Source organism: Vreelandella indica, assembly GCF_037070225.1.
Lineage (GTDB): Bacteria > Pseudomonadota > Gammaproteobacteria > Pseudomonadales > Halomonadaceae > Vreelandella > Vreelandella arctica.
This window is the reverse complement of the sequence record NZ_JBANSO010000011.1, coordinates 1-57,671: the sequence shown is the minus strand read 5'-3', so window position 1 is coordinate 57,671 and position 57,671 is coordinate 1. Positions and strand designations below refer to the sequence as shown.

Genomic DNA, 57,671 nt, shown 5'->3' with positions numbered 1-57,671 from the left:
GCCTTCCCTCAACAGCGCCAGCGCCTGCTGTACGACTGGCTGCAGCGCCTGTGCCCGTGGGGTTGGTTGCATGCCCTTTTCGGTACGAATAAACAGCGGGTCATCCAGTGACTCACGCAGGCGTTTTAGCGAATGGCTCAAGGCTGGCTGGCTCAAATAAAGTCGTTCAGCCGCGCGCGTAACGTGGCGTTCACGCATGAGCGCCTCGAATACTAACAACAGGTTTAAATCAAATTGGCGGAGCGAACGCATAACGACTCACTATTGATAGGACGAATGATTTCATTCTAAACATTCATTTTATTCATCGCTAAAAATTCCTTATCGTCGCGCTTCTTTGTAGCCAACACCCCTGCGCCAGCCGCACTTTTACTGCACGCCGATAGGAGAACACTCTAGGTGAACCAATCGCAGATCATGCCCAGCCTGTTTGGTGATGTTATCTCCACGTTCATGGGCGTGCCCAAAGCCACTGACCCGCACGCGACGGACGCTGAGGTCGTGGTGAGCGGCGTGCCCTTTGATCTGGCGTGTTCCGGCCGTGCAGGTACTCGCATGGGGCCGAATGCTATTCGTCAAAGTACCGCTAACTTGATCTGGGAAGGCAAACGCTGGCCCTGGGATTTTGCCTTGGAAGAGCGCCTCAAGGTATGTGATTCAGGCAACGTGGATTACGCCTACGGCGAGCCCGAAAGTTTGGTCGATAATCTGGAAAATCACGCCCAGCACTGGCTAAGTGCGGGCAAAAAAATGCTCACCCTGGGCGGCGACCATTACATTAGCCTGCCGCTACTGCGCGCTCACGCACGTGTGCACGGGCCGCTGGCACTGATTCACTTTGACGCCCACACCGACACCTACGAGCAAGGCACGCGCTTCGACCACGGCACTATTTTCCATCACGCCCTCAAAGAGGGATTGGTCGTGCCCGAGCACTCGCTGCAAATTGGCATTCGCACCAGCTATGACCGCCACAATCACCCTTATGAAGTGCTGGATGCGGACTGGGTCAACGACCACGGTGCCGCCGCTGTACTGGAGCGTATTCGCGCCAAAGTGGGTCATCTTCCTGCTTACGTCAGCCTGGACATTGATGGCCTGGACCCCGCCTACGCCCCCGGCACCGGCACCCCGGTCTGCGGAGGCATGTCTACCGACCTGATGCTGAAAGTCATTCGCGGCATGGTGGGCATGGAGTTAGTTGGCATGGATGTGGTGGAAGTCAATCCTGCCTACGATCACGGCGACATTACGTCGCTCGCTGCTGCGACGTTAGGGCTTGAGTTTTTGTATACGTTGGCGGCGTCTAAAGGCGTTTGATAGTTAGCCCCCGCCGTCTCTTGGCTTTTATGGCATTGAGATGGCGGGGGCGAAACAGACTACCCTTGAGAGGCCGCCAGCGCTTGATCAATATCCGCCAGCAGATCGTCGATATGCTCGATGCCGATCGATAGGCGCACCATATCCGGCGTGACGCCAGCGGCTTTTAGTTCCTGCTCGTTGAGTTGGCGGTGCGTGGTAGAGGCGGGAATAGAAGAACAGCTTTTGGCATCGCCGATATTCACCAAGCGAAGAATCAGCGCCAGCGCATCGTAGAAGCGCTCACCAGCGGCCTGCCCACCTTCAATGCCAAAACTAAGAATCCCCGAGGCATGGCCGTTCATATAACGCTGGGCCAGCGCATGATCCGGATGGTTTTCCAAGCCAGCATAATGCACCCAGGTGACTAATGGATGGCTTTCCAGATGCTTGGCAACCGCTAAGGCATTGGCACAGATACGCTCGATGCGTAGCGACAGCGTTTCCAACCCCTGCAGCAGGTTCCAGGCTGCTTGAGCAGAAAGCGCCGCGCCCATATTACGTAGCGGAACCACCCGGGCGCGGGCAATAAAGGCCGCATCGCCCACATCACGGGTATAGCTCACACCGTGGTACGAGACATCAGGCTCGTTGAGTAGCGGAAAGCGGCTGGCATTCTCGGCCCAGGGAAAGGTGCCCGAATCAACAATCACACCGCCCACCGTGGTGCCGTGGCCGCCGATATATTTAGTCGCCGAGTGGACAACGATATCCGCCCCGTGCTCAATCGGCCGACATAAGAACGGCGTCGCCGTGGTGTTATCGACAATCACCGGCACTCCATGACGATGCGCCGCTTCAGCGAGCTTTGTTAGGTCGACCACGCCACCCGAGGGGTTACCAATGCTTTCGCAGAAAACCGCTTTGGTACGCTCATCGATCAGCGCTTCGATGCCATCAATATCGTCTTTGTCGGCAAAACGCACCTGAATGCCTTGGCGCGGCAAGGTGTGGGCAAACAGGTTGTAGGTACCGCCATACAGCTCGCTGATCGAGACAATGTTATCGCCCGCTTCAGCAATGGTCTGGATCGCATAGGTGATCGCTGCCATTCCCGATGCCACCGCTAGCCCAGCGATACCGCCTTCCAACGCGGCTACCCGCTGCTCCAACACGGCGCAGGTCGGGTTCATAATGCGCGAGTAAATGTTTCCTTCGACTTTAAGATCAAAAAGATCCGCCGCGTGCTGCGCGTTATCGAATGAAAACGACGTGGTTTGATGAATTGGCACCGCCACGGCGTTTTGTGAATCAGGCGAATAGCCATGGTGAAGAGCAATGGTTTCTGGCTTCATGAGAACGGCTCGCTATTTTGTTATTGAGATCCGCTAGTGATCCTAAACAAGCACTGAAGGGAAGGCCAATAATCGTTTAGCCTTCCGAGCCAACGTCATGCTTAACAGTGAAGGCGCTCACCCATGCCACTCGCTGCGCGCCACTGCGTCATGGGCGTGGAGCCTTTTGGTATCGATGCACCATAGCCATGCCGTGCCTCAGGGTATTTCATGGCTGTACATTATGTGTTTAGTTTAGGATTAAAAGTATCGTGGCTCGCTGGATTGATCTGCAATACGAGAAGCGACGGGAGGACTTTGTTATTTCTAGGTAGGTAGATATCACCATGATTAATCGTGAAGGCATTCATCAGCGACCAGACCAAGTGATTGATATCACGGGTTGGGGTGTTCACCAAGATTATGAAGTCTTTCCAGTAGGCGCTCGCGATAAAACACTCCGCGTCTGTCCTGACCCAGCTCCTTATGATTTTTGTATGCCTGGGCACCGCTATTTATTTAAAGAAGCTATCAAAAGCGCGAAAAACTCTGATAAGCCTCGCTACCCTGACCAATACTGGTCTGAGGTGATCGCTTTTCATATTGGCAGATTAATGGGTCTTACGCTCCCTCCCGTTTTTGTTGCCATTGATTCCTCTAGAAACGAACCAGGTACAGTAAACGAATGGTTCATTGGTTATGCTGATAGCGAGGAAGATCGCTACTTTCCTGGCGGGGATTACTTGCAACGGCGTATTGCAGAGTACGATAGGGAGAAGGGGAAACAGCACAATTTAACAACCATTATCGAACTAAGCCGTGTGTTAGAGAGAGGCGGATGGCTTGCTCATGATTGGCGACAGTACTGGGGGCTTTGCCTATGTTTCGATGCGCTAATCGGCAATACTGACCGCCATCAGGAGAACTGGGGGCTGATTTGGGGAGAAAATGATCCAACGGCCCGCTACACACCTTATTTTGATAATGGCACCAGCCTCGGGCACGAGTTGCAGCCCCAGAAAATGCAGCGCATGATGCGCGACCATAACGAATTCAATGCCTACCTTAAAAGAGGGCAGCACCACATGCGCTGGGCCAAAGGCGACAAAAAGCGCCTGCCGCTTATTCAGGGCGTTACTCAGTATTGTCAGCAATTCCCTGCTATTCGACCAATACTGATAGAACGCTTACAACGTTGGTGCGATGATGACCTTAGAGACATCCTGAATGACTTAACTTACTTTGACATCCCACATCCCATTACGCAACAACGTGCTGACTTCATAGCGTTTTTGACTCTGACAAGGAGAGAGCGCCTGTTACAGGCTCTGGAGAACTGATATGCCCCGCTTAATCGAACACTTGGTAGAACCACACCGGCTGCTGCTTTATTGGCAGGCACGCGAGAGCAAAATGCGCTCTCGCCACCTAGTGGGTGAACTGTTCAAGCGGGACGATAAAGTGGTTCTGGTGTATGACCTAGACAGTCCAGAGCTGGCAGAAGCCAAACGCTTAGGCTTTCGAGGCTACCCGGCGTTTCCTATGAGGCAAGCCGAGCACAATCATCAGGTGCTGGAGGCTTTCACTCGCCGCTTGCCGCCACGCAGTCGTCGTGATTTTGGGCGTTATCTGGAACTACGCGCTATCCCAGAGGATGCCAACATTAGCGACTTCGCTTTACTGGGTTACAGTGGCGCCAAGCTACCCAATGACGGTTTTGAACTTGTTCACCCTTTCGACAATCCACCTGAAGCCTTCGAGGTATTAATCGAAATAGCAGGCTTTCGGCACGAATCACAGCTTGAGATAACAGATTTACAGGTAGGCAGCAGCGTTCAATTTGTCCCCGAACCTGAGAACCCTGTGGATGCTGATGCTATCCGCATCGAAAGCGCTGGGTGCACACTGGGCTATGTCCCGAGAGGGAACCTCGACATGCTGCACCGAATGTTAAAAGAAGGCGCGATCCTCGAAGGGGAAGTATTTCGCACCAACGGGACATCAGAACGCCCGCTTGTCTATATTCTGACGCGTCTTTTAAGAGGTGACCTACCCTTTCAAGCGCTAAAAATGCAAGCTTAGACCCATTGATGTTGAATACTCCATTATCTAGAGCTCTCCCTTGCCGCTTGCGCTTTGTATAGAGCAAGTAGGCCAGAAACAGCTCCCCCTCAATCACCAATTCCACTCAGTGCGCGCCACCGCGTCATGAGCAGAGTGGGCGCAGGGGCACACAGCCGATGCGCTGCTGCGAGGTAATGGTCACCTGACCCGACGAGAGCCTTACCGCACCGATCAGCATTTTCAGTGAGCCCCAATTCAATCCGAAGATGGTCAATAACGTGTTTGGCGATACGTCTGCTTATATCGGCGTCATGGATCCCTTGGGCGTGGGTCTGACGCTGGATGCTGGCCTTTACGATGCGTTGCTGGAACAACTGGCTAATGAGATTGCGCGCTGCACTGACGGCTAAACAGCTTTTTTCTTAAACAGCTTGCCGAGTTGATAGAGGTCGTGCATATATCTATCAAACTTCGTAATAAGCAGTGACGCAAAGATAAAGGCATAAATCAGCAGCATTACTGCCATGGGGTCGTTTAACCAAGCCAGCCAAGGTGTCGAGACTGGATAACCCAGCGTATAAACACTCATGGCAGCCAGTAGCTGAACCAAGAAACAGTTCAAAATAACCAGTGTAATCAACGCTGCGCGTATATTGGTACGCGGCAGCGTTGTTTTCCAAAACGGCAAGTGACGCACTTTTACGCTGTTTACATTCGCACTGCTATCGCCGTTAAAACACAACCGCGCTTTACGCCGCAACAAAGGAATCGCGTAGACGCCTTTTTCCTCTTCAGCAAAAGCCTTCAGTGCGATATCCCGATCGAGATTAGGGCTCAAGGCATTGGCTGCCGCTTGATCAAAGTCTGGCCGGGCATGGGTTTGCGTGGCGGTTTTGGCTTGGTCAGAAAGCGCTTGTAAGTGGCTTTTATCAGCCTTCGACAACTTTTTATCGTTGCCGACGTTGATGTTGTAATGAATTTCATACACCTGATACAGAGCTGCGGTCACGCCCACAAAGATCATCAAAAAGACAATATATATCAACATATTAACGGGCACCTCCTAAACAAAACCGAACCAGCTAGGCGATAAATAGCTTTGTTAGCGTTCAAACTAACTTAAGGACTATGCCTATGCACAGCTGACAAGTACAGGCTCAGAAAGCCTCAAAAAAGCCGGATCAGACGACGGATCGCAACCGTGGTAGTGCTCCACAGCGTGCATTAAAATAAGGAGATAAGAACCCCTAGCCACTTATCGCCGAAGATAATGGGCGTTAAACTGCTTTTACTATTCGTCTGGCTAATCAATACCAAACCGTCACGAGGACAGTTGACCAAGGTTACATCGTCAGAGATGACAGATAGGCAGGCTGGTCGATGATATCCGCCACATAATGCAGCCTTTCCTCCCAGTCCTCTCTTGTCAGTTGACCACCGAAGCACAAGCGCAGAGCTTCAGGGGGATGGTTGTCGGTACTAAAAGCAGCGCTGGCAACCGCACTAACGCCATGTGAACGTAATTGCACCGCCAGCTCTGAAGGGTTCCAGCCAGAGTGCTTGGGCAGCTTGAGCCATAGGTGGAAAGCACCTTTGGCAGACACGATGCGCTGACGTCCCAGAATCTTCTCGGCTATTTCAAGGCGGGCAATGGCCTCGATACGGATCGCTTTAAGCATGGCATCTGCCGTCCCATCGGTTATCCACTCAGTGACCAGGGCGTCAATCAGCGGGCTGGACATCACCGAGGTGGCTCGAAGCGCCCCAGCGGTTCTCTGCGCCTGTCGCTTGGTGGGGGCGTGTAGAAATCCTGATCGCAAACCGGGGCCAAAACACTTGGCAGTCCCCGTCAGATAGTAAGTGAGCTCAGGGGCCAAGTTAGCAATAGGGACGATCTTCTCTTCGCTGAGCATGGTGTAAGCATCATCTTCAATAATCGGGATGCTATAGCGCAAGGCAACATCGGCCAAAGCTTCACGACGCCCCAAGGGAATAGTCGTCGTCGTGGGGTTTTGGATGGTGGGATTAATGTACAAAACGGCCACTTGACCCTGCTTACAGATATCCTCGAAGGAGCGAACAAGAGGGCCATCGGAGTCACGCTCCAATGAATGCAGGGTCAGCCCGAGCTGGGCCGCAATAGCCTTTAGGCCAGGGTAGACCAGGCTTTCGACACAAATTAGCTGACCTGGGGCTACCAACTGCATCAGTAGCCCAACCAGGCCGCTGTGAATACCGGGGCATATCAAGACCTGTTCCAGTGTCGTGTTGTCCAGCCGCCGATCCAGCCATTGGAGCGCAGCCACACGGTCATGATGGCTGCCACCAAAGGTTTGATAACGCAGCAGTGAGTAAAGATCACGCTGGGCCAACACCGAGATAGCGCTATCGCGTACTCGTTCAATCAACGTCGGTATCGCGGGCTCAATCATTAGGTTCATGGTCATCTCATAACCACTGCTCGGCTTCACTGACACTGCCTTACCTTTAATAAAAGTGCCCGAGCCCGGATGCGAGTCAATCAAGCCTCGCAGCTTAGCTTCGTTATAGGCACGCGCCGCCGTCGTGTAATTGATACTCAAAGCCCCCGCCAGTTCTCTCAGCGGGGGCAGTCGCTCGCGGGGCTGCAGCCGACCACTACCGATATCTTCAGCAATCAATTCAGCGACCAGACGATAAGCTGGCTGGCTGACCTCCTTGTCTAAACGTTTTCGCCAGCGTTCCAGCTCAGATGTATGCATATCTTCCCCGTCGTTAAATAAACATTGTTACCTACCCTTCTTATCGCCCAAAACTTATCACTGATGGACTAAAGATTGCACAAATAAAAAATTGATTGCATATGTACTTAATGGTGCAAAACATACTTTTAGTGCACAAATAAGGTGAAAAACACAGTTTTTTTGAAACATTAGCCTTTTATTATTTTTTTATCCTAAAAATTTGGTCAATTTTTAGGCTTAGAGCGACCTACATGATCGACAATTGATTGGATCAATAATCATATCAATTGGCACGTCGATTGCTCCGTATTGATCGTACCGCTTGTGTAAGCACGGCGGTTAACGACTCTCCCACTCGCATTAAACGGAGCTTAGACATGCCTACAGTGACGCAACCACTCAACAAGAAAGGCGATTTTCTGGTCGACTACGAAGAGAAGGTTTTTGAAGACGTAAAAGCGAAACCAGGCGAAAAAGCCCTGGTAACTTTTCATACGGTTGCCTTTGAGGGGTCGATCGGCTTCGTGAATATGCTGCAGGCAACGCGTTTGCTGCGTAAAGGCTTTGAAACCTCCATCTTACTGTATGGCCCTGGCGTCACTTTGGGTGTCCAGCGTGGCTTCCCGACCCTGGGCGATGAAGCGTTTCCCGGTCACATGAATTTCAACAATCAGTTGACCAAGTTTATGGCCGAGGGAGGCAAGGTCTACGCCTGCCGCTTTGCTCTTCAAGCACTCTATGGTCATGGCGAACCGTCACTCATTGAGGGCATCCGCGCGATCAATCCACTGGATGTGCTTGACCTCAAGCTGCTTCACGTGCGCGACGATGCACTGATCATCGATACCTGGACGGTCTAAGGGGAGCAGCGGTCATGGCACAAGCAAACATGACAGGAACGACCATAGTGCGGGCCGCTGCCGCTCAGCTTTCTCCCGATCTTGAGAGTGTTGGCGGCACGCTGGTCAAGGTACTGGATGCAATCGACGAAGCGGCCAGCAAGGGGGCTGAGCTGATCGTGTTCCCCGAAACCTTCGTTCCCTACTATCCGTACTTTTCATTTGTCTACCCCGCCGTGGCCTGTGGCGCCGAGCACTTACGGCTGTATGAACAGGCCGTGGTGGTACCAGGCCCGATCACTGATGCTGTCGCTGAGCGCGCTCGCACCCTGAGCATCGTCGTCGTGCTTGGCGTTAATGAGCGTGATCATGGCACCCTCTACAATACTCAACTGATCTTTGATAGCGACGGGCGTCTGTTGCTGAAACGCCGAAAGCTCACGCCGACCTACCACGAACGCATGATTTGGGGCCAGGGCGATGCCTCGGGCTTGAAGGTAGTGGATAGCGCCGTGGGCCGTGTTGGCGCCCTGGCCTGCTGGGAGCACTACAATCCGTTGGCACGTTATGCCCTGATGACCCAGCACGAGCAGATCCACTGCAGCCAGTTTCCTGGCTCGCTGGTCGGCCCAGTCTTTGCGGATCAAATTGAGGTAACCATCCGTCATCACGCCCTTGAAGCGGGCTGTTTCGTGGTTAACGCCACCGGCTGGCTAACCGACTCCCAAATCGAATCCATTACCCCCGACACCACGCTACAACGTGCTCTGCGTGATGGCTGTAACACCGCCATTATCTCGCCAGAAGGTAAGCACTTGGCCGAGCCGCTGAGCAAAGGAGAAGGCATCGTTATTGCCGACCTGGATTTCGCCCTGATTACCAAGCGTAAGCGAATGATGGATTCGGTGGGCCACTATGCGCGCCCTGAACTGTTGAGCTTAGCCATTAACGATATGCCCGCCCACTGCTGCCAGCCACTGGCCACTTCCGCTCAGGGCCATAATGCCCAAGGAGATGAAGATGAGTAAGCTCGCCGATCGCTCACGCTTGTTCACCGAACTTCAAACCCATGGCGTACGCCTGCAGGATGCATCACAAGAGCATGTCAGCCGACGGGGCGGCGCTGGCCCTTCTGACCATCAGGCAATAACCATCGATGGAATCACTATGATGGTGCCCGTCTATACCCAGTCGGCATGGCGTTCACCGTTTAGCGTAGTGTCAGGTGATGAAGGACATAGGCTGACTGAAAACACGATTCCTATGGCCGATATTACCTTTGCAGATACGCCCCACTTCTACGACCTGCAAACCGCTGACGGCGTCCCCTACACGCATATCGCCACCTTGCATAGCCGCGATGTACTGGCCACGACGGTACTGCAAACATGCATCCGCTATGAGAGCAGGCGCAAAGCCTGCAAATTCTGCTCGATTGGTCAATCACTCCAAGCCGGGCGCACCATTGCGCATAAGTCCCCAGACCAACTGGCCGAGGTGGCTAAGGCCGCTGTCGAGCTCGACGGTGTCAAACATATGGTCATGACTACCGGAACGCCAGCCACGTCTGACCGAGGAGCCAGCGTCCTTTGCGAAAGTGCCAGAGCCATCAAAGCGGCCGTGGATCTTCCGCTGCAAGGGCAGTGCGAACCACCGAAGGATCCCGTTTGGTATGCCCGCATGAAGGAAGCTGGCATTGACAGCCTGGGCATGCATCTCGAAGTGGTCACACCTTCGCTAAGAAAAACGCTAATGCCAGGCAAGGCCGAGGTTGGCATCGAAGAGTATATGCAGGCGTTTCGCGATGCTGTTGACGTCTTTGGCCGCGGGCAAGTCAGCACTTATATTCTTGCCGGGCTCGGGGATACCCGCGAGGCCATTCTGGAAACCTGCCAACACCTAATCGAAATCGGCGTTTATCCCTTTGTAGTGCCGTTCGTGCCGATTAACGGCACGCCATTAGAAGATCATAAGCCGCCCAGCGCCGACTTTATGGAGTCGATCCTGGCGCCGTTGGGCAGACGTCTCAAGCTCGCAGCGTTGCGCTCTAGCGATATCAAAGCGGGCTGCGGGCGTTGCGGTGCCTGTTCAACGTTGTCTGAGTACGAGCGCTAACAGCACGCGAAACGCTTAATAGAGGAGTGCCCGATGATGTCAACATCCGACGCCTATTCGGCCTATTCCAACTACCGGATCAAGTGGGCGAGCCTGCCTTGGGAAACCGATGAAGCAATGGCATTGCGGCGGCGCGTTTTCTGCGATGAGCAGGCAATATTTGATCAGGACGACCGAGATGCCATCGATGACTCAGCCCACCTACTCGTCGCTTTAGGGTGCACAGGAGGATGGTATGAGCAAGTGGTGGGGACAGTGCGTATTCACGAATCAGAACCTGGACTCTGGCATGGTTCGCGTCTTGCTGTTGACCCAGCCTTCCGCGCCCAAGGCCGCCTAGGCTCCACGCTGATTCGGCTGGCCGTCTCCAGCGCTCATGCATTGGGCTGCCAACGCTTTTTGGCCCGGGTACAGGCCCAGAATGAGGCTCTTTTTCAACAGTTGCACTGGCGAAGCATTGGAGAGGAATTAATCCTTGATCGACCTCATGTCGTCATGGAGGCCGACCTTACCCACTACCCCCCTTGCCACTCTCCTCTTAGCGGCTTTGTTGTGCCTGGGCGTCGACGCCAACCTCTCGCTGAGCTGGCGCCTGGGCTGCTTAAGATCCTTTCAGCCCCCGCACTGAGACAAGCATCATGAGCCAAAAGCAACGACTCGACCTAACAGAACTGCTCCAGAAAGTGCACGATTATAGTGGTCTTGCCCATAAGGCCGATATCGCGCGGATCGCTCCCAACCTGACAGCACTGCCCGATGGCTGGCATCCCAACGGAGACGATACCGCGGCCATTCCCAGCGGCGAAGGCTACACACTGTTGGCGATGGAAGGGCTACTTACCGCCTTCGTCGCCGAGGATCCTTGGTTTGCTGGCTGGTGTTCGGTGATGGTTAACGTCAGTGATATCGCCGCAATGGGCGGGCGGCCCCAGGCAATCGTCAATGCTCTATGGAGCCATGACCCAGAAAGCGCTGAACTAATTGCCAAAGGCATGCGTGAGGCTGCCGACACCTTCCGCATTCCCATCGTCGGTGGCCACACCAACCTGCGCTCCAATCAGCCGCAATTGGCGGTCGGCATCCTGGGTCGAGCCCAATGCCTGCTGAGCAGTTTTGCGGCGCGGCCTGGGCAATTATTAGTGGCGGCTATCGACCTGCGCGGCGCCTATCAAGCGCCCTATCTGAATTGGAACGCGGCCACAACGGCGCCCGCTGAGCGTTTGCGTGACGACATCGAACTGCTTCCCTGTATTGCTGAAGCGGGCTTGGCTATCGCAGCCAAAGATATCAGCCAGGCCGGTCTCCTCGGTACCACCTTAATGCTCATGGAGAGCGCTGATGTAGGCGTGAGCATTAACCTTGACGCCACCCCGAAACCCGAGAGAGTCACTTGGCAGGACTGGCTTTGCACCTTTCCTAGCTTCGGTTACCTGCTCACCACGGATCATGAACACCTCCCCATGCTGCTGGAGCGCTTCCATGCCCGTGGCATCGCCGCCGCGCAGATCGGCGAGATCGTTTCCTCACCGCAGCTCTGGGTAGAAACCGACAATGATCGCCAGTTGTTCCATGACCTTTCAACGACTCCATTAACCGGACTGAGTCGTCCCCAAATGCCCATTCCCCAACAGGAGCTTTGAGCATGCCAGCCATACACTTCCACGTTCGCTGGCCAGACGGCAGCGAAGACCAGTGTTACTCACCCTCCACCGTTTTAAAGGAGTACTTCCAGGTCGGCGAGCGTCTCAGCGTCGATGCTTTTGTGGAACGCGCCGACATAGCCCTAGAGGCGGCCAGCCAGCGCGTCGAACAAAAATTCGGCTTCTTCTGCTCCAGTGCCATGGATCAGTCGACGGCTATCAAGGCCAAAGCCCAGCAGTTTGGCAATAATCCGCAGGACATGGTCGAAATTATCCGCATCGACTAGCACATCAAACATCTCATCAATCGTTGCAAAGAGAGAGCGATATGAAAGACCTACGTAAGCACTATTCTGCCATTATCATCGGTGGCGGTCAGGCGGGGCTATCCGTCAGCCACTACCTTCAACAACAGGCAATCGACCATCTCGTTATAGAGAAACACAGCTTAATGCATAGCTGGCAGACAGCGCGTTGGGATTCATTCACCTTAGTGACGCCGAATTGGCAGTGCCAGCTACCCGATCACCCCTACGACGGAGATGACCCTAAAGGCTTTATGCAACGAGACGACATCGTCGCTTACCTTGACCGCTTTGCCGCCAAGGTTCAGCCTCCCGCCCTCGAAGGCGTTGCCGTTAATCGCGTCAGTCTGAATAGCAACGGGAAGTACGCAGTGAAGAGTTCCGCGGGTGAGTTTAGCGCGGATCAGATCGTGGTGGCCTCCGGCGGTTATCATCTCCCTATCATTCCACGTATGGCAGAGCGATTGCCCGATCGGTTGTTCCAGCTACATTCCGCGGAATACCGAAGCCCTGAACAGTTACCCGAGGGGGCGGTGTTGGTGGTGGGCTCCGGCCAATCTGGCGCCCAGATTGCCGAAGACCTGCACATTGCTGGGCGAAAAGTCTTCCTCGCCACTGGTGATGCCCCGCGCGTGGCGCGTCAATATCGCGGCAAAGATGTTGTCGAATGGCTTGATGAAATGGGCTACTACGAGATGTCGGTCGATCAGCACCCATTACGTGAGGGAGTAAGAGATAACACCAACCACTATGTCACAGGACGTGACGGGGGCCGGGAGATCGACCTGCGCAAGTTCGCTCTCGAAGGTATGGAGCTATTCGGGCTATTAGAAGAGTACCGCAATGGGGACTTTATCTTTCGCGATAATTTGCAAGCCAACCTCGATCATGCCGACAGTGTTTACTGCAACATAAACCAGCGAATTGATGCCTATATCGCCTCCCAGGGTATCGAGGCCCCACCAGCGTCCGAGTACACGCCATGCTGGGAACCGAACCAAGAGCGTTCCGAGCTAAATCTGGTCGACGCAGGGATTAGCGCCGTTATCTGGTGCATCGGCTTTCGCCCTGACTTTCACTGGCTTGATGCTTCGGTATTCAATGGTCAGGGCCATCCCATACACAAACGCGGTGTCACCCAACAGCCCGGCCTCTACTTTATTGGCCTGCCATGGCTGCATACCTGGGGCTCTGGAAGGTTCTCTGGCGTGGCGGCTGACGCTGAGTACTTGGTTGAACGCATCAAAGCTTATCAGCGACAACAGGATACGGCGTTGCAGCCGCTCGCGGAGCAAGCGTCCGCCTGACGCGATTCATACTAGGCATTGGGTTACTATCAGAGTGTTGCTGCATCGTTACTAGGGCTTGTTAACACTCAATGGCATTAACGGCTAACCCACCTTTGGACGTTTCTTTGTATTTATCCAACATGTCTCTGCCTGTATCACGCATGGTACGAATCACTTTATCCAACGATATAAAGTGGGTGCCATCGCCGCGTAAGGCCATCTGAGCGGCATTGATCGCCTTTACCGTTGCGATGGCGTTGCGCTCGATACAAGGAATCTGAACTAATCCACCCACAGGGTCGCAGGTTAACCCTAGATTGTGTTCCAGGCCGATTTCCGCGGCATGCTCTACTTGCTCGGGTGTTCCTCCCATCACATCAGCCAAACCGGCTGCCGCCATGGCACATGCCGACCCGACCTCCCCTTGGCAGCCCACTTCGGCGCCAGAGATAGAAGCATTTTTCTTACAGAGAATGCCAATGGCGCCAGCCGCCAACAGAAAGTCCACCACGTTTTTCTCGCAGGCGTTGGGCTGAAACTTCATATAATAGTGTAAGACGGCGGGAATAATGCCCGCGGCGCCGTTGGTGGGCGCCGTGACCATGCGCCCGCCCGCGGCGTTTTCTTCGTTGACGGCGAGGGCAAAGATATTCACCCATTCCATCGCAGAAAACGTCGAGGCGATCAGGCATTCATTCTGCTCCGCCGCTTGAAGGCGTTGGTGAAGCAATTTGGCCCGTCGTTTGACGTTCAAGCCACCCGGCAATACCCCTTCATGGGCCAATCCATTGTCAATGCATTCACACATGACTTGCCATATACGCCACAGCTCGTTTCTAACCTCTTCCTCTGTCCGCCAAACCTTCTCATTTTCCAGCATCAGTCGGCTGACGCTTAGCTGCTCCTTTTTACATAGTGCTAAGAGCTCATCGGCGGTGTCAAAGTTGTACGGAATAATAGCCCCATCCAAGTCGTCTAGCGGCATATCCACTTGGGCTTGCTCTACTACAAAACCACCACCCACCGAATAATAGGTGTTCTCATACAATAACTGGCGCTGAGGCGTAAACGCAGCCAGCCTCATGGCATTGGGGTGATGAGGCAAACACTCTTCATGAAAATAAATATCGCTATCCCACGTAAAGGTTACTTCTTTTTGTCGCCCCAGATTTAACCTCCTGCTCTCTTTTAGCGATTTTATGGATGGCTCAATCAGCGTGGGATCAATCGTGTCAGGACGTTCTCCCATCAGCCCCATGATGATCGCATGATCGGTGGCATGGCCTACCCCCGTCGCTGATAGCGAACCATAGAGATGCACCTCAAGATGCCCTACCTCATTGAGCAGGCCGTTTTCGCGCAGTGTTGTGACATACTTAAAAGCTGCCTGCATGGGCCCGACGGTATGCGAACTGGAGGGGCCTACTCCAATCTTAAAAAGGTCGAAGACACTGATCGGCATTGGAGCACCTTTTGACGTTTTAATAAGTTATTGATGTATTGATAAATAAAACTAACTCATCTTTTATTGATGATATTTTTATATTTATAAACCGAAACTTTTAAGCACGAATCAGCATGTTCATGCATAAAAAAGGGCTACCTAGCGCACTGGAAAACGCTTAGCAGCGACAGCAGCCCCGTTAAAAAAGCGCACTTAAACTGTGTGTGTGTTTATCGTTAACAGCAATCAGCCAAAAACATTAGTTACCAAACACCACCGTGCGTCCTGAATAAAAGAACACGCGGCGTTCCAAGTGATAGCTAATCGCCCTAGCCAAGGTTAAACACTCGATATCACGCCCCTTGGCCACCAGATCCTCAGGGTAATGGGTGTGATCCACAGGCTCGACCCCTTGGGCAATAATCGGCCCTTCATCAAGGTCGTTATTAATGTAATGCGCCGTTGCGCCGACTAGCTTAACCCCTTTCTCATACGCTTGGTGATAAGGCTTAGCGCCTTTAAAACCAGGTAGCAAAGAGTGATGAATATTAATCGCCCGACCCGCCAATAGCTCGCACATGGAGGGCGACAGCACTTGCATATACCTGGCCAACACCACTAATTCAGCGTTGGTTTCCGCGATAATTTCGCGTACCTGCGCTTCCTGATGCAATTTTGTCTCGGGGCTGATCGGCAGATAGTGATACGGCAGGCCATGCCACGTTGCCAACGGCTCCAAATCAGGGTGGTTGGAAATCACCGCTTTAATATCGATCGGCAATTGCCCAGTACGATAGCGATAGAGAAGATCATTTAGACAGTGATCCGCTTTCGAGACGAGGATCACGGTGCCGGTGCGCTTACCCGGCGCCGTCAGTTCAAACTGCATGTCGAATTCGCTTGCCCGCGCTGCAAAATCGGCGTGAAAGCGCTCTTCATGAAACTCATCTTGCTCTGGGCGAAACTCGGCGCGAATAAAAAAGCGTCCACCCAGCCGATCATCAAAAGAGTTGAGTTCAGTGATATAGCACTGTTGCTCTTTTAGAAAGCGCGTGACGACGTCCACCGTCCCTAAACGGCTTGGGCATTGGGCGGCAAGTATCCAGGTATCACTCATTCGGCTCATAGTGCATGCTTCTCAGTTAGCGGCAGATGATAGGCCGGAACAGCGTTCCGGCCTGCCCGCTTATTGTTGTACGTTAACGCCGAATTCTGCCCCGGCATCCAGTAACCAGCGGTAGCAGTAGTCGGCAAAGCTGCGCCGCACCACTAGCTCCCAACGATCCTCACTGGGGCGGCGAATAATGGTGGTCGCCTTGGCGAAGACGGTAGTAACACCCTTTCCCACCGGGAAATTGCTGGGGTGAACATCGTAGATCACTGTTTTCATCAATAGCTCTCGGGCTGCTTCGCCGGAAATCTCCAATAGCGTCTGACCACCGCTGACGTCGCTAATCGCGAAATGGGCGCTGCCCAAATACTCGCGCAGCTTCGTCTCCAGCGGGAACTCCTCTCCACCGGGGACGATCACCAGCCACTCGTCCGGGGAGAGCCACTGAATGGAGCGCTCGCCGCTGGCATCTTGCACCAACGCCTGGGGTTGTCCAGGCAAGCTAATGCCGAGCACGTCACGCACCGCCTCATCGAGAACGATGGCGCCACCCCGAAGTATTAGATGCCCAAGCATTGCTCGCTCGCGTAGCTGAAGCCGACCTGAGTGGTCGCCCCGAGGAGCGCCGCTGCGGCGATAGCTATAGGCTAACGGGGACTCTACCGGAATAGCGGTATCAGTACGGGTGTCGAAAGTGGCCGCGTTAAACATTCTGACGCTCTCCCTTGGGGTCGTAGAAAATGGTGCTGACGATTTCAGCCTCATGGGTTTGTCCATCCGCCATGGGCAGGTAGACCGTCTCGCCTAGTTTCTGATGGCCACCCTTAACCACCGCTAGCGCAAACCCTGAGTCCAGGATCGGGCTGTAGTAGCTGGAGGTAACATGGCCCACCATCGGCATAGGGATCGCATGCTTGGGATCAAGCACGATCTGGGCACCCTCTTCGAGCACCACCTTCGGGTCTTTCGGCCTGAGCCCCACCAGCTGCTTGCGGTTCTCGCGCTTAGTGTCGGAGCGGGTTAGGGCGCGCTTGCCAATCCATGAGTAGGGCTTGTCGTAGCCGATCGCCCACTGCATACCCAGGTCTTCCGGCGTAACCGAGCCGTCGGTTTCCTGACCCACGATAATGAAACCCTTTTCCGCCCGCAGGACGTGCATGGTTTCGGTGCCATAGGGCGTCAAGCCATACTTCTCGCCATGCTTGAACAGGGTCTGCCAGACATGCATGGCGTAGTTGGCTTGCACGTTGATCTCAAAGGTCAGCTCGCCAGTAAAGGAGATACGAAAGACCCGTGCAGGTACCCCCGCCACTTTCCCGGAGCGCCAATCCATAAACTTAAAGCTATCGCGATCAAGATCGATATCACTGATCTCGGCGAGCAGCTTGCGCGCTTCCGGGCCGGTGATCGTCATGGTGGCCCAGTGGTCGGTCACTGAAGAGAAGTAGACATCCAGTTCCGGCCACTCGGTCTGATGCCATAACTCCAACCATTCCAGAATCGCGGCAGCGCCACCGGTGGTGGTGGTCATCAAAAAGTGGTTTTCAGCAAGACAGCTCGTCACACCATCGTCGGTAACCATGCCATCGTCCTTGCACATCAGGCCGTAACGGCACTTACCGACCGCCAACTTCTCCCACTTGTTGGTATAAATCCGGGCCAGAAACTCACGCGCATCCGGCCCTTGAATATCGATTTTGCCAAGCGTCGAGGCGTCGAGGATACCGACCTTCTCACGCACCGCTAGGCACTCGCGAGCAACCGCCTCCGCCATACTCTCACATACGCCGTTGACGGCTCCGGCGCGTTTTTGTGGATAGTACCAAGGGCGCTTCCACTGACCGACATCCTCGAACTCGGCGCCACGCTCCACGTGCCACTGGTGAAGCGCGGTGTAACGTTCGGGATCGAACAAATCACGGCAGTGGCGACCGACGATGGCACCGAAAGTCACCGGGGTATAGTTGGGACGGAACACCGTTGTGCCCACCTCGGGAATCGAGCGATTCAAGCAACGGGCGGCAACCGCCATACCGTTGATATTGCCCAACTTGCCCTGATCCGTACCGAAGCCCATCGCGGTATAGCGCTTAATGTGTTCAATGGACTCAAAACCCTCCCGGGTCGCCAGTTCGATGCCCGCCGCCGTAACGTCGTTTTGTAGATCGACGAACTGCTTGGGTCCGCGCAGCGTGGGCTTTTCGTGGGGCACCTGGAAGAGCGCCACCGCAGGCCCCTGCTGAAGGCGCTCGGCGCTTGGCAGCGTCACCGTCTGAACGACATGCCCCATGGAAGCCGCTGCTTTGATGCCTGCCTCAACACCTTCCGCAAGTACGTCACCCAGCGCATAGCAGCCGTTGGCACCGCCACACGCCTGAACGCCCTTCACCAGCCCCGGCACGAAGCCAATAATATCGTCGCGCCAGGTAGGCCGCGCCCCGGTGTGGGAAGCCAGGTGAATCACCGGGCTATAACCGCCGGAGCTGGCGATGGTGTCACAAGCCAGTTCCTGAACCGAGCCGCTCACTTTGAAAGCCTCAATATCGATCTTGGCGACCCGTGCCGCGGTGACCCGATTGCTGCCTTTCGCCTCGATCACAGCACTGCCGGTAATGATGTTGATGCCCTGGGCGCGGGCGGCATCCACCCAGTCGCCTGCTGGTGCCTCGCGGGCATCCACAATAGCGGCGACCTCGCAGCCGGCCTCTTTCCAGTCCAGGGCAGCGCGGTAGCCATAGTCGTTGCTGGTGGAGAGCACCAGTTTGCGGCCCGGCGCCACGCCGTAGCGGTGGATATAGGTCGATACAGCGCCTGCCAGCAGGTTGCCCGGAACATCGTTACCTGCATAGACCAGTGGCCGCTCATGGGCGCCCGTGCACAGAATCACCTGACCAGCACGTACCCGATGTAAACGGGCACGTACCTGACGGTGGCCGTTTTCCACTGGCGCCGTATCGCTTAGGTGCTCGGTACGCCGCTCATGCAGCGTCACAAAATTGTGGTCGTGATAACCGTTAGCCGTGGTGCGCGGCAGCAGCGTGACGTTTTCGCAACCGGACAATTCTTCAAGCACCCGAGCAACCCACTGATCCGCCGGCTTGCCATCCAGGGTTTCGCGGCTATCCAACAGCGATCCGCCCATCTCTTCCTGCTCATCGGCAACGATCACCCGAGCGCCGCTGCGCGCGGAGGCCAGCGTTGCCGCCAGACCCGCGGCGCCTGCGCCGACGACCAGCACATCGCAGTGCTGATTGAAGTGATCATAGCTATCCGGATCGGCTTCCATGGGGCTGCGCCCCAAGCCAGCAGCCTTGCGGATGTACTTCTCGTAGGTCAGCCACATCGAGGCCGGCGCCATAAAAGTCTTGTAGTAGAAGCCCGGCGGCATAAATTGCCCGCCCAGCTTGCCAACCAAGCCCATTAGGTCGCGCTGCACGTTCGGCCAGCCATTGGTGCTACAGGCGGTCAAGCCGTCAAATAACGCCTGCTGGGTGGCGCGTACGTTGGGCACCTGGGCCGCTTCGTTGCTGCCCAACTGCACGATGGCATTCGGCTCTTCAGCACCGGCGGCAACGATGCCGCGAGGCCGCGAGTATTTAAAGCTGCGGTTGACGATATCCACGCCGTTAGCCAGCAGCGCCGAGGCCAGGGTATCCCCTGGGTGTCCTTGGTAACGCTGACCGTTAAAGGTAAAGCTCAACGTGCGGGAGCGGTCGATGCGCCCGCCCGTGTTAAGGCGGAACATTTGTTGCTTGGACTGGCTCATGCCCGCACTCCTTCTTGTTGGCTTACCGCGGCGGCCTCGCGAGGCTTAGCCTGGCTGTCGGCGGTAATCGACGGCTGCTCGCCCATTTTGTAGGTCTCGAGAATCTCGTAGCTCACGGTGTGACGCGTCATGTTGAAGAACTTACGACAGCCCACCGCATGCACCCACATTTCATGGTGTACGCCACGGGGGTTGTCGCGGAAAAACAGGTAGTTACCCCACTCTTCGTCACTACACGCCTCGGGTTCCTTGGGGCGCTCGATATGCGCCTGGCCCTTGGGGTGAAACTCCTCTTCCTCACGGTGTTCGCCGCAGTAGGGGCAGTAGATATAGAACATGCGAATACTCCTCTCGTATGAACCCTAGTGGGCCACGCCAGCAGCGCCGTGCTCGTCGATCAGCGCACCGCTGTGGAAGCGGAACATGGAGAACGGCTCGGCGATGGGATGCATTTCCCCCTTGGCCAGGCTGGCGGCGAACACATGCCCCGACCCTGGCGTCGCCTTGAAGCCGCCGGTGCCCCAACCGCAGTTGAAGTACAGCCCTTTCACCGGTGTTTTGGAGATGATCGGGCAAGCGTCGGGGCAGGTATCGACGATGCCGCCCCACTGGCGGTTCATGCGCACCCGAGAGAAGATCGGGAACATCTCGACGATCGCCTGAAGGGTATGTTCCACGGTGGGATAACTGCCACGTTGCCCATAGCCGTTATAGCCGTCGATGCCCGCACCGATGACTAGGTCACCCTTGTCGGACTGGCTGATGTAGCCATGCACCTGGTTGGACATCACCACCGTATCGAGAATAGGTTTGATCGGTTCGGACACCAGCGCCTGCAATGGATGGGATTCCAGCGGTAAGTTAAAACCTCCCATCTTAGCCAGCACGCTGGAATTACCGGCGGCCACGCAGCCCACGGTCTTGGCCTCGATGTCGCCACGGTTGGTGTGTACGCCGTAGATCTGACCGTCACGAATCTTGAAACCGGTGACTTCGGTCTGCTGAAGGATATCCACGCCATGGGCATCGGCGCCGCGGGCATAGCCCCAGGCCACGGCGTCGTGGCGCGCCACCCCGGCGCGCGGTTGCCATGAAGCGCCCATCACCGGGTAGCGAGCATTCTTGGAGCAGTCCATGATCGGCACCAACGCCTGTACGCCCTTAGCATCCAGCACCTCGCCATCGATACCGTTCAGGCGGTTGGCGTTAACCCGGCGTTGGATATCGCGCATGTCCTGCAGGGTATGCCCGAGATTGAGCACCCCTCGCTGCGAGAACATCACGTTATAGTTCAGATCCTGCGAGAGCCCTTCCCACAATTTCATGGCATGTTCGTAAAGGACGGCCGATTCGTCCCATAAATAGTTGGAACGCACGATAGTGGTATTACGGGCGGTGTTGCCGCCGCCCAGCCAACCTTTCTCAATCACCGCCACGTTTTTGACGCCGAACTCTTTCGCCAGGTAGTAGGCCGTGGCCAAACCGTGGCCGCCACCGCCGACGATGATCACATCGTACTGCTTCTTGGGTGTGGGGTTGCGCCACTGGCGCTCCCAGTTCTCGTGGTGGCTCAGCGCGTGCTTGACCAGGCCGAAGCCGGAATAACGTTGCATAGTGGTCTCCTCTCAAGCAATGGATTCGACGGCTTCAGCAGCAGTTTCAGCGTAGACAGGATGCCGGGCACACACATCAGCCACTTTGGCTTGCACTTTAGCTTCAATGGAAGCGGTGTCTTTGCCTGCGGCCAGCTCGTCCAAGATGTCGCAAATCCATCCCGCCAACTCACTACACTCGTGGGCATCAAAACCACGCGTGGTGACCGCCGGGGTACCAATACGCAGGCCGGACGTTACGAAGGGGCTCTGAGGGTCATTGGGCACCGTGTTCTTATTGACCGTGATATGCGCGCGGCCTAGTGCTGCATCCGCATCCTTACCGGTAATGCCCTGGCGAATAAGGGAGACAAGGAAGAGGTGGTCATCGGTACCGCCAGACACCACGTCATAGCCGCGCTCAACGAACACATGGGCCATCGCCCGCGCGTTATCAATCACCTGCTGTTGATAGCGCACAAACTCCTGGTTCATGGCCTCCTTAAAAGCCACCGCCTTGGCGGCGATCACATGCATCAACGGCCCGCCCTGCTGACCTGGGAACACGGCCCCATTAAGCTTTTTATAGAGCGCTTCGTCGCCATGGGCAGAGAGTATCAAACCACCCCGAGGGCCACGCAGCGTTTTGTGGGTCGTCGTGGTCACCACATGCGCAAATGGGAGCGGGCTTGGGTAGAGGCCAGCGGCAACCAAGCCCGCAACATGCGCCATATCGACCATCAACCAAGCGCCCACTTCATCGGCGATAGTGCGAAAACGCCGCCAGTCCACTACGCGTGAGTAAGCAGAGAATCCCGCAATGATCATCTTCGGCTGATGTTCACGCGCCAGGCGCTCAACTTCTTCGTAGTCGATTTCGCCGGTTTCCGGCTTGAGGCCATACTGTACGGCGTTGTAGTGCTTGCCCGAGAAATTAGGGGCTGCGCCATGGGTTAAGTGGCCGCCGTGGGCCAAGCTCATCCCCAACACGGTATCGCCCGGAGAGACCAGCGCCATGAAGACGGCGGCATTAGCCTGAGCCCCGGAATGTGGCTGCACATTGGCATAGTTGGCGCTAAATAAATTACAAGCTCGCTCAATGGCGAGAGCTTCAACCTTGTCAACGAACTCACACCCGCCGTAGTAACGGCGACCTGGATAACCTTCAGCATACTTGTTGGTCAGCTGTGTGCCTTGCGCTTCCATCACAAGTTTGCTGGTGTAATTTTCGGAGGCGATCAATTCAATATGCGCTTCTTGGCGAACCGTTTCTTCAGCAATTGCCTCAGCAAGCAACGAGTCGTAATTGGCCAAGCGGGCGTTGGGCGAAAAATTATTTTGAAGCATTACCGCCTCCTGATGAGTCACTTTTTTATTAAGTGCTGGACATACTCTTTAATGCTGATAAACCCAGGTCGCTTTCAACCAAAGTCCCTATCAACGCGTTGTTACCGCGATACTATCGTTGGTGTCCGGCCCCAAGATGCTTACCGACGTCACCACTCGATGCATTTGCGACATTGACTCCATTCAGGATGCTTCTTAGAGAGGGACGATGACTTATTACCCATAAAAGCAAAGCGCCCTAGACGGGCAGTAGCCGTTTAGGGCGCTTAAACCTGGGTAGTAAGGTGCTTGCCGGGGGCTAAAAATCCACCACTAGATCCCCTTTAGGCCGACTACAGCAAGACAGAATGTAGCCCTCTTCAACATCCTCTTCCGTAATACCGCCGTTATGTTCCATTTCCACCTCACCTGATTTGAGCTCTACTCGGCAAGTACCGCAAATCCCCATACCGCAAGCCTTGGGAATATGCAGACCCAGCTTCGCTGCTGCCGCATGAACCGTCTCACCCGGTTGGATGCGGACACTTTTCCCTGAAGACGCAAACTCAATGCTGTGCAATTCACTGGTATCGACATTTTCGGCGTCAACCTCTGCCTGCTCGGCCAGCTCACGTACCTCCTCACGAACGTCGACCGGCGTGGCGCCAAACAACTCTTCGTGGTAGTGGTTCATGTCAAAGTCGTGGTGTCGCAGAATACGTTTGATGGCATCCATGTATGGTGCCGGCCCACAACAAAAGATCTCCCGCTCCATAAAGTCCGGCACCATCAGTTCGAACAGCGGCTGGGTGAGGTAACCACGGTAGCCAGCCCAAGCCTCACCAATATCTTCCTTGCTCTCGCAAATGATATGCAGCTTGAATTCAGGGATACGCGAAAACATATGCACCAGCTCACGGTGATAAATCACATCACGCGGGGCGCGGGCACTGTGTATGAACTCAACATCGACAGCGGCATTGGTATCGAAAAGCCAGCGCGTCATGGACATCAAGGGCGTAATGCCCACACCGCCAGAGAGAAACAGCACTTTCTCGGCGGGGTAATCAATCGAATTAAAATTACCGACCGGCCCGTGCACGGCCAGCTCATCGCCCACCTTTAGATTGGCGTGTAGCCAATTGGATACCTTGCCCCCCGGCACCTGTTTAACGGTGATAGAAAAGCTGTAAGGAATAGAGGGAGAGCTGGAAATCGTATAGGAGCGCATGATCGGCTGATGGTCAATCTCAAGCTCCAGCGTGACGAACTGACCGGGCTTGAAGAAGAACAGCACAGGCTGCTCAGCCATGAAACAGAACGTGCGCACATCCTGGGTTTCCTGGATCACCTTGACGCAACGCACCTGGTGGCGGCCATTGGTCCAGGTTTGGGTCGTGACCGGATTGAAGAAATTAGTTGTCATTATCGCCTCTGCCTGAACAGCCTTCATCACTATGCATCGCCGAACCGTATTTGCGATACAGCCAGCACCTTTGAGCTGCATTTTGGGTATGCACTTGCTAACCGACTTACCTGACAGCGACTCACACTTACCTCGTGCCACTCTCTATCGTTTAGAAACCTCTTTTTTAGTCGCCGCTACGCCATCTAATGTCGCGGGCAGATAATTGGCAGTGCAGCGCCTGCAACACAATCGGTGCCTGACGTCAGGCCACATTTAAATCAAACGCCAGGTTACGCAACAGAACAACAAGAGACGCAATCTTGACTATCGGCCGATTCGCAGCCCTTTGAGGGGGGAGCGGAGGTTTACGAGGATACTGGTAATGGAAAAAAGTGTTTCTAACCGGATGGATGACCCACTCGCCGCGGCGCGTGCGGCAACGGTCCAGATGCTGCAGGAAAGAGGGCGTACCTTTTCGCTTCCGCAGCCGTTTTATAACGATGCCCGCCTGTTCGCGCTTGATATGCAGGAGGTCTTCGAGAAGGAATGGCTGTTTGCTGGCATGACGTGCGAGATCCCTGCCAAGGGCAACTTCATGACATTGGATATTGGCGATAATCCCATTGTCATCGTGCGTGGCAGTGAAGGCGCTATTCATGCGTTTCACAATGTTTGCCGCCACCGCGGTTCGCGTCTTTGTGTAAAGGATAAGGGCAAGGTGGCCAAACTTGTCTGCCCTTATCACCAGTGGACCTACGAACTTGATGGTCGCTTACTGTTTGCTGGCAGCGATATGGGCACTGACTTCAACCTTAATCAGTTTGGCCTCAAACCGGTCAATGTGCGCACTGCCGGCGGTTTCGTCTTTATCAACCTGAGCGATGAGCCGCCCGCAATTGATGACTTTCTAACAACGCTTGAGCATTATCTCGAGCCGTACCAGATGGACAACGTCAAGGTCGCCACCGAGTCCAGTATCGTCGAGCAAGCCAACTGGAAGCTGGTTATTGAAAACAACCGCGAGTGCTATCACTGCAACGGCGCTCACCCCGAGCTGCTGAACTCGCTGCAGGAGTTTGATGACACCGACGACCCGCGCGCAACGCCCGCCTACAAAGCGTTGGTGGCCCGCAAACAGGCCGACTGGGACCGGGAGAAGGTTCCTCACCAGTTGACGCGGCTTGGCAGGCGCAACCGCTTGACCCGCACGCCGCTGCTGGATGGCATTGTGTCCATGACGATGGACGGCAAACCGGGCTGTCAGAAGCTGATGGGGCGCTTATCAAGCCCTGACATGGGTTCCCTGCGCATTCTGCACCTGCCCAACTCATGGAACCATTTCATGGGCGATCACGCAGTGGTCTTTCGTGTGTTACCGCTTGGCCCGCAGCAAACCGTAGTGACCACCAAATGGCTGGTTCACAAGGACGCCGTGGAAGGCATTGACTACGACCCCGAGAAGCTTCGCCGCGTGTGGGATGTTACCAACGATCAGGACCGCCAACTCGCCGAGGAGAACCAGCGTGGCATTAACTCCAAGGCGTACCAACCCGGCCCTTACTCTGAAACCTATGAGTTCGGTGTTATCGACTTTATCGACTGGTACGCTGCTCGTATGCTTGAGAATTTAGAACACGATGCGCCGACGTTACATTTAGCCCAAGGTTAAAACGTGAAGTATTAAGGCAGCGATAGTGACCGTCACTAGGACTTAGCCAGAGTAGCTGACAACGTGTACACATAAGAGACACCTGTGTACACTTTGCCACACTATTCCTAGACTATTCTTAGAGACCTGCTCAATGCCATCCACCGATGTTCCCGCCACTAAGGGCTCTCAAGACGTCTGGCTTGATGCGGCGTTTGAGCTGCTACTCGAATCAGGCGTCGATAGCGTACGCATTCTTCCCCTGGCCAAACGGCTAAAGCTTTCCCGCACCAGTTTCTACTGGTTCTTCAAGGATCGCGAGGCGCTGCTGGAGGCGCTGATCGCTCGCTGGCGTGAAAAAAATACCCAGGGGCTGGTGAAGCAGACCGACGCTTATGCCGAGAATATCGTCGAGGCGATGCTCAATGTCTTCGATTGCTGGCTGGACTCCCAGTTGTTCGACTCCCCACTAGAGTTCGCCATGCGCAGCTGGGCGCTACAGTCGTCGGCAGTGGTGAGTGAAATCGATGCTGCCGATGCCGCACGTATCGAAGCTCTAACGCGGATGTTCGAGCGCTACGGCTATGATCCGCTGGCGGCCAACGTTCGTGGCCGCACCATCTACCTAACCCAGATCGGCTATATCTCGATGAAGACCCAGGAACCGCTCGAGGTGCGCATGCAGCGCATCCCCGCCTATGTCGAAATCTTCACCGGCCAGCCGCCTGGCGCAAGGGAATTACAACGCTTTCATGCCCGCCATGGTTATATAGCGAAATAAAGCGCCTAAGAGGCGCAGTGTTCTGTTCGGCGCCCCCCAGACGTTTGCCTTCAGTTAGGTGTTGCGCCTATGAGGGCATATTATCCGTGCCAATGGCTACCCGGTGGGCCGCCTCAAGACCACGATGAACCGCTTGGTCGATACCTTCATCCAGCATTGTTCGCAGCCCCTGGGCCGTAGTGCCGTCATAAGCAATCAGTCGCTCAACCATATCACCAGGATCAGTTCCCAGCCTTTCCAGCAACAGGCTGCCGCCTACCAGGGTCTGCATGACGGCCTCAAGTGCAATATCGTCGGCGATCCCCATCTGCTTAGCGTGCTCCAACATTGATTGCGCCAGCAAAGCGGGGTAGGCAGGCCCAGCCCCGCTCAAGGCCGTCAGATAATCGAGATCACGCTCGTTGGCGACCTCCCGTGCTTTGCCGCAGCTCTCCAACAACGTTTGCACCAGCCGTTTGTCAGCCTCTGTGACCTGCTGGGCGGCAAACCAGGGAAAATAGGCCCGACGGATTTCCGCCGCCGCGTTCGGCATGGCGCGCACTACCCGGCCACTCCCCACTCGACTAGAGACTTCCTGCAAGGAAGCCATCGCCAGCAGGGAGATAACCAACTTCCCGCCAGCATCGATATCGACGCTGGCGAGATCTTGCGGCCGCACCGAAAGAATGATGACGTCAACCAACCCAACCAATTCACGGTTGTTCTTAACACAGCGAACGCCACGCCAATCGCGGTAAGCATTGCTGCTCCCAGAGCGCGATGAGACGACTAATCGATCAGCAGACACGATGCCCTGCTCCAGCAGGGCAAGCCCGAGGGCCCGCCCCATCCACCCCTGCCCACCGATGATGCCGATCACGATGTCTTGCCTCATGTTTCCACCTCCTAGGCCACGAACCAACCTCGTGCCAGCAACGCTCCAGCTGCGTGATAGCGACCTGTTCTGTCCAAAGCCTTGCCGCTATGTACATTGATGAACATTATATTGACAACTATGAACATAGGCGCCTAAATTTGTCAAATACACAACAAAATAGAGCGCTACCCATGGTTAACGATCCGCTGCTGCAGCCCTTCCAGCTCAAACACCTCACCCTGAAAAACAGGCTCATGATGACAGCTCATGAGCCCGCTTATCCTGAGGATGGGATGCCTAAGGCGCTCTACCGTGCCTACCATGTCGAGCGCGCCAAGGCAGGCCTTGGCCTGACCATGACTGCCGGATCCGCCGCAGTGGCCAAGGACAGCCCGCCCGTATTCAACAACATCCTCGCCTATAAGGATGAAGTAGTGCCCTGGATGCGTGAGCTGACCGATGACTGTCACGAGCACGGCACCGCAGTAATGATCCAACTCACCCACCTGGGTCGGCGCACCCGTTGGGACAAGGGCGACTGGCTGCCAGCAGTGTCGCCCTCTCACCGTCGCGAGGCCTCCCACCGCGCATTTCCCAAGCAGGTAGAGGATTGGGATATCGAGCGCCTGATCCGCGACTACGCCGATGCTGCCGAGCGCATGCATGCCGCCGGTCTCGATGGCATCGAGCTACAGGCCTATGGTCACCTGATGGATCAGTTTTGGTCGCCGCTGACCAATACCCTTGAGGAACCTTATGGCGGCGATCTCGATAACCGACTGCGTTTCACCTTCGACGTGCTGCGCGCTATTCGCCAGCGGGTGGGTGACGCGTTCATCGTAGGCGTGCGCTACACCGGCGACGAGATGCTGCCGGGAGGGCTGACATCCGGCGATGGAATGGAGATATCGCGACGCTTGAAGAGTAGCGGCCTGGTCGACTTCCTCAACGTGGTTCGCGGCCACATCGACACCGACGCAGGGCTCACCGACGTGATTCCCATCCAAGGCATGCCCAGCGCCCCACACCTGGATTTTGCCGGCGAAATACGTCGTGAGATCGACTTCCCCACCTTCCATGGCGCCAAAATCCAGGATGTCGCCACTGCCCGTTATGCCATCGCCTCAGGCAAGGTCGACATGATCGGCATGACCCGCGCCCACATGGCTGACCCACACATCGTGCGCAAGATCGCCGAAGGGCGAGAGGAAGAGATCCGCCCCTGCGTCGGTGCCAACTACTGCCTTGATCGCATCTATCAAGGCGGCGCCGCCTACTGCATCCATAACGCCGCCACCGGGCGCGAAACCACCATGCCGCACACCATTCCCAAGGCGGCACTGCAACGGCGAGTCGTGATTATCGGCGCAGGGCCAGCAGGGTTAGAAGCCGCTCGTGTTGCCGGTGAGCGTGGCCATTCGGTGGTGGTGTTCGAAGCTGCCAGCGATGCTGGCGGGCAAATACGTCTCACGGCGCAGAGTGAGCGTCGTCGCGAAATGCTGGGCATCATTGATTGGCGCCTGTCGCGCTGTGAAGCACTCGGCGTCGAGATCCGCTACAACGTCTGGGCCGAAGCCGAGGAAGTGCTCGCCGAAAAACCGGATGTGGTGATCGTGGCCACCGGTGGCTACCCCATGGAAGGCCAGCCCGCGGTCGGCAGCGACTTAGTCGTCAATACCTGGGATATTCTTTCCGGGCACGTGCCACCAGGCAAACGGGTATTGCTGTTCGACGACGCAGGCGACCATGCTGCCCTGCAGGCGGCGGAGATCATTGCCGCTACTGGCGCCGAGCTCGAAATAATGACCCCGGACCGCACCTTCTCAGCGGAGATCATGGCCATGAACCTGGTGCCCTACATGCGTTCCCTACAGCGCGCTAATGTCACCTTCACACCGACTTACCGGCTGAAGTCCGTGCAGCGCGACGGCAGCCAACTGCTCGCCGAAATCACCAGCGATTATGCGGTTCATGGTCAGCAGGATATAAATCATGAGCGGCGTATCGACCAAGTGGTGGTCAACTACGGCATTACACCGATGGCCGATATCTATTTAGAGCTAAAACCGCACTCCAGCAACCGCGGCGAGGTGAATTACGATGACCTGATCGTGGGCGCCCCCCAGAGCGTGACTAGCAACCCGGATGGCCGCTTCCAGCTGTTCCGGATCGGCGATGCCGTCGAGTCCCGGAACACCCACGCGGCCATCTATGACGCGCTCAGGTTGGTCAAAGACCTTTAATACAACCGCCGATCCACTACCTATATAGTTCCACCATCGGCGGGCAACTTTCCGGCAGAGGAAAGGCTGCAGGCCGCATACTTGAACTCCGGTATCTTGCCGAACGGGTCCAGCGCCGGGTTGGTCAAGAGATTCGCCGCTGCTTCCCCGTAACAGAAAGGCACGAAGACCATCCCCTCGGGCATCCCGGGATCCGTTCTCGCCTTGAGGGTAATGGAGCCTCGCCGGGTGGTGATCGTTAGCTCATCGCCCGGCGCCATCCCCAGCCGGATAAACTCAGCAGGTGCTAAGCTCGCCACGGCTTCCGGCTCCAGATCATCGAGCACTTTGGCACGACGGGTCATGGAACCGGTGTGCCAGTGCTCCAGCTGACGCCCGGTGGTCAGTACCGTTGGGTAGTCGTTGTCGACCGGCTCATCCGGGGGCAGCGGCCGCGTGGGCGCGAATTTCGCCCGGCCGCTGGCGGTGGGGAAGGCGTCGCTGAAGACCACGTCGTGCCCCGGTGCGTCTTCCGCTGGGCAGGGGTAGGTCACTGACTGCTCGCGCTCCAGACGCTCCCAGGAAATATGATCAAGGGAGGCCATGCCTTGCTTCATCTCAGCGAAGACGTCCCGCGGGTGCTGGTAGTGCCAGCCCAGGCCAAAGCGTTTGGCGATTTCCTGAATGATCCACCAGTCCGGCTTGGCCTGGCCGGGGAGCGGCACCGCCGCACGCCCCAGCTGTACCTGACGATTCGTATTGGTAACCGACCCATCCTTCTCCGGCCAGGCGGAGGCAGGCAGGATGACATCGGCGAACTGGGCGGTCTCGGTGACAAACAGATCCTGTACCACCAGATGCTCCAGCTTGGCCAGGGCAGCCCGTGCATGGGCGAGGTCCGGGTCGGACATCGCCGGATTTTCGCCTTGGATGTACATGCCACGAATGGTGCCTGCGGTGATGGCATCCATGATCTCCACCACAGTGAGGCCGGGCGTGGGGTCAAGCTTGGTATTCCACAGCTCTTCAAACGCCGCGCGCACCTGGGCGTCGCTGACCGGCTGGTAGTCCGGCATCACCATGGGAATCAGCCCGGCATCAGACGCCCCTTGAACGTTGTTCTGCCCCCGCAAAGGGTGCAGGCCGGTGCCAGGTCGTCCAGTCTGACCGCAGGCCAATGCCAGCGAAATCAGGCAGCGGGCATTATCTGTTCCGTGGGTGTGCTGGGAAATACCCATGCCCCAGAAAATCATCGCCCGCTCGGCGGTTGCATAGAGCCTTGCCACCTCGCGGATGGTCTCGGGCTCAACACCGCATAGGCCGCTCATCGCTTCGGGGGTCATGTCCACCGTATGCGTTTTCAGGGCCTCGAAACCCTCGGTATGCTCGGCGATAAAAGCCGTATCATAAAGTTCTTCGCTGATGATCACATTGAGGATGGCATTGAACAGCGCCACGTCGGCACCCGGTGAAAAACGCACGCTCAGATGGGCATAGGCATCCAACGCCTGACCGCGGGGGTCGAGGATCACGATTTTGGTACCGCGTTTGGCGGCCTGCTTGAAGAAGGTGGCCGCCACCGGGTGGTTTACCGCCGGATTACAGCCGGTAAGAATCACCACATCGGCCTGGCTTGCCTGCATAAAAGAGGCGGTGACCGAGCCCGAGCCAATGCACTCCATCAGCGCCGCCACCGAGCTTGCATGGCACAAGCGGGTGCAGTGATCCACATGGTTGGAGCCGAAGCCCGTACGTACCAACTTCTGGAACAGCCACGCCTCTTCATTGGAGCACTTGGCGCTGCCGAACCCGGCTAGGGAGTCAGGGCCCTGGTTCGCTTTAAGATCAACAAGGCCGCTGGCAGCAACATCCAGGGCTTCATCCCAGCTCGCCTCGCGGAAATGAGTTAGCGGTTTGGCAGGATCGAAGTCAGGATCGAGCCCTTTCGCCACGCCTTTGCGACGAATTAGCGGCACGGTAAGCCGGGATGGATGACGCGGATAGTCGTAGCCAAAGCGCCCTTTTACGCACAAGCGGTTCTCATTGGACGGGCCATCGCGACCCTCCACATAAAGGATCTCATCGTCCTTGATGTGGTAGGTGAGCTGGCAACCCACTCCGCAGTAGGGGCACACCGAGTCGACCTTGCGGTCAGCCACAGACGAATCACCTCGTCCTTGGTCATCCACCACAGTGGCGGGCATCAGCGCACCGGTGGGGCAAGCCTGAACGCACTCACCACAGGCCACGCAGGTGCTATCCCCCATGGGGTCGTCGAAATCAAACACGATCTTGGACGCCGCTCCGCGATGTGCCAAGCCGATAACGTCGTTGACCTGCACCTCGCGGCAGGCGCGCACACACAGGTTGCACTCGATACAGGCATCAAGATTGACGCGCATGGCAGAGTGGCTGCTGTCTTGCGCCAGGCTATCCGCCCGGGAGACCACATGGTGCACGGTGGGCGTCTCGCGCTCGTCGCGCCGGGGTAGCTTGCGGCGCACCGCCGTGGCATCAATAGCCAGTTGGTCGGCCATGGTCCAGAAATGGCTGGCACGGTCGGGGCTATCCTCCCGCTCGGGTTGGTCGACCAGCAGCATCTCCATGACCATCTTGCGGGCCGTATGCGCCCGTTCGGAGTTGGCGCTCTTGACCACCATGCCGGGGGCGGCTTCACGTAGACAACTGGCGGCCAGGGTGCGCTCGCCCTCGATTTCCACCATGCAGGCGCGGCAGTTACCATCGGCGCGGTAGCCGCTGGCGTCCTTGAAACACAGGTGAGGAATGGTCTCGCCGGCGCGCTTGGCCACCTGCCAGAGGCTTTCACCGGGGCTTGCACTCACCTCAACACCATCCAGCGTCAGGGTAAAGCTTGTACCTGGGTTTTGTTCGCTCATGCTCATCTCCCCTACCCCCTGACGATGACATTCTGGGCGGCAAGTTCACCGCGAAAATCCTTGAGCAGCCCCAGCACCGGGTTAGGCGCCGCCTGGCCCAGCCCGCAAATCGAGGCGTCTATCATCACTTGGGAGAGCTGCGTCATCAGTCCGGCGTCCCATTCGTTGCGCTCGAGCAACGTGAGCATTTTTTCCGTGCCCACCCGGCAGGGCGTGCATTGGCCACAGGACTCGTCGGCAAAGAAGGCCAGCAGATTGGTCGCGACCCCGCGCAAATTGTCCTGATCAGAAAGCACGATCACCGCGGCCGAACCGATAAAACAGCCATGTGCCTGAAGCGTATCGAAGTCAAGGGGGATATCGGCCTTGGCTGCGGGCAAAATACCGCCTGAGGCGCCGCCGGGCAGGTAGGCAGCTAGGCGGTGGCCGTCAGCCATACCGCCACAATATTCGTCAATCAGCTCGTTGAGGGTGATGCCCGCAGGCGCCAAATAAACACCGGGCTGTTTGACCCGGCCCGACACCGAGAAGCTACGCAGCCCCACGCGGCCGTTACGTCCCTGGCTAGAAAAAGCCTCCGCACCGCGCTGCCAAATCATGGGAATCCAGTAAACGGTCTCAACATTATTGACCAGTGTTGGGCGGTCAAAGAGCCCCTTCTGGGCCACAAATGGCGGGCGGTGACGGGGCTTGCCCGGTTTGCCTTCCAGAGACTCGATCATCGCCGACTCTTCGCCGCAGATGTAAGCACCCGCGCCACGGCGCAGCACGATGTAACCCGGCGCCACCAGGCCCGCAGCCTCAAGCTCGCCAATCGCCTGGCGCACCACGCCATGCAAGGCCGGGTACTCATCGCGCAGATAGATATACAGCGCCTCGGCGTCTACCGCCCAGGCACTGACTAAAGCACCTTCAAGAAACTGGTGCGGCGAGCGCTCCAGGTAATAGCGATCCTTAAAGGTACCAGGCTCGCCCTCGTCGGCGTTGATGGCGCAATAACGGGGGCCCGCCTCCTGGCGAACGAAAGACCACTTCTTGAAGGTAGGAAAACCCGCACCGCCCAGGCCGCGCAGATTGGCCTGTTGCATGGCTTCTATCAGCGCTTCTACCGTGACGTCGCCATTTTGGCAGGCTTGGAGCAAGGCCAACCCGCCCTCGCAGCGATAGTCATCAAGCCGCTGCCAGACGATGGGGTCGGGGTGAAAGTGCGCCGCCTGGATCACTGAGGCAATGCGTTCTTGGGTGGCGAACAGCACATGATGATGCCCCACCTCGGCTACCGGTGCCGTGTCGCAGCGCCCCATGCAGGGCGCCCGCAGCACCCTTACCTGTTCGATATCCACGTTCGCGTCCAGCTGTGCCTTAAGCGCCTCGGCACCGGCTAGCTGGCAGGTGAGGGAATCGCAAACGCGGATGGTCACCGCGGGCGGCGGCAGCTGGTCGTCGTGGATGACGTCGAAGTGCGCATAGAAAGTGGCGGTCTCGTAAACGGCTGCCATGGGCAGGTTCATGTAAGCCGCCAAGGCGCGCAGTTCCGCCAGCGGCAGATGGCCTCGGGTGTCTTGAATGACATGCAGGTGTTCAATCAGTAGGTCGCGGCGGCGCAACGTGGCGTCCTGGCGTTCGTCGCCCAGCAGCTCACGTAACCCCTCAAGAAGACGGGGATCAAGTTCACGGCCACGGGGTTTACCGCGGAAGCGGCGCTTGGGGGTCACGGTCTGGACGGTCATTGAATACCTATTATTATCTTGATCGGCTTTATGCCGAATGAACGAAGACGGCACCCCGCGGGGCGCCGTCTAGGGTCGCACTATCCTGCCCTCAGGCAGGGGGCCAGGGCTTGTTACTCAGGCCTTGCTGCTCAGTGCTTATACCCAGTACTTATTACCCGGTCCTTATTACCCGGCACTTATTAAATAAGTTATTAAGCCACACTGCCATGGGGGTCAATGACAAATTTCTTGGCAGCACCGCCATCGAAGTCAGCATAGCCTTGGGGCGCCTGGTCCAGGGTGATCATCTGGACATTCACCGCATCGGCAATATTAACCTTGCCGAACAGGATCGCCTGCATCAGCGGTCGATGGTACTTCATCACCGGGCACTGGCCGGTGTGGAAGCTATGGGACTTGGCCCAGCCGAGACCAAAGCGCATGCTCAGGGCGCCCTGTTTGGCGGCGTCGTCAGCCGCGCCAGGGTCTTCGGTCACGTAGAGGCCCGGGATGCCGATCTGGCCACCCGCACGGGTCAGCGTCATCGCAGAATTGAGCACGGTGGCGGGCGCTTCTTTACCGTGGTTGCAGCCACAGGCGTGAGCCTCGAAGCCGACGCAGTCGACAAAGGCATCAACCTCACGCTCGCCGAGAATCACCTCGACCTTATCCGCCATGTCGCCGTCCTGGGTCAAGTCGATAGTCTCACAACCAAAGCTGCGAGCCTGGGCCAGACGCTCTTCGATCATATCGCCGACGATCACACAGGCCGCACCCAGCAGCTGAGCAGAGACCGCCGCCGCCAGCCCGACGGGCCCAGCACCAGCGATATAGACGGTGCTACCGGGGCCCACACCGGCAGTCACGCAACCATGGAAGCCGGTAGGGAAGATATCGGAGAGTAGAGTCAGATCCTTGATCTTCTCCATGGCCTGATCGGCATCCGGGAATTTCAGCAGGTTAAAGTCAGCGTAAGGAACCATCACGTATTCGGTCTGGCCGCCGACCCAGCCGCCCATATCCACATAGCCGTAGGCGGCGCCAGGACGGGCTGGATTAACGTTGAGGCAGATACCTGTGCGGCCTTCCTTGCAGTTGCGGCAACGGCCACAGGCAATATTGAACGGCACCGAGACTAGATCGCCCGGACGGATGTACTCAACATCGCGGCCGCACTCGACAACCATGCCGGTGATCTCGTGGCCGAGTACCAGGCCCGACGGCGCGGTGGTACGGCCACGCACCATGTGCTGGTCGCTGCCACAAATATTGGTGGTCACGACCTTGAGAATCACGCCGTGCTCGCATTTGCGATTGCCGAGGGCGAGCTCAGGATAAGCGATGGACTCAACGGCGACTTCACCCGGCCCCTTATAGATCACTCCGCGGTTGGCTGCATTCATGGCTGGCTCCTGTGATTATTGTTGTGTTTGTCATGGTTGATGGCGCTTTCCCACCCTAGCCCCTCCGCGTCTTAGGACTTACCCCAAAAAGGCACTCACATATCTATTCAAGACATCCTAGTCAAGATGAATAGCTGGAGGTCGCTTTCACGATACTGCTGCTTTGAAACAGGCTCAACACTTCCTAGCGTCGGCGATATCACGCAATGCCGACGCCTAACAAGAGCCAACCAAGGAACCCCAATGAAGAACAATGACGACCCAGTTCTGTCGCCTGGACAGGACAATACCCAGATAATGGGGTTGGATTTTCATAACCCCGTCTTTCCACTCTCCGCTCTCGCTATTTTGCTGTTCATTCTTTACGCATTGGTCTACCCGGATGCGGCTAATACGCACCTAGGGCTTGCCAAAAACTGGTCGATTGAACACTTCGACTGGTTGTTCATGATTGCAGGCAATGTGTTTGTGGTGTTCTGCCTCGTACTGATCTGCTTGCCGCTAGGGCGGATTCGTCTGGGTGGTAAGGATGCAAAGCCGGAATACACGCGCACCTCCTGGTTCGCCATGCTGTTTGCGGCAGGCATGGGAATCGGTCTGATGTTCTGGAGCGTGGCCGAGCCGGTGGCCTACTACACCGATTGGTACGGAACGCCTTTGAATGTTCCAGCGGGCACGCCGGAAGGCGCCAGCGCCGCCATGGGTGCCACCATGTTCCATTGGGGCCTCCACCCCTGGGCCATTTATGGGGTAGTAGCACTCTCACTGGCCTTCTTCTCCTATAACAAGGGTTTGCCGCTGACACTTCGATCCGCCTTCTACCCAATTCTGGGCGAACGAACCCGTGGCTGGGCAGGCCATATCATCGATATCCTTGCCGTGCTGGCCACTATCTTTGGCTTGGCTACCTCGCTTGGTTTTGGCGCTACCCAAGCAGCTAGCGGCCTCGCCTATTTGTTCGACATTCCTAATACCATCGGCACGCAGTTGGCGATTATCGTGGTGGTCACGGTGATCGCGCTGATCTCGGTATGGCGGGGGATCGACGGCGGCGTCAAGCTGTTCTCTAACATCAACATGATTATCGCGGCGGTGCTGCTCGTATTTGTGGTTGTAGCAGGGCCTACCCTAATGATCCTGACCGGCATTGGCACCACGGCGATGGACTACGTGGGCCACCTTCTGCCGCTGTCGAACTGGGTTGGTCGCGATGACGACACCTGGTATCACGGCTGGACCATCTTCTACTGGGCGTGGTGGATCTCCTGGTCCCCGTTTGTCGGCATGTTCATCGCCCGCGTATCCCGGGGCCGTACAGTGCGTGAGTTTCTGATCGCGGTGCTGTTGGTGCCCACACTGGTCACGCTGGTATGGATGAGTGCCTTTGGTGGTACGGCGCTTTACCAGGCTGCTAACGGCGTGGGCGAACTGGCCAACGGCATTAGCGATGTTTCACTTGCCATGTTCCACATGCTGGAACAGCTCCCCCTGACCAGCATCACCTCGACACTCGCGATTATTCTGGTGCTGGTGTTCTTCATTACCTCATCGGACTCCGGCTCGCTGGTTATTGACAATATCACCGCCGGCGGCAAGACCGATGCCCCCAAGAGTCAGCGGGTTTTCTGGGCCACACTGGAAGGCGTGATTGCCGGTGTGTTGCTGTACGGCGGGGGAAGCACCGCCCTAAGCGCGCTACAGGCAGGCGCGGTGGCCACAGGGCTCCCTTTTACCGTGGTGCTTCTGGTGATGTGTTTCAGCCTTTACAAAGGGCTTCACAAGGAGTGGGGGGAGCTCAACGCAGTACCAAAAACCGCTAGTTAATCCCCTTGCAACCGTCCGTCTACTCGGCGGGCGGTTGTTTTCTTGTTTATTCAGACCTTGCTGGCCAATCGACAATAAAAAAGACGTGGACCACCGTTCAAGCCCGCCACAAAGGGCGGGCTTGAACGGTGGTTAAAAGCCTGAAGAGCAAAAAGCTTTAACGCAGCACATCCTCTTCCTTGAGCAGCTTGTAGATCGCCTCGGCGCCCTGTTCGGGGGTCACATCGGTAAGCACTTGCCCGCCTTTTCCCTCGGCTTTGGAGGCCGCCGCCTTGAAGCGATCCCTGGCCGACGCGGCTTTGACGATTTTTAGACGCTTAGGCCGTTTACGAGCAGGCGCCAGGTGCCACTGAGCCAACTCGCTGTCGGCTTCAGGGCTAGTGGGCGTGATCGTAAAAGTGGCTCGGCGAGCCGGGCCGAAGGCACTTTGACGCGCCGCTGGCCCCGCTTCATCCACGCTGATGATAGCGGGCAGGCGCACTTTGAGACGTCGACGCTGCCCCCGTGGCAACGCCTGGAGCATCGTTACCACGCCATTTTCCACTTTTTCTACCGACGCCAAACTATTAACCAATGGCCAGCCGAGATGTTCTGCCAATGCATAGGGCAAAAGCCCAGAGCCTTCACCGCGCTCTGCACGGGCGCCGGTGATCACTAGCTGAGGAGAGGTTGCGGCCAGGTATGCCGCCAGAGCAGGAATGGCATCGCTGCCCTCGGGCTGCTCGAGCAGCGTCATGGTTTCAAGCCCCATGCCGACGCCTGTGGCCATACCTAAGTAGCCGCGCAGAGCTGCTTCGCTGCTATCGTCCTGGGTACCCGCGTGGAGCATGCTGATCCGGGTGCCCGGCAGCTCGGCCTCCATGGCCAGCGCAAGCTCCAGGCCTCGGGCATCCTGTTCGGCGCGCCTGGCGCGACCAGTGGTAGGGTGACGACCGATGGAGACCAGCACCGCCACGTCGATGCCCTGTGGCTGTTGTTGTTGCTTTAGATCAGGCCGCATCACGCTGTCCTCCTCGCTGCTGTTCCACCATGGCCACTAACGCGGCAAGGATTTGCGTACTATCGCCAATCACCGCCAGGTCGGCGCGTTTGATCATGTCGCACCCCGGATCGTGATTGATCGTCACCACCTTGTCGCAGCGCTGAATGCCCTGGAGGTGCTGGATAGCCCCTGAGATACCCACCGCCATATACACGCGGGCGGTCACCCAGGTGCCGCTCGCGCCTACCTGACGATCACGAGCCATATAGCCATCGTCCACCGCGACGCGCGATGCGCCCTCGGTAGCGCCGAGGACTTTCGCAGCGTGATGGAAAGCGTCCCATTCCTTGACGCCGTTGCCGCCGGAGAGGATGAACTCAGCCTCAGCCAGCGCCACGCCAGCGGGGTCCACCGCCACCTGCCCAAGGTCTTCTATCCGCGACAAGATGGAGGGAATTGACGCTGCCAGGGTCAGGTGCTCGGCCGCATGCCGGGTCTCGTCCACCGGTTCGGCGCACTCGGCCAGCGCCAGCGCCACCCGCGGCAGAGGACGCTGGATATCCAGGCTCCCAGCGGCGCCACGGGCCGTGCAGCGCCAACCCAAAGAGGCCTCATTATCAGCCTCCACCTGCCACACCCCCGTGGCAGCGCGTTCACCCAGGCGTAAGGCAAGCCGCCGCCCCAGATCGGCTCCGCCCAAGGGGGAGTCCGGCAACAGCCAGAAGCGCGGCGTCATCTCCCGCTCCACAGCGCTCAAGGCCGCCAGACGTGCCTCGGGGGCGAAGCCCGCGTAGCGCTCATCCTCAAGATGCACGACGCGATCGATCCCGGCTTCGCCCAGCGCCTGCTCCTTAAGCTCGCCGTCCCCCTCGCCCTTATGCTCACCAAACAGAATCGCCACCACGGCGCCGGGCTGGTCGGCGTCGGCATCCGCCACGCGACGGGCCAGTCCCAGCAGGTCCTTGTCGTGAGTGGAGAGACGGCCACCGGTCATGTCGGGCACCACGGCCACCAGGAAGGCAGGGTGATCAATGGTCACCATGCGCCGGCTGTCGCGCGCCGCCGCGGCAGCGCCGGGGGACTGCCCGCCTTGCTGGAAGCCGCTACGGTCAATCCGTTTGACGCCATTGGGGCCGATAAAACCGATGGCATGGGGGTTCTTGCGCACCACGCCGTGGGGGCCCAGCCATTCACTGACTGCTGCGCCGCCCCTGTTTACACCAAGGGCGGCAAGCACACTGGCGTGATCTGGATGCAGACGGTTACGGGCAATCCACTCACGACGTGGATCGCGACGAATAGTCTCACTCATACGATCACCTCTTCAGCCGTCGTCGTTGCAGCAGGTCGCCGGGATCCACCAGTCGCGTCACCAGCGGGACGCTCTACCAGGGCATCAGCCACCAGTTCGGCGATATCGCGCACCTCAGCGGTGGCATCCACCACGCCTTCCAGCATCGCAGTGCACTGCGGGCAGCCCACTGCCACTAGATCGGCGCCGGTCTCCTTGACGTCGTTCATGCGCATATCGGGAATACGCTGCTTACCGGGAATATCGGTAATCGGTGCCCCGCCACCGCCGCCGCAGCAGCGCGAGCGGAAGCCAGAGCGTTCCATCTCCTTGACCTCAATGCCCAGCGCCTTAAGCACATTGCGTGGCGCATCAAACTCACCGTTATAGCGACCTAGGTAACACGGGTCGTGATAGGTAACGCTGCCGCCTTTCCAGGGGGCAAAGGTCAGCCGACCGGCCTCATACAGCTCGGCAATGAAGGTGCTGTGGTGGCGTACCTCGTAATCTCCTCCTAGCTCACCGTACTCATTGCCCAGCACATGAAAACTGTGGGGGTCGCAGGTCACAATCTGCAGGAAACGGTACTTGGAGAGAGTAGCAATATTGCGCTTCGCCAGGGATTGGAACGTCGCCTCGTCGCCCAGACGCCGGGCCACATCGCCGCTGTCGCGTTCTTCATTGCCCAACACGGCGAAGTCTACCTCGGCTGCCTTCAGGATCTTGATCAGGGCGCGCAGAGTGCGCTGGTTGCGCATATCAAAGGCGCCATCCCCCAGCCACAGCAGCACGTCGACCTGTTTAAGGTCTGCCATTAGCGGCAGGTTAAGATCCGCTGCCCAGTTGAGCCGCGATCCAGGATCAAAACCACCGGGGTTGTCGGTAGCAATCAGATTGTCGAGCACCTCGGCGCCTTTGTTGGGCGTTTTACCGCGCTCCAACGTCAGGTGGCGGCGCATATCGACAATCGCATCCACGTGCTCAATCATCATCGGGCACTCTTCGACACAGGCGCGGCAAGTGGTGCAAGACCAAAGCGTATCAGCGTCGACCAAGGCCTTCCCCTGCAGCGCCACAATGGGCCCATGGGGCGTTCCCGCGTGCTCGCCTACCGGCTTGCCTGGGTATGGGGAGCCGGCATAGCCCGCATCGCTGCCCCCGGCCATGCCCACCACCATGTCCTGGATTAGCTTCTTGGGGTTGAGCGGCTGACCGGCGGCAAAGGCCGGGCATACCGCTTCGCAGCGACCGCACTGTACGCAGGCATCGAAGCCCAGCAGCTGGTTCCAGGTAAAGTCGGCGGGCTTTTCCACACCCAGAGGCGCCGTCACATCCTCAAGGTTTAGCGCCTTGAGTCCCGTTGAGCGACCAGCGCCTCCTTGTTTGGTGGAAAATCGCTCAGCGCGGCGATGAAAGGCCAGATGCAAGGCACCGGCAAAGGCGTGCTTCATGGGCCCGCCCCAGGTCATGCCGAAGAACATTTCACCCAGCCCCCAGGCCACAACGCCCGCTAATACCAGCGCCAGCAGCCAGCTACTGCCACCTTCAAGCAAACCCTCGGGCAGCAGGCCCACCGTGGGCAGGGTGATCAGGAAAACGCCTAGCGAAAACGCCATCAGGCTCTTGGGCAGGCGCATCCAGGGGCCCTTGGAGAGCCGGGCGGGCGGGTTAAGCCGGCGCCGCGCCACGAAGAGGCTACCGAAAAACATGGAGGTGCTAGCCAGTAGCAGTAATCCGCCTAGCAATGGGTTGGCAGACCCTAGGCCGTGCACCAGGATCATCAGTACGGCAGCGGCTACAAAGCCACCGGCGGTGGCCACGTGGGTGTTAGAGATCATCTTGTCACGCCCCACCACATGGTGCAGATCCACCAAATAGCGGCGCGGCAGGGCCGCAAGCCCCTGCAGCAAGTTAACTCGCGAGGGGCGCCCCTGGCGCCACAGGCGAATACGGCGTACGGCGCCAATCACCGCCAGGGCCAGAGCAGTAAAAATCAGTATCGGCAAGAGCGTTTCGAGCATGGTACTCACCTTCTTAGCCGTCAAAAGTCCTTGCAGATTCGCAAAGCATCGTAGATGGCCGCGTGGGTGTTACGCGGTGCCGTGCAGTCGCCCAGGCGGAACAGCAAAAAACCGTCCCCTTCTTCGCTCAGGCAAGGCTGCGGCTGAATGGCGTAGAGCGCTTCCAGATCCACCTGCCCTTTGTTGCGGGACTGCTCTTTAAGGGTGTAGTAGAGCGCTTCATCAGGGCGCACGCCGTTCTCAACGACCACCTGATCCACCACGCGCTCTTCCAAAGCACCGGTGTACTCGTTTTCGAGCACCGCCACCAGGCCGTCGCCCTCGCGGTAGACCTTATGCAGCATCAGGTCGGAGGACATGATGACCTCCTTCTCGTAGAGGCTGCGGTAGTAGGTGGGGAAAGTAGTGCCACCCACCGCTGCGCCAGGCTTGATATCGTCGGTGACGATCTCCACTTTAGCGCCCTTGTCGGCCAGAAAATCCGCCGCCGAAACACCGGAGAATTCGCAGATGGCGTCATAAATCAGCACGTTTTTGCCGGGCGCTACCTTCCCGGAGAGGATGTCCCAGGTGCTGACCACCAGGCTCTCTTCGGGATTCTCCGAGTAGCCCCACTCGGGGTGCTGGCTCAGGAACGGCTGACCGCCGGTGGCTAGCACGACGATATCTGGACGCAGGTCGAGCAGCGTTTCCTCATTGGCACGGGTACCCAGACGCAGGTCGACTTTCAAACGCGCCATCTCCAGCTGAAACCAGCGGGTGATACCGGCGATCTGGTCGCGTTGCGGTGCCTGAGCGGCAATGGTGATCTGCCCACCCAGCGCCTCGCCAGCTTCAAACAGAGTGACATCGTGCCCGCGCTCAGCAGCGACTCGGGCTGCCTCCATACCGCCGGGGCCACCGCCCACCACCACGACTTTGCGCTTGGCGCCCTCGGTCTTCTCGATGATATGCGGCAAGCCCATATATTCCCGCGATGTGGCCGCGTTCTGAATGCACAGCACATCAAGGCCCTGGTACTGGCGGTCGATGCAGTAGTTAGCGCCCACGCACTGTTTAATCTGGTCGATCTGGCCCATCTTGATCTTGGCGATCAGGTGGGGGTCGGCAATATGCGCCCGGGTCATGCCCACCAGATCCACATAGCCCCCTTCGAGAATACGCTGAGCCTGGTTGGGATCCTTAATATTCTGGGCGTGGATCACCGGCACGGTCACCACTTCCTTGATCCCCGCCGCCAGGTGCAGGAAAGGCTCCGGCGGGTAGGACATATTGGGTATGACGTTGGCCAGCGTGTTGTGGGTGTCGCAGCCGGAACCGATGACGCCGAAGAAGTCGACTTGGCCGGTGGCATCGTAGTAGGCGGCGATCTGCTTCATGTCATCGTGGGAGAGGCCATCCGGATGGAACTCGTCGCCACAGATCCGCATGCCGACGCAGAAGTCGTCACCCACTTCGGCGCGTACCGCCTTGAGTACTTCCATGCCAAAGCGCATACGGTTCTCGAAGCTGCCGCCCCACTCATCTTCACGCTTGTTGACCCGCGGGCTCCAGAACTGGTCGATCAAATGCTGGTGTACCGCGGAGAGCTCCACACCATCAAGCCCGCCCTCCTTCGCCCGGCGCGCGGCCTGGGCGAAGTCGCCAACAATTCGCCAGATATCCTCTTCCTCGATGGTCTTGCAGGTAGAGCGGTGCACCGGCTCGCGGATACCCGAGGGCGATAGCAGCGTCGACCAGTCGAAGCCGTCCCAGCGGGAGCGGCGCCCCATATGGGTGATTTGGATCATGATCTTGCCGCCATGCTTATGCACGGCATCGGCTAGGTTTTGAAAGTGAGGAATGATGCGGTCGGTGGAAAGATTCACCGAACTCCACCAGCCCTGGGGGCTATCGATGGATACCACTGATGAGCCACCGCAGATACACAAGCCGCAGCCGCCCTTGGCCTTCTCTTCGTAGTACCTGACGTAGCGTTCCGTCGTCATGCCGCCGTCGGTGGCATGCACCTCGGCGTGCGCGGTACTTACTACGCGGTTGCGGATAGTCAGCTTGCCGATCTCGATCGGCTCGAAGATTGCGTCAAATGCCATGATGTTCTCTCCTCGTAGCCGGGTTAGCGGGCGGCATCAGTCAGCGGCTTGACGACGAAGATGCCAACGTCGCAGCCAGGCTCGGCCGCGCTTTGGGTCTGCTCGGCGACGGTACGCAGGTCGCTGCCGCGCGTGGCGAGGATCTGGTCCATGGCGCCGGCGAACCAGCCGGTGAACATGTACTCCACTTTACGTCCCACCTTGCCCATCTGATAAACGAAGGCGCTATGTTCGAGGCGTACCTGAGCGGTGCCTGACTCAAGGTCAATCTGTTCAGTAATGAAAAGCCCCCAACCGCGCTGAGAGAGGCGCAGCATATAGTGCTCAAAGACGGCCTCCCCGCTAATGCCGTGTAGTTCGGCCTCTTTTTCGCACCAGTGCCAAGCGCTTTTGTAGCCAGCGTGGTAGAGAATTTCGGCATACTTCTCGGCACCCAGCGCCTCTTCGATGGCCACATGGTTATTGATAAAGAAGTGTCGCGGCACATACAGCATCGGCAGGGCGTCACTTGTCCATACGCCGGTCTCGCTATCCACTTCGATGGGCAGTGCGGGGGCCAGTTTGGTCACGGTTGTATTCCTCAAATCTTTGTTATGTCAGGTTATCGACGGGGCTACCCCGGGAGCATGCCTGCGCTGAGTCAGGCGCCCCACACGTCCTTGAGGACGCGCACCCAGTTCTCGCCCATGATCTTGCGCACTTGGGACTCGCTCATGCCGCGCTTCAAGAGCGCCTTGGTAAGATTGGGGAACTCACCAATAGTGCGGATGCCCTCAGGATTGATGATTTTGCCAAAGTCCGTCAGGCGGCGGGCGTAGCCCTTGTCGTGGGTGAGCCACTCGAAGAACTCCTGACCGTGCCCCTGGGTGAAATCGGTACCGATGCCGATAGCGTCTTCACCGACGATGTTCATGACGTACTCGATCGCCTCGCAGTAATCTTCGATGGTCGAGTCGATGCCCTTTTTGAGGAACGGCGCAAACATGGTGACACCCACGAAGCCGCCGTGGTCGGCAATAAACTTGAGTTCTTGGTCGGATTTGTTGCGGGGATGCTCTTTAAGGCCGGAAGGCAAGCAGTGGGAGTAGCAGACCGGTTTTTTGGACTCGAGGATGACCTCTTCAGAAGTCTTGGCACCGACGTGAGAGAGGTCGCACATGATGCCAACGCGGTTCATCTCGGCGACAATTTCGCGACCAAAACCGGAGAGGCCACCGTCACGCTCGTAGCAGCCGGTACCCACCAGGTTCTGGGTGTTGTAGCACATCTGCACGATGCCCACGCCCAGCTGCTTGAATATCTCGACATAGCCGATCTGGTCTTCAAAGGCGTGGGCATTCTGGAAGCCGAAGATGATGCCGGTCTTGCCCTCTTCTTTCGCGCGAGTGATGTCAGCAGTGGTGCGTACAGGGCGCACCAGATCGCTACACTCAGCCATCAATTGATTGGAGGCGACAATGTTATCGACCGTGGCCTGAAATCCTTCCCACACCGAGACGGTGCAGTTGGCGGCAGTAAGGCCGCCGCGCCGCATGTCTTCAAGCAGCTCACGGTTCCATTTGGCGATGATCAGACCATCGATGACGATAGCGTCGTCGTGTAGTTCAGAAGGGGTCATGGCTAAGCTCCAACATTGGTTAATGCAGCGAGCATAGCGCTGACGTTGGCTTAGACGGCGCTTGGAAACGACGGCGGAAATTCCAAAAGCGTCATTGTGTCGTAAACACGACAGCTACCTGCGCCATAAAAAAACGTGCTGCCCGTCACCGAGCAGCACGTTTCAAGCACGTTTCAAATTATTGATGACGCCGTGGGTATCAGCTTAATAGCCGCACGCTGGCAAAGGTGGGCTCGCCTTGGGCGTTTGCCAGAGCCTGGCGAGCGCACGAGGACGGCTCGTTGGCAGTGGGCTCCTCTCCCCAGCGCTTTATAAGAGTCGGCGTTTTGCTGCTATTTCCCTGCCTGTCGTGGCTACCCAGGCGCTCATTCCTCGGCGGTACACCAAAGTATTCGCGGTAGCACTTGGAAAAATGGGGCGTGGAAACGAAACCGCAAACAGACGCAATCTCGATGATCGACAGCGGCGTTTGCTTGAGCAATTGCCGCGCACGCACCAGCCGCAGCTTGAGATAGTAGCGAGACGGTGAGCAAAGCAGGTAGCGTTGGAATAATCGCTCTAACTGACGGCGCGACACATTCACATAGCTTGCCAGTTCATCGAGCTCGATGGGTTCTTCCAGGTTGGATTCCATCAAGGCAACGATTTCCAACAGTTTGGGCTGAGTAGTGCCCAGCACGTGTTTAAGAGGGACACGCTGCTGATCATGTTCGTTACGCACGCGCTCGTAGATAAACATTTCAGAAATGCCTGCCGAAAGCTCACGGCCATGGTCATGCGTAATCAGGTTGAGCATCATATCGAGCGGCGCGGTGCCGCCCGAAGCGGTGAATCGATCCCGGTCGATGGAGAAGAGATAGGTCGTCAAGATGACGTTCGGAAACGCCTCCTGCATGGAAGCCAAACACTCCCAATGGATACTGGCTTCATAGTGATCAAGCAACCCCGCCTGGCCCAATGCCCAACTGCCCGTACAGACCGAGCCTAACCGCCTTAGCTTACGCGATTGCGACTGAAGCCAGCGCACATGCTCACGGGTAACGCTGTGCTGCGGGCCTACTCCGCCGCAAACGACCACCCACTCCAATGACAGCGGCGCGTGCATAGAGGCATCAGGCGTCACCTGCACTCCATCGCTGGCACGCACCGGCAAACCATCTTGTGTCAGGGTGTACCAGCGATACAGTTCGCGGCCGGCCAGTTGGTTGGCCATCCGCAAGGGCTCTATTGCCGACGCCAGGGAAATCAGTGTGAAGTTATCTAACAGTAGAAAGCCAAGGGTCTGCGGTTCGCCGACACGTTTGGGATTTACTGCCGGGTTTGTTGCTTGATTTGAAGTCATCGTTTTACCCTCCGTCACCTTTAGAGCATTATATTTTTTCTTGTTAGCGTAGGTGTCGCTGGCGTCTTTTAGTTGCCCTTTACTGCGTTAGACTTTCACACGTGCAGGGACGGCATTGCTCTTTGGTCGTATATTGGCACGAACAGGGCGGATAGCGACAAAACTATCGCGTAGATCTAAGTTTTTGTCGCAAATGAAACGCTAGAGGTCGTTCCCAAAACCAATGGTCAGTGACAATCTGTTTCAAGAAGGAAGCGCCGTTATCGTTGAGCTGACTTGGAGTAAGGATCAAGGGCATATCAGCAAAGCTACGGGTCCAACCATCCTAGAATACTGCCGCCCAGTCCCTGAGGCCGCCTAGGTTGTGCATACCCACCAGCATAGTGTGCCCACTGACGGTACAATCACTATATTCCGCAGAAGGCGCTGCGCCAACGATTGCCGATGACAGCGATGAAAGAAGAGCAGGCTAAACGTTCGTGTTATTTACTCACTAGGTAATTAATTACGCGACAACCGGCAACTAATGAGAAAAGCTTAATGTCTATAAAAAAAGTGGCGATATTTGTTGATATTCAAAATGTCTACTACACCTCACGCCAAGCCTACGGCAGGAACTTTGATTATAATAAATTTTGGGCACAAGCAACCGCCGATAGAGAAGTGGTGCAAGCTTTTTGCTACGCCATCGACAGAGGAGACCAAAAGCAAAGGGAATTCCAAACTATACTCAGAGCTATTGGTTTTAACGTAAAGTTGAAACCCTTTATCCAACGCTCAGATGGTTCTGCGAAGGGTGATTGGGATGTAGGTATTGCGTTAGATGCCATGGAATACGCTGAGCAGGCGGACGTTATTGTGCTCGTGTCCGGCGATGGAGACTTTGATCTTTTAGTCAATAAAATACGCGTTAAGTACGGTAAAAAAGTTGAAGTGTATGGTGTTCCTCAGCTCACCGCAGCATCTTTAATTAATGAAGCCAATGAGTTTATCGCAATAGATAAGTCGCTTTTGCTAAATTAGCTACATATTAATACCTAACAACCTATTCAATAATGACCTAGCTACCGCTCTTTCATGCTGTTGTTGTATGAGCTTTCACTGATCTTACTTATGTGCGTTTGAAAAAATAATCAACTCCCAAGCAGAAAAAAAGCTCTACAGCTATTTAACAGTAACTCTACAGTTTAATTGCCATTTGTAACAATATCGACTAGGTTAGTTACAACGGGTGCGCTAATAACTTTTCTAATACTGGCTGACTCAATCGTTCCTGAACACTTCTGACTGTGACTCAGCTCACTTGGTGCGCTCCAACCTCAGCACAGTCAATTTGGGTCAACCAGCAAGGAGAACATCGAATGTCGATTACATCAGAAAAGCAATTACCCGAAGCAGTAGCGTCTTGGCGTGATCCGGAAATGGACTCGGTCAAAGGTACCGAAACTCCCAAAGACCCCAACAAAGGCTATATCGCCTTGCTTGGCTGGAGTGTCAACGCGATCAAGGCTGCGCAGAAATTTGACCGTCGATATATCGTTGTTGCTCCTGAATGGGCCGCGGATTTCTGTACCGCGAACAACATTCCTTTTCTTCCGTGGGACTTTATCCGGCTAAACGACCGGTCCATGGAAATCGCCGAAAAGCTAAAAGAGGAAGGCGTCGATATCGCCATCCCACTGTTTGAAGAAACCGTTGAATGGTCCGGTGCGATCAACTCGGTTCTTCTCGACAGTCCTCGTATGTTCGGGCAGTCCATTCTGTTCCGTGACAAGGCGTTAATGAAGCGTCGTGCCCAGCTTGGCGGTATTCGCGTCGGCATTTTCGAAGAGGCGCATGAGAAAGAAGACATCGTTCGCTTCATGAAGCGCGTCAACCAAACGCTGCTTAAACTTGATGGCGACCCGGATGACCCGATTCACGTCAAGGCATTCGACAAAGCCGGTTGCCTCGGTCACCGAATGATTCGCAAGATCGAAGAGATCGACAACATTCCGGACGAAGAATACCCCCTGCTAATGGAAAGCCATCTGGATGGCTGGGAGTTCGCCGTTGAGGCCTGGATACACGATGGCAAAATCCAGTTCCTGAATATTTCAGAATACGTAACGTTGGGCTATTCGGTATTCGTACCCGCGACGGCGGAACTCGAGAGCTGGCGCACCGCGATCACTAAACAGATCGAACTGCTGATCAAAACGTTCGATATTCAGTTTGGCTTGATTCACCCCGAGTACTTCGTCACAGCTGATGGTGAGATGTACTTTGGCGAGGTTGCCTACCGCCCACCCGGCTTCAAAGCTTTCGAGCTGATTGAAAAAGCCTACGGGTTTAACGCCTATCAAGCATCGATGCTCGTGTTTGATCCGAAAAGCACAAAAGAGGAAGTGGCAGCGTTCTTCCCCCGTGAAGTGGTCGATGCGAAAGGCTACGCCGGCTGCTTCGGTGTGTACCCACGCCGCCGGGTGGTCAGCAAGCTGGAAATGCCCAAAGAAACGATTGAGCATCCCTATTTCGAGTCCCACGAACTGGTCGCGCCCGCAGAAGAAACCGTTCCTGACCGCTCAGCCTTCGGGACACACTGGGGCCTGCTCTTCTTCTTTGGAGACGACCCCATCAAAATGCGCGATCTATTGAAAGCGCAGGAAGATCTGGATTTCTACGTCTAAAAAGCTTCAAAACAACAGGTTTCATTATGGGCGCCCTATCTGCAATTGTTGCTGATAGGGCGCCCTTTTTTTACCCACGCTAGCTCTTTCAGCATTGAGGTTTGGTTCTCCCCTTGGCTAAGGCCGGTATACTCGCTTGATTTATTGATGAGAGATGCGATGCGCCCACGACTCCTGTTGTGCCTATTATTGCTGCTCCCCCTGGTACTGCTGTCCGGCTGCGATGAAACGCCGACCGGGCGCTCCCAACTGACATTGGTACCAGAAAATTTAATGACACAGATGGGCGAGGATACCTTCGACCAACTACGCCGTGACCAGCCAGTCTCACGTGACGCAGCCGCTAACCGCCAGGTAGAGTGCGTAGCTCAGGAAATAATAGCCGCCACCGAGGCCATCTATCCGGCTGACGAGTTACCGGAGTCCTGGGAAGTTGTCGTTTTTGAAGATGATTCTCCCAACGCTTTCGCCCTACCAGGCGGACGCATCGGCGTGCATACCGGCCTACTCCAAGTCGCCGAGACGCCTGACCAACTGGCGGCGGTGATCGGCCATGAAGTTGGTCATGTGCTGGCTGACCATGGCAATGAACGCCTTACTCAGCAGCTTGGCATTAAGGCCGGGATGCTAGTAGTAGGATTGTTAGGCGAGGGAGACATGGGACAGCAGCAGTTAATGCAGGCATTGGGCCTCGGCGCCCAGCTCGGCATCACCCTGCCGTTCAGCCGCGCCCACGAGGAAGAAGCCGACCTGATGGGGCTGGCGATCATGGCGCAAGCAGGGTTCAACCCACAAGAAAGCGTGGCACTGTGGCGCAACATGGCGGCGGCTGGTGGCGGTCAGCCTCCTGAATTTCTTTCTACGCATCCCGCCCATGAGTCGCGCATTACGGCATTACAACAAGCAATGGAAGAAGCCGTGGCAAGCTATCGCACGGTCGCCCCGGCTGATTGTTCTGGGTAGGTAATTATCAGGCAAATAGGTGATGTCTGCGATGTGAGTAAGGATTACTAGCTGCTCTACGCAGAACCGCTTGTGGTCAATAATAACCCCACGTCACTCTCTTGGTAATTTGGATTCGCCCTGCCTACTCTTTGTCAGTGAACTCTCTCATGAGCGGCATATTCAAGCCCATGCCTAGTCCGCCCACAATTGATCTCTTATGGTAGCCATTGATGAACCAGCCGTTGCAAAACCTCGAACAACTCCTTGACCGAGTGGGCGAGTTGACACGCCACAACGATCGCGTCTCAATCGAGATGGTTGTTGAATCGATTGGCAGCCGTTCTTTTGGGCCGCTGTTGATGCTGATTGGCATCACGTTATTCTCGCCGCTCAGTGGCGTACCTGGCATGTCGTTCTTCATGGCGTTGTTCGTGTTGCTGGTAGCCGTACAGATGCTGATCGGTCGGAAAAAATTTTGGTTGCCCCATTTCATTCTCGACCGCTCTGTTGAGCATAACAAACTGCAGAAAGCGCTCGACTGGCTCAACAAGCCAGCGCGGGGCATAGACCGCGTTCTTAAACCACGATTAACGTTCCTAGTACATAGAGGGGGCAGCTATGGCATTGCCGTGCTGTGTGTCATCGTCGGTCTGTGTATGCCGATCATGGAACTGGTGCCCTTTTCTTCCTCGGCTGCCGGGCTGGCTTTGCTGGCGCTAGGGCTTTCACTGGTGGCCCACGACGGGTTACTCGCCCTATTGGCGTTTGTTATCTTCGGCGCCACGTTCACGCTTATCGCTGTCAACCTACTGTGATTGATCCCGACAGCAGCACTATGAGATAACGCGACACAAGAGGCTCCTTAATGACGCATTAGCTAGGGGCTTGACCGTCGTCCTGTGGCTGCGATTGGCTACCCTCGCGGAGGCGCTCGATGGAGGCGTTTCCCTGCTTCGCCAAGGTCGCCAGGCGGTCGATTTGCTCATCCAGCCGCGGTAAGGCCTCCTGCCGATAGCTTGAGAGATCATCGATCGCGCCCATTACCTCGCTGAAAGCTTCCTCAAGCACTTGCATATCAAGCATCGCGGAGGAGGCGCGCTTTTGGATATCTACCCCTTGCTGACGCAGTGCCTTGGCGGTCCCGCCAATCATCTGCGACGTGGTAGTGTTAAGGGCTTCGATGCGGTCCAGCACCAGGCGTTGGTTAGCCATCGCCATGGCAACGGTCACCGCCACGGTAAGGGCTGAAACAGTGACGTTAATGGCCCTGTCTACACCGCGCATCAATTCCCGGTTATTGCGGATGATGACCTCTAGCGCCAGCACGCCCTGCTGACTCACCGCCAGTTGCTGTTGGAGATCGACAATACGCTGGCGCAGGGGAAAGAGCAGTTCCTCCTCAAGGAAGTGACGCCGCGGATCATCGGCATCGCGAGCGGCAATCTCGCCCTGCAGGCGACTATCAATCAAACGGCCCAGCGCAATTTGCCGGTTCAGCTCAGCAAGGATTTTATTCAAAGCCTGCTGGTCATCGCTCAGGGTAACGTTGTCACGATGTAGCATATCGCGACCGCCTTTCAACTCATCGATAATCGCGTCTAGCGCCTGCTGAGCATTTTCGAACTTCTGAAAGTAGCGCTGCAGGCGGCTGTCGACGCCGGGAATGAGCGCCATAACACGATCCAGCGCGCTCGGCGCTAGGCGATGGCGAGCGGGATCAAGGCCCTCCATGCGCCCGCGCAGATCAACCAGCGCCTTGGCTACCGGCCCACCTTCATCGCCCTGATGGGCTAACTGACGAAGCGGTGTTTGCAACATGACACTGCGATGCGCGGCCTGCTGCTGCAACTCAAGCCCCATCTCGTCTACGGCATGGCGCTGGCGTGCAATGGATTCCTCGTCATTCTCGGCGAGGATATCTTCGACAAAGCGGCCGGCCATCGCCTCAAGCTCAGGGTCGATGGCACGCTCATCGGGGTCGACCGATTCTTCCTGGTTAGCCCCCAGCTGACTGGCAATCTCGTCCACCGGCGGCAGGGAGAGGCGACGTTTGTCATCGGGTTGCTGAGCCATAAACATCTCCTGAGCTATTGAAAGAAGCCGTTGTGAAAACCGCAGGGCACCATTGGCACTGAACCATTAACACAGAACCATTAACACAGAACTTTCGGCACAGCAGCATCGTCCGCTGGATTAATCCTTGCGCGTATAACGATCCGCGCCTTCGACGAAGCGGCGTAAATCCTCCAGTGCCTTCTCGGTGGTAACCGACGCCTGTGGGCGCGCTGTCTCGATACGCGCCATGGAAACAGCGGTGTCGTCGAGCACGGTCAGGGCCGATTCGATACGGGCAGAAAGCTTATTCAACCGGTGCTCGGTTTCCACCAGCAGATCCAGGCGCCGCACCAGGGCAGCGCGCTCCTCCTCGCCCAACTGTTTGCCCTCTTGGGTCAGGCGACTACGCACGTAATTACCGTCTACGCTAACCACCCCTCGCGCCTGGGACGCCATAGATGTCAGCGTATCCACCGCGCCGAGACAAACCTGCGTGACCAAGCCACGCGAGCGCTCGAAAGCCAACTCGCCTGTGTGGAATCGGCCGCTCAGCACGTCCATCACATGCCGATAGCGGCTATAGAGGCGATCCGCCTGAATGGCGAGATCAGGGCGATGCACGTCGAGCAGGCTCTGCTTGGCCCGGCACATAGCTAGTACAAGATCATCGGCCCCCTCTGGCGGCCGTGCAGGGTCGAGTACCGACACGCCGGCCTCATAGGCCTTGCGCTCCTCTTGGGCACGCCGCTTGCGTACCGCGGCCACTCGTTGAGCTTCCTGGCGGCGCTCGCGGCGGCGGGCCAGCCAGCCGCGCAGTGTTCGCTCGACTGGCAGCGCCACAGGAATAGCGACAATACCCGCCAGCCAGCCAAACAGGCTGGGGCTGAAACCGCCCCATAGAGAGGTTAGCCACAGCAGCATGCTGATAAAAGGAACCAGCAAGCAATAGCGGAAGATGACCTGCAGACGGCTGGGAGCCAGCACCGGAAGCGCCAGACCAGGGTTGAAAAGGCCGACCAATAGCCAGGGCAGGCAGGTCATAAACAGGCCATAGGAAAATCCCTGCAGGAATCCCAACATTGATACGGCTATCCTTCATTCATGAAACGCAAACACCAAGTGTAGAGTAACTGAGATGGCCCGCTCAGCACCAGTTAGACACACTCCTGTGATTCTCTGAAGTCGGCCGATATCAATTCTCTTGGGTGCTTTGATCAGCGCGGATGAAACATGTTGCAAAACACCTGCACTGCCGAACGGCAGCCTATGGAGAAGAGGCACTCTACTTCGCCCAGCTTGGCGTAATCGACCGACAACTCCTACGTTGTTTTAAGGACTGGTTGTAAAACCGGTTATAAAAACTGTTTATAAGAACCGTTTATAAGAACCGCTTATAAAAACAGGCTGTAAAGACACCGGGAGACGTAACGATGGATGCACTTGCGCGAAAGCTGGGCCTCAAGACGGATCCCACTATTTTTTTCACATCGGCAGGGATCATGATCCTTTTCCTTGTGGCGCTGCTGATTGCGCCTGGCCCTATAGGGGAAGCCTTCGGCGCGGGGCGGCAATGGATCGTTACTAACCTTGGCTGGTTTTTTATTTTTGGGGTCACAAGTTGGGTGGCGTTTCTGCTGTGGGTGGCAATAAGCCGTTTCGGGGCAATACGCTTAGGTGGCAATGATGCGAAACCGGCCTATACCAACGCCTCCTGGTTCGCCATGCTGTTCGCTGGCGGTATCGGCACGGTATTAATGTTCTGGGGCGTGGCCGAGCCGATTTCCCACTTCGCTACGCCCCCGCGGCCGGGTGTCGAGCCCTTTTCGGTGGCCGCCGCCGACGATGCCATGAGCTTTTCGATTTATCACCTAGGCCTGCACACCTGGGCAATTTTCGCCATGCCAGGGTTGGCGTTCGCGTACTTTATCTACCGTTACAACCTGCCAATGCGTTTCAGCTCGGTTTTCTTCCCGTTTTTAGGCGATCGCATTTACGGCCCTGTCGGCAAAGCGCTCGATATCTTTGCCATTCTCGGCACCCTGTTTGGCGTGGCAGTTTCTATCGGCCTAGGCACCCAGCAGATCAATGCAGGGCTAACGGAACTGTTTGGCGTTCCGGATGCCGTGACGACGAAGGTGCTTATCATCGCTGTGCTAACTACCGTCGCCGTGGGATCGATCGTGGCGGGGCTGGATTCAGGCGTAAAGCTGCTTTCCAATATCAATATCGGGATGGCCGTTGGCCTGCTGCTGTTTGTGCTATTTACCGGCTCGACCGTTTTCCTGTTACGTGCCGTTGTCGAAACCTTTGGCCTCTATATAACGAACCTGCTGCCCATGGCGTTTTGGAATGACACGCTGGCACGCTATTCCAGTGAAGGCGGCGCCTGGGGGTGGCAAGGCAGTTGGACGGTGTTCTACTGGGCCTGGACAGTCACTTGGTCGCCATTCATCGGCATATTCGTAGCGCGGATTTCCCGCGGTCGGACTATCCGAGAGTTCGTACTCGGCGTGCTGTTCGCCCCTTCCATCTTTACGCTGATCTGGTTTGCGATCTTCGGCTGGTCGGCCATGGAGATTGACGGCATTGGCCCCGAGGCGCGGGCAGCATTGGGTGATCAAGCCGGTACTTTATCCGCCGCCGTGGCCGAAAGTATCCCACTCGCCATGTTCGCGTTTTTCGATAACTTCCCCGCTGCTACCTTGATTCAGGGCTTGGCGGTGGTGATCGTCGCTATCTTCTTCGCCACCTCATCGGACTCCGCCTCTCTGGTCGTCGATATGCTGTGTACCGGCAGCGCAGACCCAGGCCCATGGCATCAGCGCGTATTCTGGGGTGTCTCGGAAGGCATGCTAGCCGCCATGCTCATCGTGCTGGCAGGCGATGCCGGGCTGACCGCTCTACAGGAGGTCATCACCGTGGTCGGTCTCCCGATGTTTATTCTGGTGTTTATCATGATGTTCGCGCTGTACCGCGGCCTCTCCCATGAGGATCTCAGCGAAGTGCGGGTAGGCACCCCACCCAGGCAGGAAGAGTTGAAGCCGGAAGATTAGGTGACGCCTAACAGGGGCCTGTGAGGAATCGCAGGTTCCTGTTTTTTAATGGGGGGCTCTGAACCTGACACTCGATGCCGCCGTACCGCATTGGCCGGAGCAACGGTTAGAAGGCCCTATTAAACTGCTCTCGATAATTCTTGACGACAATAAAGGTTAACGTCGCTTTGCTCGGATATACAGGTTCGGGTAAACATGTCCAAATAAATAAACGGCCTTATTGACAGGCGTGACTATACTGTGAATTAAGACTGGAGAAATGTCCTAATGCGGCCAGTGTGAGGCATATGGCTAATCCCCAGCTAGGTTGTATTCCTCACTATCCCGTTCGGCGGTGCCTTCTGCGCACCGCCGAACCCACTTAATGGTGGTCGTCATGAGCCAGCTTACGTCAACCGCAATCAAGGAGTTCAAGACCGGTTTCGCAGGAAGTGTTCTTCTTCCTGACCACCCTCGATATGACGAAGTGCGCCAGATATGGAACGCCATGATTGATCGCAGGCCTTCCATGGTAGCTCGCTGCACGTCACCTGCCGATGTCGTTCACGCCCTGAACTTCGTACGTCAACACAACGTGCCTTTCTCCCTTCGTGGTGGTGGGCACAACATTGCTGGCAATGCGGTCTGCGATGAGGGCGTGATGATCGACCTCTCACCGATGAAGAAAGTAGACATCGATCAACAACATCATCAAGGCCATGTTGAGCCTGGGTGTACCCTCGCTGAATTTGACACCGCTGCCCAAGCATACGGGCTCGCCACACCGCTGGGCATCAACTCCACCACCGGAGTGGCTGGCCTGACCCTGGGGGGCGGCTTCGGTTGGCTCAGCCGAAAATACGGCCTGACCGTCGACAACCTACTCGGCGTGGACATTGTCACGGCAGATGGTCAACAGCTGCACGCCAGCGAATCGGAAAATGCCGACCTTTTCTGGGGGCTGCGTGGCGGGGGCGGGAACTTTGGTATCGTGACCCGCTTCACGTTTCAGCTACATCCCGTAGGCCCGAACGTGCTGTGCGGTCTTATCGTTTTTCCCTTCGAACAGGCAAAATCGGTCATCACCCAGTTCGACCGCTTTACCGAAACCATGCCCGACGAACTCAACGTGTGGATGGTCACTCGCAAGGCACCTCCCTTGCCCTTCCTGCCCGAGGAAGTGCATGGCAAAGAGATCGTGGCATTCGCCCTGTGCTACGCAGGCGACCCCGCTGAAGGCGAGAAACTTATCGAGCCGCTGAGAGGATTCGGCACCGCCTACGGCGAGCATATCGGTGTGCAACCTTACACAGACTGGCAGCAGGCCTTCGACCCACTGTTGACGCCAGGAGCCCGTAACTATTGGAAATCCCATAACTTCTTGACGCTTGATGAAGGGGTGATCGATACCATTATCGACTATGCCAGTACGCTACCGTCTCCGCAGTGCGAGATATTCATCGCCACGCTAGGTGGGCAGGCGAGCCGCGTAGACCCGCAAGCAATGGCCTATTCGAGCAGGGATGCCAATTATGTGCTGAACGTACATGCGCGCTGGGAAACAGCGGCGGATGACGCCCGTTGCATTACCTGGGCGCGGGACTTCTTTGCTCGCTCACAGCCCTTTGCCAGTGGCGGCGCCTACGTCAACTTCCTGACCGAGGACGAGACCGACCGCACTGCCTTCGCCTATGGCGCAAGCTATGAGCGACTGGTGGCAATTAAGAAGCAGTACGACCCGGAAAATCTCTTTCGTATCAACCAGAACATCAGACCCGCTTGAGCGCTGCTTCCCGAACAAGGCCCTGAGCGGGATCTAACGACCCGCTCTGAGGAACACCGCCATGCTCACCACGTAAGCGCGCCATAAACCCCATCTACCCACCTTATTGTTGACTGATCACACTGGTGGTCTCTTTAGCATTGGAGATCATCATGAGTCGCGACCTCAATTCCACTCAAGCATTTTGGTTAGGGCACCTGTCTTATGCCGCCGCGTTGCAGATGCCGTTAAGCGCGTATGCT

Annotated in this window: 46 protein-coding genes (1 of these 46 running past the window's edge); 21 read left to right on the top strand and 25 right to left on the bottom strand. The window is 56.7% G+C overall.

Annotated features, from left to right (window positions below; translation table 11 throughout):
* On the bottom strand, positions 1-252 hold the beginning of the coding sequence (locus V8L71_RS09535) for a LysR family transcriptional regulator (protein ID WP_336273967.1). It extends 672 nt beyond the left edge of the window; the window shows 252 of its 924 coding nt (coding positions 1-252); its start codon is at positions 250-252; its stop codon lies off the left edge, out of view.
* 165 nt (positions 253-417) lie between these two features.
* On the opposite strand from V8L71_RS09535, the gene speB reads away from it, so the two are divergent.
* Entirely contained in the window at positions 418-1,320 is a 903-nt protein-coding gene (gene speB, locus V8L71_RS09530) for an agmatinase (protein WP_336274028.1), read from the top strand.
* A gap of 59 nt (positions 1,321-1,379) precedes the next feature.
* Here speB and V8L71_RS09525 read toward each other — a convergent pair whose 3' ends face one another.
* Positions 1,380-2,654: an O-acetylhomoserine aminocarboxypropyltransferase/cysteine synthase family protein gene (locus V8L71_RS09525; RefSeq protein ID WP_041159026.1), complete on the bottom strand. Its 1,275-nt coding sequence runs from the start codon at positions 2,652-2,654 to the stop codon at positions 1,380-1,382.
* A gap of 326 nt (positions 2,655-2,980) precedes the next feature.
* Between V8L71_RS09525 and V8L71_RS09520 the strand changes: the two genes are divergently transcribed.
* From V8L71_RS09520 to V8L71_RS09510, 3 genes are all read left to right on the top strand, one after another.
* On the top strand, positions 2,981-3,973 hold the full coding sequence (locus V8L71_RS09520) for a HipA domain-containing protein (RefSeq protein WP_101146439.1): 993 nt from the start codon (positions 2,981-2,983) through the stop codon (positions 3,971-3,973).
* 1 nt (position 3,974) lies between these two features.
* The gene (locus tag V8L71_RS09515; RefSeq protein WP_101146438.1) at positions 3,975-4,715 is read left to right on the top strand and encodes an HIRAN domain-containing protein; all 741 of its coding nucleotides are present in this window, start codon (positions 3,975-3,977) and stop codon (positions 4,713-4,715) included.
* A 248-nt stretch (positions 4,716-4,963) separates the two neighbouring features.
* Complete coding sequence (locus V8L71_RS09510) at positions 4,964-5,107, top strand: hypothetical protein (protein WP_232774860.1); 144 nt, start codon at positions 4,964-4,966, stop codon at positions 5,105-5,107.
* On the opposite strand, the gene V8L71_RS09505 is transcribed toward V8L71_RS09510, so the two are convergent.
* Positions 5,104-5,745 carry a hypothetical protein gene (locus V8L71_RS09505; protein ID WP_022521500.1) on the bottom strand — a complete coding sequence of 214 codons (642 nt, stop codon included), beginning with the start codon at positions 5,743-5,745 and terminating at the stop codon, positions 5,104-5,106. The two genes, V8L71_RS09510 and V8L71_RS09505, sit on opposite strands and share 4 nt — an antisense overlap.
* Before the next feature lie 295 nt (positions 5,746-6,040).
* Entirely contained in the window at positions 6,041-7,438 is a 1,398-nt protein-coding gene (locus tag V8L71_RS09500; protein WP_022521499.1) for an aminotransferase-like domain-containing protein, read from the bottom strand.
* Positions 7,439-7,797: 359 nt separating this feature from the next.
* On the opposite strand from V8L71_RS09500, the gene V8L71_RS09495 reads away from it, so the two are divergent.
* From V8L71_RS09495 to V8L71_RS09465, 7 genes are read left to right on the top strand one after another with little or no spacing between them, the layout of a single operon-like run.
* Complete coding sequence (locus V8L71_RS09495; RefSeq protein WP_022521498.1) at positions 7,798-8,280, top strand: MSMEG_0572/Sll0783 family nitrogen starvation response protein; 483 nt, start codon at positions 7,798-7,800, stop codon at positions 8,278-8,280.
* Between the two features lie 14 nt (positions 8,281-8,294).
* Positions 8,295-9,287, top strand: coding sequence for a Nit6803 family nitrilase (locus tag V8L71_RS09490; RefSeq protein WP_232774858.1), 993 nt, complete (start codon positions 8,295-8,297; stop codon positions 9,285-9,287).
* Positions 9,280-10,374: an MSMEG_0568 family radical SAM protein gene (locus tag V8L71_RS09485; RefSeq protein ID WP_035581372.1), complete on the top strand. Its 1,095-nt coding sequence runs from the start codon at positions 9,280-9,282 to the stop codon at positions 10,372-10,374. The genes V8L71_RS09490 and V8L71_RS09485 overlap by 8 nt, the downstream gene beginning before the upstream one ends.
* A 33-nt stretch (positions 10,375-10,407) precedes the next feature.
* Positions 10,408-11,016 (top strand): MSMEG_0567/Sll0786 family nitrogen starvation N-acetyltransferase, encoded by a 609-nt coding sequence (locus tag V8L71_RS09480; RefSeq protein ID WP_336273966.1) that lies wholly within the window; start codon positions 10,408-10,410, stop codon positions 11,014-11,016.
* Complete coding sequence (locus V8L71_RS09475) at positions 11,013-12,014, top strand: sll0787 family AIR synthase-like protein (protein ID WP_101146435.1); 1,002 nt, start codon at positions 11,013-11,015, stop codon at positions 12,012-12,014. Before V8L71_RS09480 ends, V8L71_RS09475 begins: the two co-directional genes overlap by 4 nt.
* Before the next feature lie 2 nt (positions 12,015-12,016).
* Complete coding sequence (locus V8L71_RS09470; protein ID WP_022521493.1) at positions 12,017-12,301, top strand: MSMEG_0570 family nitrogen starvation response protein; 285 nt, start codon at positions 12,017-12,019, stop codon at positions 12,299-12,301.
* A 41-nt stretch (positions 12,302-12,342) separates the two neighbouring features.
* Positions 12,343-13,626, top strand: coding sequence for an MSMEG_0569 family flavin-dependent oxidoreductase (locus V8L71_RS09465; protein ID WP_101146434.1), 1,284 nt, complete (start codon positions 12,343-12,345; stop codon positions 13,624-13,626).
* Positions 13,627-13,687: 61 nt separating this feature from the next.
* Here V8L71_RS09465 and V8L71_RS09460 read toward each other — a convergent pair whose 3' ends face one another.
* The 8 genes from V8L71_RS09460 to V8L71_RS09425 form a co-directional block, all read right to left on the bottom strand.
* Positions 13,688-15,070, bottom strand: coding sequence for an L-serine ammonia-lyase (locus V8L71_RS09460; protein WP_336273965.1), 1,383 nt, complete (start codon positions 15,068-15,070; stop codon positions 13,688-13,690).
* Between the two features lie 241 nt (positions 15,071-15,311).
* Entirely contained in the window at positions 15,312-16,178 is an 867-nt protein-coding gene (gene purU, locus V8L71_RS09455) for a formyltetrahydrofolate deformylase (RefSeq protein WP_336273964.1), read from the bottom strand.
* Between the two features lie 60 nt (positions 16,179-16,238).
* A complete protein-coding gene (locus V8L71_RS09450; protein ID WP_336273963.1) occupies positions 16,239-16,874 on the bottom strand; it encodes a sarcosine oxidase subunit gamma in 636 nt (211 codons plus the stop codon).
* Positions 16,867-19,929 (bottom strand): sarcosine oxidase subunit alpha family protein, encoded by a 3,063-nt coding sequence (locus tag V8L71_RS09445; RefSeq protein WP_336273962.1) that lies wholly within the window; start codon positions 19,927-19,929, stop codon positions 16,867-16,869. Before V8L71_RS09445 ends, V8L71_RS09450 begins: the two co-directional genes overlap by 8 nt.
* Positions 19,926-20,267 (bottom strand): sarcosine oxidase subunit delta, encoded by a 342-nt coding sequence (locus tag V8L71_RS09440; RefSeq protein WP_176304102.1) that lies wholly within the window; start codon positions 20,265-20,267, stop codon positions 19,926-19,928. Before V8L71_RS09440 ends, V8L71_RS09445 begins: the two co-directional genes overlap by 4 nt.
* A 24-nt stretch (positions 20,268-20,291) precedes the next feature.
* Positions 20,292-21,542, bottom strand: a complete 1,251-nt coding sequence (locus V8L71_RS09435; protein ID WP_101145558.1) for a sarcosine oxidase subunit beta family protein — start codon at positions 21,540-21,542, stop codon at positions 20,292-20,294.
* 12 nt (positions 21,543-21,554) lie between these two features.
* Positions 21,555-22,868: a serine hydroxymethyltransferase gene (glyA, locus tag V8L71_RS09430; RefSeq protein WP_176304103.1), complete on the bottom strand. Its 1,314-nt coding sequence runs from the start codon at positions 22,866-22,868 to the stop codon at positions 21,555-21,557.
* A gap of 298 nt (positions 22,869-23,166) precedes the next feature.
* Positions 23,167-24,273: an FAD-binding oxidoreductase gene (locus tag V8L71_RS09425; protein ID WP_336273961.1), complete on the bottom strand. Its 1,107-nt coding sequence runs from the start codon at positions 24,271-24,273 to the stop codon at positions 23,167-23,169.
* A 364-nt stretch (positions 24,274-24,637) separates the two neighbouring features.
* Between V8L71_RS09425 and V8L71_RS09420 the strand changes: the two genes are divergently transcribed.
* Complete coding sequence (locus V8L71_RS09420) at positions 24,638-25,924, top strand: aromatic ring-hydroxylating oxygenase subunit alpha (RefSeq protein WP_336273960.1); 1,287 nt, start codon at positions 24,638-24,640, stop codon at positions 25,922-25,924.
* 133 nt (positions 25,925-26,057) lie between these two features.
* The gene (locus V8L71_RS09415; RefSeq protein WP_336273959.1) at positions 26,058-26,684 is read left to right on the top strand and encodes a TetR/AcrR family transcriptional regulator; all 627 of its coding nucleotides are present in this window, start codon (positions 26,058-26,060) and stop codon (positions 26,682-26,684) included.
* A gap of 67 nt (positions 26,685-26,751) precedes the next feature.
* On the opposite strand, the gene V8L71_RS09410 is transcribed toward V8L71_RS09415, so the two are convergent.
* Positions 26,752-27,558: a pyrroline-5-carboxylate reductase family protein gene (locus V8L71_RS09410; RefSeq protein ID WP_336273958.1), complete on the bottom strand. Its 807-nt coding sequence runs from the start codon at positions 27,556-27,558 to the stop codon at positions 26,752-26,754.
* 173 nt (positions 27,559-27,731) lie between these two features.
* Between V8L71_RS09410 and V8L71_RS09405 the strand changes: the two genes are divergently transcribed.
* The gene (locus V8L71_RS09405) at positions 27,732-29,783 is read left to right on the top strand and encodes an oxidoreductase (RefSeq protein ID WP_336273957.1); all 2,052 of its coding nucleotides are present in this window, start codon (positions 27,732-27,734) and stop codon (positions 29,781-29,783) included.
* A 20-nt stretch (positions 29,784-29,803) separates the two neighbouring features.
* Here the strand turns inward: V8L71_RS09405 and fdhF are convergent, their stop codons facing one another.
* From fdhF to fdhA, 3 genes are all read right to left on the bottom strand, one after another.
* On the bottom strand, positions 29,804-32,659 hold the full coding sequence (gene fdhF / locus V8L71_RS09400; protein WP_336273956.1) for a formate dehydrogenase subunit alpha: 2,856 nt from the start codon (positions 32,657-32,659) through the stop codon (positions 29,804-29,806).
* Positions 32,660-32,670: 11 nt separating this feature from the next.
* A complete protein-coding gene (locus V8L71_RS09395; protein ID WP_336273955.1) occupies positions 32,671-34,389 on the bottom strand; it encodes an NAD(P)H-dependent oxidoreductase subunit E in 1,719 nt (572 codons plus the stop codon).
* 194 nt (positions 34,390-34,583) lie between these two features.
* Positions 34,584-35,774 (bottom strand): formaldehyde dehydrogenase, glutathione-independent, encoded by a 1,191-nt coding sequence (fdhA, locus tag V8L71_RS09390; protein ID WP_336273954.1) that lies wholly within the window; start codon positions 35,772-35,774, stop codon positions 34,584-34,586.
* Between the two features lie 243 nt (positions 35,775-36,017).
* Between fdhA and V8L71_RS09385 the strand changes: the two genes are divergently transcribed.
* Positions 36,018-37,598, top strand: a complete 1,581-nt coding sequence (locus V8L71_RS09385) for a BCCT family transporter (RefSeq protein WP_336273953.1) — start codon at positions 36,018-36,020, stop codon at positions 37,596-37,598.
* 157 nt (positions 37,599-37,755) lie between these two features.
* Here the strand turns inward: V8L71_RS09385 and etfB are convergent, their stop codons facing one another.
* The 7 genes from etfB to gbdR form a co-directional block, all read right to left on the bottom strand.
* Positions 37,756-38,598, bottom strand: coding sequence for an electron transfer flavoprotein subunit beta (gene etfB / locus V8L71_RS09380; protein ID WP_336274027.1), 843 nt, complete (start codon positions 38,596-38,598; stop codon positions 37,756-37,758).
* Positions 38,588-39,892, bottom strand: coding sequence for an electron transfer flavoprotein subunit alpha (etfA, locus tag V8L71_RS09375; RefSeq protein ID WP_336273952.1), 1,305 nt, complete (start codon positions 39,890-39,892; stop codon positions 38,588-38,590). The genes etfB and etfA overlap by 11 nt, the downstream gene beginning before the upstream one ends.
* Complete coding sequence (locus tag V8L71_RS09370; protein ID WP_336273951.1) at positions 39,889-41,892, bottom strand: (Fe-S)-binding protein; 2,004 nt, start codon at positions 41,890-41,892, stop codon at positions 39,889-39,891. The genes etfA and V8L71_RS09370 overlap by 4 nt, the downstream gene beginning before the upstream one ends.
* A 20-nt stretch (positions 41,893-41,912) precedes the next feature.
* Positions 41,913-43,985: a dimethylglycine demethylation protein DgcA gene (gene dgcA / locus V8L71_RS09365; RefSeq protein ID WP_336273950.1), complete on the bottom strand. Its 2,073-nt coding sequence runs from the start codon at positions 43,983-43,985 to the stop codon at positions 41,913-41,915.
* Positions 43,986-44,008: 23 nt separating this feature from the next.
* Positions 44,009-44,554, bottom strand: a complete 546-nt coding sequence (locus V8L71_RS09360) for a DUF5943 domain-containing protein (protein WP_336273949.1) — start codon at positions 44,552-44,554, stop codon at positions 44,009-44,011.
* Positions 44,555-44,625: 71 nt separating this feature from the next.
* On the bottom strand, positions 44,626-45,627 hold the full coding sequence (locus tag V8L71_RS09355) for a dipeptidase (protein WP_489686892.1): 1,002 nt from the start codon (positions 45,625-45,627) through the stop codon (positions 44,626-44,628).
* 175 nt (positions 45,628-45,802) lie between these two features.
* Positions 45,803-46,945, bottom strand: coding sequence for a choline metabolism transcriptional regulator GbdR (gene gbdR, locus V8L71_RS09350; protein ID WP_336273947.1), 1,143 nt, complete (start codon positions 46,943-46,945; stop codon positions 45,803-45,805).
* Positions 46,946-47,491: 546 nt separating this feature from the next.
* Between gbdR and V8L71_RS09345 the strand changes: the two genes are divergently transcribed.
* The 4 genes from V8L71_RS09345 to V8L71_RS09330 all read left to right on the top strand — a co-directional run bounded on the left by V8L71_RS09345 (position 47,492) and on the right by V8L71_RS09330 (position 51,374).
* Positions 47,492-47,968, top strand: coding sequence for a LabA-like NYN domain-containing protein (locus V8L71_RS09345; RefSeq protein WP_336274026.1), 477 nt, complete (start codon positions 47,492-47,494; stop codon positions 47,966-47,968).
* 338 nt (positions 47,969-48,306) lie between these two features.
* Complete coding sequence (locus V8L71_RS09340) at positions 48,307-49,614, top strand: ATP-grasp domain-containing protein (protein WP_176304120.1); 1,308 nt, start codon at positions 48,307-48,309, stop codon at positions 49,612-49,614.
* A 159-nt stretch (positions 49,615-49,773) separates the two neighbouring features.
* Entirely contained in the window at positions 49,774-50,577 is an 804-nt protein-coding gene (locus V8L71_RS09335) for a M48 family metallopeptidase (protein WP_336273946.1), read from the top strand.
* Positions 50,578-50,789: 212 nt separating this feature from the next.
* Positions 50,790-51,374 carry an exopolysaccharide biosynthesis protein gene (locus V8L71_RS09330; protein ID WP_336269838.1) on the top strand — a complete coding sequence of 195 codons (585 nt, stop codon included), beginning with the start codon at positions 50,790-50,792 and terminating at the stop codon, positions 51,372-51,374.
* A 58-nt stretch (positions 51,375-51,432) separates the two neighbouring features.
* Here V8L71_RS09330 and V8L71_RS09325 read toward each other — a convergent pair whose 3' ends face one another.
* Together V8L71_RS09325 and V8L71_RS09320 are read right to left on the bottom strand one after the other, a co-directional pair.
* Positions 51,433-52,632, bottom strand: coding sequence for a toxic anion resistance protein (locus V8L71_RS09325; protein WP_336273945.1), 1,200 nt, complete (start codon positions 52,630-52,632; stop codon positions 51,433-51,435).
* Positions 52,633-52,752: 120 nt separating this feature from the next.
* Complete coding sequence (locus V8L71_RS09320; RefSeq protein WP_336273944.1) at positions 52,753-53,694, bottom strand: cobyrinic acid a,c-diamide synthase; 942 nt, start codon at positions 53,692-53,694, stop codon at positions 52,753-52,755.
* A gap of 350 nt (positions 53,695-54,044) precedes the next feature.
* On the opposite strand from V8L71_RS09320, the gene V8L71_RS09315 reads away from it, so the two are divergent.
* Positions 54,045-55,667, top strand: a complete 1,623-nt coding sequence (locus V8L71_RS09315) for a BCCT family transporter (RefSeq protein ID WP_336273943.1) — start codon at positions 54,045-54,047, stop codon at positions 55,665-55,667.
* 376 nt (positions 55,668-56,043) lie between these two features.
* Positions 56,044-57,429: an FAD-binding oxidoreductase gene (locus tag V8L71_RS09310; protein WP_336273942.1), complete on the top strand. Its 1,386-nt coding sequence runs from the start codon at positions 56,044-56,046 to the stop codon at positions 57,427-57,429.
* Positions 57,430-57,671: the final 242 nt, after the last annotated feature.

Excerpts from the sequence above, each read along its gene's own strand:
- speB (WP_336274028.1), top strand. The coding sequence starts at position 418 with ATGCCCAGCCTGTTTGGTGATGTTATCTCCACGTTCATGGGCGTGCCC.
- V8L71_RS09525 (WP_041159026.1), bottom strand. The coding sequence starts at position 2,654 with ATGAAGCCAGAAACCATTGCTCTTCACCATGGCTATTCGCCTGATTCA.
- V8L71_RS09520 (WP_101146439.1), top strand. The coding sequence starts at position 2,981 with ATGATTAATCGTGAAGGCATTCATCAGCGACCAGACCAAGTGATTGAT.
- V8L71_RS09515 (WP_101146438.1), top strand. The coding sequence starts at position 3,975 with ATGCCCCGCTTAATCGAACACTTGGTAGAACCACACCGGCTGCTGCTT.
- V8L71_RS09510 (WP_232774860.1), top strand. The coding sequence starts at position 4,964 with ATGGTCAATAACGTGTTTGGCGATACGTCTGCTTATATCGGCGTCATG.
- V8L71_RS09505 (WP_022521500.1), bottom strand. The coding sequence starts at position 5,745 with ATGTTGATATATATTGTCTTTTTGATGATCTTTGTGGGCGTGACCGCA.
- V8L71_RS09500 (WP_022521499.1), bottom strand. The coding sequence starts at position 7,438 with ATGCATACATCTGAGCTGGAACGCTGGCGAAAACGTTTAGACAAGGAG.
- V8L71_RS09495 (WP_022521498.1), top strand. The coding sequence starts at position 7,798 with ATGCCTACAGTGACGCAACCACTCAACAAGAAAGGCGATTTTCTGGTC.
- V8L71_RS09490 (WP_232774858.1), top strand. The coding sequence starts at position 8,295 with ATGGCACAAGCAAACATGACAGGAACGACCATAGTGCGGGCCGCTGCC.
- V8L71_RS09485 (WP_035581372.1), top strand. The coding sequence starts at position 9,280 with ATGAGTAAGCTCGCCGATCGCTCACGCTTGTTCACCGAACTTCAAACC.
- V8L71_RS09480 (WP_336273966.1), top strand. The coding sequence starts at position 10,408 with ATGATGTCAACATCCGACGCCTATTCGGCCTATTCCAACTACCGGATC.
- V8L71_RS09475 (WP_101146435.1), top strand. The coding sequence starts at position 11,013 with ATGAGCCAAAAGCAACGACTCGACCTAACAGAACTGCTCCAGAAAGTG.
- V8L71_RS09470 (WP_022521493.1), top strand. The coding sequence starts at position 12,017 with ATGCCAGCCATACACTTCCACGTTCGCTGGCCAGACGGCAGCGAAGAC.
- V8L71_RS09465 (WP_101146434.1), top strand. The coding sequence starts at position 12,343 with ATGAAAGACCTACGTAAGCACTATTCTGCCATTATCATCGGTGGCGGT.
- V8L71_RS09460 (WP_336273965.1), bottom strand. The coding sequence starts at position 15,070 with ATGCCGATCAGTGTCTTCGACCTTTTTAAGATTGGAGTAGGCCCCTCC.
- purU (WP_336273964.1), bottom strand. The coding sequence starts at position 16,178 with ATGAGCCGAATGAGTGATACCTGGATACTTGCCGCCCAATGCCCAAGC.
- V8L71_RS09450 (WP_336273963.1), bottom strand. The coding sequence starts at position 16,874 with ATGTTTAACGCGGCCACTTTCGACACCCGTACTGATACCGCTATTCCG.
- V8L71_RS09445 (WP_336273962.1), bottom strand. The coding sequence starts at position 19,929 with ATGAGCCAGTCCAAGCAACAAATGTTCCGCCTTAACACGGGCGGGCGC.
- V8L71_RS09440 (WP_176304102.1), bottom strand. The coding sequence starts at position 20,267 with ATGTTCTATATCTACTGCCCCTACTGCGGCGAACACCGTGAGGAAGAG.
- V8L71_RS09435 (WP_101145558.1), bottom strand. The coding sequence starts at position 21,542 with ATGCAACGTTATTCCGGCTTCGGCCTGGTCAAGCACGCGCTGAGCCAC.
- glyA (WP_176304103.1), bottom strand. The coding sequence starts at position 22,868 with ATGCTTCAAAATAATTTTTCGCCCAACGCCCGCTTGGCCAATTACGAC.
- V8L71_RS09425 (WP_336273961.1), bottom strand. The coding sequence starts at position 24,273 with ATGACAACTAATTTCTTCAATCCGGTCACGACCCAAACCTGGACCAAT.
- V8L71_RS09420 (WP_336273960.1), top strand. The coding sequence starts at position 24,638 with ATGGAAAAAAGTGTTTCTAACCGGATGGATGACCCACTCGCCGCGGCG.
- V8L71_RS09415 (WP_336273959.1), top strand. The coding sequence starts at position 26,058 with ATGCCATCCACCGATGTTCCCGCCACTAAGGGCTCTCAAGACGTCTGG.
- V8L71_RS09410 (WP_336273958.1), bottom strand. The coding sequence starts at position 27,558 with ATGAGGCAAGACATCGTGATCGGCATCATCGGTGGGCAGGGGTGGATG.
- V8L71_RS09405 (WP_336273957.1), top strand. The coding sequence starts at position 27,732 with ATGGTTAACGATCCGCTGCTGCAGCCCTTCCAGCTCAAACACCTCACC.
- fdhF (WP_336273956.1), bottom strand. The coding sequence starts at position 32,659 with ATGAGCGAACAAAACCCAGGTACAAGCTTTACCCTGACGCTGGATGGT.
- V8L71_RS09395 (WP_336273955.1), bottom strand. The coding sequence starts at position 34,389 with ATGACCGTCCAGACCGTGACCCCCAAGCGCCGCTTCCGCGGTAAACCC.
- fdhA (WP_336273954.1), bottom strand. The coding sequence starts at position 35,774 with ATGAATGCAGCCAACCGCGGAGTGATCTATAAGGGGCCGGGTGAAGTC.
- V8L71_RS09385 (WP_336273953.1), top strand. The coding sequence starts at position 36,018 with ATGAAGAACAATGACGACCCAGTTCTGTCGCCTGGACAGGACAATACC.
- etfB (WP_336274027.1), bottom strand. The coding sequence starts at position 38,598 with ATGCGGCCTGATCTAAAGCAACAACAACAGCCACAGGGCATCGACGTG.
- etfA (WP_336273952.1), bottom strand. The coding sequence starts at position 39,892 with ATGAGTGAGACTATTCGTCGCGATCCACGTCGTGAGTGGATTGCCCGT.
- V8L71_RS09370 (WP_336273951.1), bottom strand. The coding sequence starts at position 41,892 with ATGCTCGAAACGCTCTTGCCGATACTGATTTTTACTGCTCTGGCCCTG.
- dgcA (WP_336273950.1), bottom strand. The coding sequence starts at position 43,985 with ATGGCATTTGACGCAATCTTCGAGCCGATCGAGATCGGCAAGCTGACT.
- gbdR (WP_336273947.1), bottom strand. The coding sequence starts at position 46,945 with ATGACTTCAAATCAAGCAACAAACCCGGCAGTAAATCCCAAACGTGTC.
- V8L71_RS09340 (WP_176304120.1), top strand. The coding sequence starts at position 48,307 with ATGTCGATTACATCAGAAAAGCAATTACCCGAAGCAGTAGCGTCTTGG.
- V8L71_RS09335 (WP_336273946.1), top strand. The coding sequence starts at position 49,774 with ATGCGCCCACGACTCCTGTTGTGCCTATTATTGCTGCTCCCCCTGGTA.
- V8L71_RS09330 (WP_336269838.1), top strand. The coding sequence starts at position 50,790 with ATGAACCAGCCGTTGCAAAACCTCGAACAACTCCTTGACCGAGTGGGC.
- V8L71_RS09325 (WP_336273945.1), bottom strand. The coding sequence starts at position 52,632 with ATGGCTCAGCAACCCGATGACAAACGTCGCCTCTCCCTGCCGCCGGTG.
- V8L71_RS09320 (WP_336273944.1), bottom strand. The coding sequence starts at position 53,694 with ATGTTGGGATTCCTGCAGGGATTTTCCTATGGCCTGTTTATGACCTGC.
- V8L71_RS09315 (WP_336273943.1), top strand. The coding sequence starts at position 54,045 with ATGGATGCACTTGCGCGAAAGCTGGGCCTCAAGACGGATCCCACTATT.
- V8L71_RS09310 (WP_336273942.1), top strand. The coding sequence starts at position 56,044 with ATGAGCCAGCTTACGTCAACCGCAATCAAGGAGTTCAAGACCGGTTTC.